The sequence below is a fragment of the Desulfovibrio sp. TomC genome, assembly GCF_000801335.2.
Lineage (GTDB): Bacteria > Desulfobacterota > Desulfovibrionia > Desulfovibrionales > Desulfovibrionaceae > Solidesulfovibrio.
In genome coordinates this window covers 1-57671 of sequence record NZ_JSEH01000018.1, presented here as the reverse complement: position 1 = coordinate 57671, position 57671 = coordinate 1, and the positions used below count along the sequence as shown (strand labels likewise).

50 protein-coding genes and 1 tRNA gene (1 of these 51 running past the window's edge) are annotated in these 57671 nt (G+C 63.2%); 31 read left to right on the top strand and 20 right to left on the bottom strand.

Annotation, left to right across the window (positions count from 1 at the left end; translation table 11 throughout):
* Positions 1-1748 carry the 5' portion of a pyruvate carboxylase gene (locus NY78_RS16295; protein WP_043638141.1) on the bottom strand. It extends 1948 nt beyond the left edge of the window, so only the first 1748 of its 3696 coding nucleotides appear in the window; it begins with the start codon at positions 1746-1748; its stop codon lies off the left edge, out of view.
* A 69-nt stretch (positions 1749-1817) separates the two neighbouring features.
* Complete coding sequence (locus NY78_RS16290) at positions 1818-2765, bottom strand: biotin--[acetyl-CoA-carboxylase] ligase (protein WP_043638139.1); 948 nt, start codon at positions 2763-2765, stop codon at positions 1818-1820.
* Between the two features lie 64 nt (positions 2766-2829).
* Between NY78_RS16290 and NY78_RS16285 the strand changes: the two genes are divergently transcribed.
* Complete coding sequence (locus NY78_RS16285) at positions 2830-4014, top strand: HD domain-containing protein (protein ID WP_047960238.1); 1185 nt, start codon at positions 2830-2832, stop codon at positions 4012-4014.
* Between the two features lie 261 nt (positions 4015-4275).
* Here NY78_RS16285 and lon read toward each other — a convergent pair whose 3' ends face one another.
* The 10 genes from lon to NY78_RS16235 form a co-directional block, all read right to left on the bottom strand.
* Positions 4276-6735: an endopeptidase La gene (lon, locus tag NY78_RS16280; RefSeq protein ID WP_043638136.1), complete on the bottom strand. Its 2460-nt coding sequence runs from the start codon at positions 6733-6735 to the stop codon at positions 4276-4278.
* Positions 6736-6868: 133 nt separating this feature from the next.
* The gene (gene clpX, locus NY78_RS16275) at positions 6869-8122 is read right to left on the bottom strand and encodes an ATP-dependent Clp protease ATP-binding subunit ClpX (RefSeq protein WP_043638135.1); all 1254 of its coding nucleotides are present in this window, start codon (positions 8120-8122) and stop codon (positions 6869-6871) included.
* Between the two features lie 54 nt (positions 8123-8176).
* Complete coding sequence (clpP, locus tag NY78_RS16270) at positions 8177-8791, bottom strand: ATP-dependent Clp endopeptidase proteolytic subunit ClpP (RefSeq protein ID WP_043638133.1); 615 nt, start codon at positions 8789-8791, stop codon at positions 8177-8179.
* A 161-nt stretch (positions 8792-8952) separates the two neighbouring features.
* Positions 8953-10275: a trigger factor gene (tig, locus tag NY78_RS16265; protein ID WP_043638289.1), complete on the bottom strand. Its 1323-nt coding sequence runs from the start codon at positions 10273-10275 to the stop codon at positions 8953-8955.
* Between the two features lie 187 nt (positions 10276-10462).
* Positions 10463-12028: a hydantoinase B/oxoprolinase family protein gene (locus NY78_RS16260; protein WP_043638131.1), complete on the bottom strand. Its 1566-nt coding sequence runs from the start codon at positions 12026-12028 to the stop codon at positions 10463-10465.
* 16 nt (positions 12029-12044) lie between these two features.
* The gene (locus tag NY78_RS16255; RefSeq protein ID WP_043638129.1) at positions 12045-12788 is read right to left on the bottom strand and encodes a hypothetical protein; all 744 of its coding nucleotides are present in this window, start codon (positions 12786-12788) and stop codon (positions 12045-12047) included.
* A 153-nt stretch (positions 12789-12941) separates the two neighbouring features.
* Positions 12942-14918: a hydantoinase/oxoprolinase family protein gene (locus NY78_RS16250; protein WP_043638127.1), complete on the bottom strand. Its 1977-nt coding sequence runs from the start codon at positions 14916-14918 to the stop codon at positions 12942-12944.
* Between the two features lie 256 nt (positions 14919-15174).
* Complete coding sequence (gene icd / locus NY78_RS16245) at positions 15175-16326, bottom strand: NADP-dependent isocitrate dehydrogenase (RefSeq protein ID WP_043638125.1); 1152 nt, start codon at positions 16324-16326, stop codon at positions 15175-15177.
* Between the two features lie 57 nt (positions 16327-16383).
* A complete protein-coding gene (locus NY78_RS16240; protein WP_043638123.1) occupies positions 16384-16794 on the bottom strand; it encodes a hypothetical protein in 411 nt (136 codons plus the stop codon).
* A 133-nt stretch (positions 16795-16927) separates the two neighbouring features.
* Entirely contained in the window at positions 16928-18304 is a 1377-nt protein-coding gene (locus tag NY78_RS16235; protein WP_043638122.1) for a M23 family metallopeptidase, read from the bottom strand.
* Positions 18305-18405: 101 nt separating this feature from the next.
* On the opposite strand from NY78_RS16235, the gene NY78_RS16230 reads away from it, so the two are divergent.
* Positions 18406-18957, top strand: a complete 552-nt coding sequence (locus tag NY78_RS16230; protein ID WP_043638121.1) for a 3D domain-containing protein — start codon at positions 18406-18408, stop codon at positions 18955-18957.
* 14 nt (positions 18958-18971) lie between these two features.
* On the opposite strand, the gene NY78_RS16225 is transcribed toward NY78_RS16230, so the two are convergent.
* Together NY78_RS16225 and NY78_RS16220 are read right to left on the bottom strand one after the other, a co-directional pair.
* A complete protein-coding gene (locus tag NY78_RS16225; protein ID WP_043638286.1) occupies positions 18972-20411 on the bottom strand; it encodes a sugar transferase in 1440 nt (479 codons plus the stop codon).
* A 162-nt stretch (positions 20412-20573) separates the two neighbouring features.
* A complete protein-coding gene (locus NY78_RS16220) occupies positions 20574-21932 on the bottom strand; it encodes a glycerate kinase type-2 family protein (protein ID WP_043638120.1) in 1359 nt (452 codons plus the stop codon).
* A gap of 119 nt (positions 21933-22051) precedes the next feature.
* Between NY78_RS16220 and nudC the strand changes: the two genes are divergently transcribed.
* The 26 genes from nudC to gspM all read left to right on the top strand — a co-directional run bounded on the left by nudC (position 22052) and on the right by gspM (position 50427).
* Complete coding sequence (gene nudC / locus NY78_RS16215; RefSeq protein WP_231584022.1) at positions 22052-23017, top strand: NAD(+) diphosphatase; 966 nt, start codon at positions 22052-22054, stop codon at positions 23015-23017.
* 95 nt (positions 23018-23112) lie between these two features.
* Entirely contained in the window at positions 23113-23568 is a 456-nt protein-coding gene (locus NY78_RS16210) for an RrF2 family transcriptional regulator (protein WP_043638117.1), read from the top strand.
* Between the two features lie 138 nt (positions 23569-23706).
* A complete protein-coding gene (locus NY78_RS16205; RefSeq protein ID WP_043638116.1) occupies positions 23707-25008 on the top strand; it encodes a cytochrome ubiquinol oxidase subunit I in 1302 nt (433 codons plus the stop codon).
* Between the two features lie 78 nt (positions 25009-25086).
* Positions 25087-26115 (top strand): cytochrome d ubiquinol oxidase subunit II, encoded by a 1029-nt coding sequence (gene cydB, locus NY78_RS16200; protein ID WP_043638113.1) that lies wholly within the window; start codon positions 25087-25089, stop codon positions 26113-26115.
* A gap of 226 nt (positions 26116-26341) precedes the next feature.
* Positions 26342-26602: a hypothetical protein gene (locus tag NY78_RS16195; protein ID WP_043638111.1), complete on the top strand. Its 261-nt coding sequence runs from the start codon at positions 26342-26344 to the stop codon at positions 26600-26602.
* 27 nt (positions 26603-26629) lie between these two features.
* Entirely contained in the window at positions 26630-28861 is a 2232-nt protein-coding gene (locus NY78_RS16190; RefSeq protein WP_043638110.1) for a heavy metal translocating P-type ATPase, read from the top strand.
* The gene (locus tag NY78_RS16185) at positions 28842-29273 is read left to right on the top strand and encodes an HMA2 domain-containing protein (protein WP_043638107.1); all 432 of its coding nucleotides are present in this window, start codon (positions 28842-28844) and stop codon (positions 29271-29273) included. Before NY78_RS16190 ends, NY78_RS16185 begins: the two co-directional genes overlap by 20 nt.
* Before the next feature lie 28 nt (positions 29274-29301).
* The gene (locus NY78_RS16180; protein WP_047960244.1) at positions 29302-29991 is read left to right on the top strand and encodes an HD-GYP domain-containing protein; all 690 of its coding nucleotides are present in this window, start codon (positions 29302-29304) and stop codon (positions 29989-29991) included.
* Between the two features lie 135 nt (positions 29992-30126).
* Positions 30127-31557: an outer membrane homotrimeric porin gene (locus NY78_RS16175; protein WP_043638105.1), complete on the top strand. Its 1431-nt coding sequence runs from the start codon at positions 30127-30129 to the stop codon at positions 31555-31557.
* Between the two features lie 172 nt (positions 31558-31729).
* On the top strand, positions 31730-33766 hold the full coding sequence (gene gspD, locus NY78_RS16170) for a type II secretion system secretin GspD (RefSeq protein WP_231584021.1): 2037 nt from the start codon (positions 31730-31732) through the stop codon (positions 33764-33766).
* Between the two features lie 4 nt (positions 33767-33770).
* Positions 33771-35588: a type II secretion system ATPase GspE gene (gene gspE / locus NY78_RS16165; RefSeq protein ID WP_231584020.1), complete on the top strand. Its 1818-nt coding sequence runs from the start codon at positions 33771-33773 to the stop codon at positions 35586-35588.
* Between the two features lie 100 nt (positions 35589-35688).
* Positions 35689-36282 carry a TetR/AcrR family transcriptional regulator gene (locus tag NY78_RS16160; RefSeq protein WP_043638103.1) on the top strand — a complete coding sequence of 198 codons (594 nt, stop codon included), beginning with the start codon at positions 35689-35691 and terminating at the stop codon, positions 36280-36282.
* Positions 36283-36307: 25 nt separating this feature from the next.
* Positions 36308-37276, top strand: a complete 969-nt coding sequence (locus NY78_RS16155; RefSeq protein WP_231584019.1) for a sialate O-acetylesterase — start codon at positions 36308-36310, stop codon at positions 37274-37276.
* 68 nt (positions 37277-37344) lie between these two features.
* The gene (locus NY78_RS16150) at positions 37345-38610 is read left to right on the top strand and encodes an efflux RND transporter periplasmic adaptor subunit (RefSeq protein WP_043638099.1); all 1266 of its coding nucleotides are present in this window, start codon (positions 37345-37347) and stop codon (positions 38608-38610) included.
* The gene (locus tag NY78_RS16145) at positions 38607-41756 is read left to right on the top strand and encodes an efflux RND transporter permease subunit (protein ID WP_043638096.1); all 3150 of its coding nucleotides are present in this window, start codon (positions 38607-38609) and stop codon (positions 41754-41756) included. The genes NY78_RS16150 and NY78_RS16145 overlap by 4 nt, the downstream gene beginning before the upstream one ends.
* Positions 41757-41825: 69 nt before the next feature.
* Positions 41826-42275, top strand: a complete 450-nt coding sequence (locus NY78_RS16140) for a MarR family winged helix-turn-helix transcriptional regulator (protein WP_043638094.1) — start codon at positions 41826-41828, stop codon at positions 42273-42275.
* Positions 42276-42461: 186 nt separating this feature from the next.
* A complete protein-coding gene (locus NY78_RS16135; protein WP_231584018.1) occupies positions 42462-43391 on the top strand; it encodes a tetratricopeptide repeat protein in 930 nt (309 codons plus the stop codon).
* 25 nt (positions 43392-43416) lie between these two features.
* Positions 43417-43890: a type II secretion system protein N gene (locus NY78_RS16130; RefSeq protein ID WP_043638092.1), complete on the top strand. Its 474-nt coding sequence runs from the start codon at positions 43417-43419 to the stop codon at positions 43888-43890.
* 6 nt (positions 43891-43896) lie between these two features.
* The gene (locus tag NY78_RS16125) at positions 43897-45126 is read left to right on the top strand and encodes a type II secretion system F family protein (protein ID WP_043638090.1); all 1230 of its coding nucleotides are present in this window, start codon (positions 43897-43899) and stop codon (positions 45124-45126) included.
* A 20-nt stretch (positions 45127-45146) separates the two neighbouring features.
* The gene (gene gspG / locus NY78_RS16120; RefSeq protein WP_043638088.1) at positions 45147-45632 is read left to right on the top strand and encodes a type II secretion system major pseudopilin GspG; all 486 of its coding nucleotides are present in this window, start codon (positions 45147-45149) and stop codon (positions 45630-45632) included.
* Positions 45633-45646: 14 nt separating this feature from the next.
* Positions 45647-46330, top strand: a complete 684-nt coding sequence (locus NY78_RS16115) for a pilus assembly FimT family protein (RefSeq protein ID WP_043638087.1) — start codon at positions 45647-45649, stop codon at positions 46328-46330.
* A 3-nt stretch (positions 46331-46333) separates the two neighbouring features.
* On the top strand, positions 46334-46705 hold the full coding sequence (locus tag NY78_RS16110) for a type IV pilus modification PilV family protein (protein WP_043638085.1): 372 nt from the start codon (positions 46334-46336) through the stop codon (positions 46703-46705).
* Positions 46702-47427: a PulJ/GspJ family protein gene (locus tag NY78_RS16105; protein ID WP_043638082.1), complete on the top strand. Its 726-nt coding sequence runs from the start codon at positions 46702-46704 to the stop codon at positions 47425-47427. The genes NY78_RS16110 and NY78_RS16105 overlap by 4 nt, the downstream gene beginning before the upstream one ends.
* A complete protein-coding gene (gene gspK, locus NY78_RS16100) occupies positions 47424-48431 on the top strand; it encodes a type II secretion system minor pseudopilin GspK (RefSeq protein WP_043638080.1) in 1008 nt (335 codons plus the stop codon). Before NY78_RS16105 ends, gspK begins: the two co-directional genes overlap by 4 nt.
* A gap of 26 nt (positions 48432-48457) precedes the next feature.
* Complete coding sequence (locus NY78_RS16095) at positions 48458-49921, top strand: hypothetical protein (RefSeq protein WP_043638078.1); 1464 nt, start codon at positions 48458-48460, stop codon at positions 49919-49921.
* Entirely contained in the window at positions 49918-50427 is a 510-nt protein-coding gene (gspM, locus tag NY78_RS16090; protein WP_043638077.1) for a type II secretion system protein GspM, read from the top strand. The genes NY78_RS16095 and gspM overlap by 4 nt, the downstream gene beginning before the upstream one ends.
* Before the next feature lie 5 nt (positions 50428-50432).
* Here the strand turns inward: gspM and NY78_RS16085 are convergent, their stop codons facing one another.
* From NY78_RS16085 to NY78_RS16065, 5 genes are all read right to left on the bottom strand, one after another.
* Positions 50433-51890, bottom strand: coding sequence for a tetratricopeptide repeat protein (locus tag NY78_RS16085; protein WP_231584017.1), 1458 nt, complete (start codon positions 51888-51890; stop codon positions 50433-50435).
* A gap of 78 nt (positions 51891-51968) precedes the next feature.
* Positions 51969-53063 carry a metabolite traffic protein EboE gene (gene eboE / locus NY78_RS16080; protein WP_043638076.1) on the bottom strand — a complete coding sequence of 365 codons (1095 nt, stop codon included), beginning with the start codon at positions 53061-53063 and terminating at the stop codon, positions 51969-51971.
* 33 nt (positions 53064-53096) lie between these two features.
* On the bottom strand, positions 53097-54245 hold the full coding sequence (locus NY78_RS16075) for a 3-dehydroquinate synthase (RefSeq protein ID WP_043638075.1): 1149 nt from the start codon (positions 54243-54245) through the stop codon (positions 53097-53099).
* Positions 54246-54305: 60 nt separating this feature from the next.
* Positions 54306-54812, bottom strand: coding sequence for a tRNA (cytidine(34)-2'-O)-methyltransferase (locus tag NY78_RS16070; protein ID WP_047960235.1), 507 nt, complete (start codon positions 54810-54812; stop codon positions 54306-54308).
* Positions 54809-55213 carry a PaaI family thioesterase gene (locus NY78_RS16065; RefSeq protein ID WP_043638072.1) on the bottom strand — a complete coding sequence of 135 codons (405 nt, stop codon included), beginning with the start codon at positions 55211-55213 and terminating at the stop codon, positions 54809-54811. Before NY78_RS16065 ends, NY78_RS16070 begins: the two co-directional genes overlap by 4 nt.
* A 122-nt stretch (positions 55214-55335) precedes the next feature.
* Here NY78_RS16065 and NY78_RS16060 point away from each other — a divergent pair, with 122 nt between their 5' ends.
* Complete coding sequence (locus NY78_RS16060; RefSeq protein WP_043638069.1) at positions 55336-55680, top strand: hypothetical protein; 345 nt, start codon at positions 55336-55338, stop codon at positions 55678-55680.
* Positions 55681-55742: 62 nt separating this feature from the next.
* On the opposite strand, the gene NY78_RS16055 is transcribed toward NY78_RS16060, so the two are convergent.
* Positions 55743-55818: transfer RNA gene (locus NY78_RS16055), tRNA-Val, on the bottom strand.
* 122 nt (positions 55819-55940) lie between these two features.
* Between NY78_RS16055 and rfbB the strand changes: the two genes are divergently transcribed.
* Together rfbB and rfbD are read left to right on the top strand one after the other, a co-directional pair.
* A complete protein-coding gene (gene rfbB / locus NY78_RS16050; protein ID WP_043638067.1) occupies positions 55941-56963 on the top strand; it encodes a dTDP-glucose 4,6-dehydratase in 1023 nt (340 codons plus the stop codon).
* On the top strand, positions 56960-57671 hold a 712-nt coding region (gene rfbD / locus NY78_RS16045; RefSeq protein ID WP_043638065.1), incomplete at its 3' end, for a dTDP-4-dehydrorhamnose reductase. The genes rfbB and rfbD, both read left to right, overlap by 4 nt.

Here is a 57671-nt window from a genome sequence, read left to right as displayed (position 1 = left end):
CCGCCGCCGTTCTCCAGGGAGAAAAAGCAGCAATTGTCGAGATACGGCCCGACCAGTTCGTCCTCGGCCAGCCGGAAGCGGTTGCCGCTGTTGGACTGGGTGATGTCGCGGGTGGTGGTGTCGACAAAGTGGACTTTGCCGGAGTCGCGCACCATGTCGAGCACGGCCTGCCGGTCGCCGCGCGGGTAGGGATTTTCCGGGGAACGCAGGTCCACTTCGGGCAAATGCGGGGAGAACCGGCCCAGCCGATAGTCTTCACGGCCCCGGTACCGGCCCAGCTGGACATGGGGATTGTAGCCCCGGGCCGCAATCTCGGCCACCAGCCAGGACAGGCGCAGGGCTTCGGGCTCCTCGTCGAGGTAATTGAGCAGATACGGATTCTGGTTGATAAACTTAGTGTCAAAATCGCCCTTGATAAATTCCTGATGGCGCAGAATCTGGCGATGGAAGGGGATGGTCGTTTTGAGACCGCCGATGATGTACTCGCGAAGGGCCCGTTCCATGACCGAGACAACCTTGGGCCAGTTGCGGCCGTAGGAAATGAGCAGCGCACCAGCGGAATCGTACTGGGTGGGGAACTCGTAGCCGGCCGTCAGACAGGAATCGAGCCGGATGCCCTGGCCGCCCGGGGACAGGTAGCGGGTAACGGTGCCGGCGTTGGGGGCAAAATTCTGTTTGGGGTCCTCGCAGTTGATGCGCAGCTGCATGGCCTGGAGCAGCGGCCGGGTATCGGCGCAGTTAAAGCGCAGCTTGCCGCCAAAGGCGATGTTGATCTGCTCTTCGACCAGGTCCACGCCGTAGCGGCATTCGGTGATGCCGTGCTCCACCTGCAGCCGGGTATTGACCTCGATCATGTACGGCTCGCCGTCGGCGTCGACCAGAAATTCCACGGTGGCCAGGGAATAATACCCGGTCTCGCGCACGAGCCGCTCGCCGTAGTCCTTGAGGCGCTGACGCAACTCTTCGGTCATGCCGCGCCAGGGGGACGGGGTGATTTCCACCAGCTTTTGGTGGTTGCGCTGCACCGAGCAGTCACGCTCGTCAAAGGCGAAGACATTGCCGAAGCGGTCGCCGGCCACCTGGATTTCGATGTGGCGCACGCTGGTCAAAAGCTTTTCGACGAACAAATGCGGGTTGCCAAACGAGGCCTGGGCCATGGCCGAAGCCTTGGAAAAGGCCGACTCGAGCTGGGCCTCGGAATAAATTTCGTAGATGCCCCGGCCGCCGCCGCCGCCTTCGGCCTTGAGCATGATGGGGAAGCCAATCTTCTTGGCGATTTCCCGGGCTTCGGGAATGGTCACCGAGCCTTCGGAGCCGGGCACCACCGGGATGCCCAGGTTCATGGCCAGCTGGCGCGCTTCGACCTTGTTGCCAAGGCTCTTCATGGCCTCGGCCGAGGAGCCGATAAAAAGGATGCCGGCTTCGGCGCACTTGCGGGGAAATTCGCAGTCTTCCGAGGCAAAGCCCCAGCCCGGATGGATGGCCACGACGCCGCGGGCTTTGGCTTTTTTAATGATGCCGTCAATATCCAGATAGGCTCTGGGATCAGGCCCCAGGGTGATGAGCTCGTGGGCTCCGGCCGTCGCCGGGGACGTCATGTCCACATCGGTGACGGTGAGTACGGGGATGGCGCGAAGCCGTTCACGGATGGAACGCAGAACCCGCCGGGCGGAAATGCCCCGGTTGGCGACCAGAATCTTCTTTCCTTCAACTTCGGAAAGCACTTCCTGAAACGTCTTGGCGATCATGCTGTCCTCTGACCCCTGGGGGCGACCTGTCCATTCGCTTAAAGAGTGACGATCCGGCGGGGGCCGGTATCAAAGGAGGGATATACTCCCGCTATGAAGCGTCAAATCCTGCCCTGGGCCGGTATCGATATGTCGCAGCCGAAGTCCCCCGTCCTCGGCCAAACCAATGATCCGCGCCCGAAAACCATCTGTCTCGCTCTCACGCACAAACACTTCCCGGCCAAGCCATGCGAGGTGCTGCTCAACGAAACGGGATACGGCATTTGTGTCCGATAGCGCAACGCACTGGAGGTAGCAGGTTTGCCCAGACTTCACAAGTTCGCTCCACAGCGTAACCGCGCCCGGGACCTCGCCAAACACCTGCAAACTGGCGGCCGGCGCGGCATGATCCCGTCGAAGCAACGCCGCATCGGGCGCACTAGCGAAATTTATACCGATTCCGGCCATGATTCGTCCAGCCCGCTCTTCCAGCAGAATGCCGCCGATTTTCCGATCCCCGGCCAGCAGGTCGTTTGGCCACTTGACCCGGCTGGGAAACCCCCGGTCGTACAGGGCGGCAGACAGGCAGGCCCCCACCAGCACCGGGGCCATGGCCGCCAGATTGCCGGTCGCCCCGGGCCAGGCCAGGGCGGCATAGAGATTCCCCGGCGGTGAAATCCAGTTCCGGCGCATCTGCCCCCGGCCCTGTTTCTGGGAAACGGCCACCACCGAGGCAAAAGGCGGCAGACACCCGGCCCCGGCCAATTCCCAGGCCACGTCCAGGCTCGAAGTGCACGGGCCGACAAGCAAAACGGCATTCGCCGCCGCCGCGCCCGGCCCCAGGGCCGCAAGCCAGCGCCCGGCCGCCGGCCCGTACTGCGGGCCAAGCTCCACCTCGCGCCAGGGAGCAAGGCGGGCGACGTCAGCCGCCCAGAGAGGATGACAACTTGCTAAATTTTCAGGCGAAATCGGTCCAGCCAAAGCCTCGTCGCCCGAGGTTCGCAGCCAGATGCCGCCGCCGGCAAAAGGGTTTTGCATTCCCTTGGTCCGTGCCCCTGGATTTTTCAAGGTTTTTGGGCCAATGTCCGCCCCGGAGTTAAGCATGAAACGGTATCTCGTAGGCGGCGCGGTCCGCGATATTTTGCTCGGCCGGCCGGTTGTGGACCAGGATTACCTCATTGTCGACGCAACGCCCGAAGCGTTCGTGAGACGGTATCGAAGGGCACGGCAAGTCGGCAAGACCTTTCCGGTTTTCATGCTGGGCGCGGCCCAGTATGCTTGGCCGCGCGGGGATGACATCAACGAGGACCTGCTGGCCCGGGACCTCACCATAAACGCCATGGCCATGGGCGATTCCCGGCACATTGCCGGACGGTTGCATTTCCATCCCCTGGCCCTGGCCGATCTGCGCGACCGGCTGTTGCGCCCGTGCGGCGAGATGTCGATGTTCGACGATCCGCTGCGGGTCTACCGGGCGGCCCGGTTTGCCGCCTCGCTGCCGGATTTTTCGCCCCACCCGGAGCTTATCGCCCAAATGCGGGCGATTGCGGCTTGCGGCGCACTGTCCGATGTTTTTGCCGAGCGGGTGGCCCAGGAGGTGCGAAAGGCCCTGGATGCGCCCATGCCCTCGCGCTTCTTCTCGCTTCTGGCCGAAACCGGCTGCCTGCTCCCCTGGCTGCCCGAACTCGAAGCGGCCCGCCACATCCCGGCCGGGCCGCCCGAATTCCATGACGGCAGCATCTTTGAGCACATGCTCAAGGTGGTGGACAAGCTGGCTGGAGAACCGCTGGCCGGCTGGATGGCCGTGTGCCACGACCTGGGCAAGATCGCCACCCCCCAGTGCGAATGGCCGCGCCATCACGGTCATGACGACCGGGGCGTGGCCATTGCCGAGGAAGTCGGCCGCAGGCTCAAGCTCCCCAACCGGGTTCGCGAGGCCGGGGTGGCGGCGGCCAAACTGCACATGAAGGCAGCGCGCTACGAGGAATTGCGGGCCGGCACCCGGGTCGACATGCTCGCCTGGCTGCACAAGCACGAGATGGTGGAACCGCTTTTTGCATTGGTCCGGGCCGACAGCGGCCATGACGTCTTTCCCCTGGCCAAGCGGGACCTCAAGGTCATGCTCTCGGTCCATCTGCCCGGCCGCCAGCGCCAGCGCGGGCCGATCTCAGGCGAACGGCTGCGCAACCTGCGCTGCCAGAAACTGGCCGAGCACGACAAGTCCCAGGGCCGCGCTCCCGAAGGCCACGGGGACAGCGATGCGCCGCTGGAATTGCCGGGCGACTAAGGCCGCGGGCTGAAGGCGTTTAGGCCGGGACAGGATATGGCCACTCTTGGCCGCCTCCGACCTTCCCTATCCCGTCGATGTCGTCGATTATGCCACCGTCTCACCGGCATTTCGCCAGAGTATCGACGCCAGGAGCGTCCCAATACTGTCCCCGGCCTGATCCCGCCCCTTGCCTTGGCTCCAAAAAAAGCCGGGACGGCGAACCGCCCCGGCTTGTGATCTTTTCGTCCGGGAGTGACACTCCCAAGGCCCGCTTATGGCCTAGTGCCGATGTTCCAGGCGGTATTCTTCCTTGAGCAGCGATTCGGACAAGGGCGCGGCGTTTTCGTCCCGGCCGCAGAAGAGCCGGGCCTGCCCCTCGCACACCAGGGCCTTGGACAACACCTCGTCCATGCTCTCGACCTTGATGATCTCCATATCCTTGAGAATGGCCTCAGGCACTTCCTTGAGGTCCTTTTCATTCTCGGCCGGGATGAGCACCGTGCGGATGAGTCCGCGGTGGGCGGCCAAGAGCTTCTCCCGAAGGCCGCCGATAGGCAGCACCCGGCCCCGCAGGGTGATCTCGCCGGTCATGGCGATGTCGTTACGCACCGGAATGTTGAGCAGGGCTGAAATGACCGTGGTAGCCAGGGTAATGCCGGCCGACGGGCCGTCTTTGGGAATGGCGCCCTCGGGCACGTGGATGTGCATGTCGATTTCCTTGTGGAAATCGGACTTAAGGCCATAGAGCCCGGAGCGGGAGCGCAGGTAGGACAGCGCCGCCCGGGCCGACTCCTGCATGACGTCGCCGAGCTTGCCGGTGATTTCCACCTTGCCCGTGCCGGGCATAATGGCCGCTTCGACCATGAGCAGTTCGCCGCCGACCTCGGTGTAGGCCATGCCGGTGCACAACCCGACCTTGGGCAACGGCTCCATCTCGCCGTGGCGATGCTTGGGCACGCCGAGGTAGGATTCGAGATTGGCCGAACTGATCTCAAAGCCCCCTTCCGACTCCTTGCCTTCAACGAGCTTTCTGGCCACCTTGCGGCACACGCTGGCAATCTCGCGTTCGAGATTGCGCACGCCGGCCTCGCGGGTATAGCGCCGGATCATGGTCAGCAGGGCGTCGTCGGTCAGGGTCATGTTGTCCGGGGTCAAGCCGTGCTGTTCGATATTTTTCGGCAACAGGAAACGGCTGCCAATCTCCGCCTTCTCGGTTTCGAGATAGCCCGGGATGCGGATGATCTCCATGCGGTCCTGCAGCGGCAGCGGGATCGAGTGCAGGGAATTGGCCGTGGTGATGAAAAAGATCTTGGACAGGTCATAGTCCAGATCAAGATAGTGGTCGTTGTAGGCGTAGTTCTGCTCAGGATCGAGCACTTCGAGCAGGGCCGAAGACGGATCGCCCCTAAAGTCCGTGCTCATCTTGTCCACTTCGTCCAGGCAAAAGACCGGGTTGTTGAACTTCACGCGCTTGAGCGACTGGATGATCTTACCCGGCAACGCCCCAACATAGGTGCGGCGATGGCCGCGAATCTCGGCTTCATCCCGCACGCCGCCAAGCGACAGACGCACGAATTCCCGGCCCATGGCCCGGGCAATGGACTTGGCCAACGACGTCTTGCCGACGCCCGGAGGACCGACCAGACACAGGATGGGACCCTTGATGCGGTCCACGAGCTTTTGCACGGCCAGGAACTCAAGGATGCGCTCCTTGGGTTTGTCCAGGCCATAGTGGTCGGTGTTGAGGATCTTCTCGGCCGCCAGAATGTCCAGATCGGTGTCCTGGTAGACCTGCCAGGGCAGATCGAGAATCCATTCCACGTAGTTGCGCACAACCGTGTATTCGGCCGAAGACGGCGGGATCTGGCGCAGTTTTTTGATCTCGCGCAGGGTCTTTTCCCGGGCCTCTTCGGGCATGTTCTTTTCTTCGAGGCGTTTTTCGAATTCAACGGCCTCGGCGGCAGGATCGTCCTCGCGGCCCATCTCTTTGTTGATGGCCTTGATCTGCTCGTTTAAATAGTACTCTTTCTGGTTCTTCTCCATCTGCTGCTTGACGCGGTTTTTGATCCGCTTTTCGATGGAGGAGATTTCGATTTCGCCCTGGAGGAAGGCATAGGTCTCTTCCAGACGGCGCATGGGTTCGAGCTCTTCGAGCACGCCCTGCTTTTTGATGTAGTCCACCTTGAGATGCGGCATCACCGCATCGGCCAAACGGCCCGGGGACGTGATGGAATTGATGGCCAGGATGGTTTCCGGGGCCAGCTTCTTGTTGATGCGGCCGTAGTGCTCGAGCGACTCCTGGGTGGCCCGGATCAGGGCATCGGATTCGGGACCATGGGTCTCCTCTTCCGGCACCCGGCGCACGGTGACCATGGGATAATTGGCGTCCTCGCCCATAGTCATGGTCTCGGATTCCCACTCGGCCCGGTACAGGCCTTCGAAAAGCACCTTGATGGTGCCGTCGGGCAGGCGCAGCATCTGCAGGATCTTACTGACCGTGCCCATCTCGAAGAGGTCTTCGGAGGTGGGTTTTTCGGTCTCCGGCGAACGCTGGGCCACCAGGAAAATTTTCTTGTCATGGGCGGCGACGGCCTGTTCGATGGCTTTGATCGAGGCCTCGCGACCGACAAAAAGGGGGGCGATCGAGCGCGGGAACATCACGACTTCCCGCAGGCTCATCATGGGCAGGCGTATGGTCTCGGCGGCGAACCGGTTGTTATCGAAGGTAAATCCAGTCATGCAACCTCCCGCTCACGGGGTTTATTTCGGCTCGCGCCACCGTCGGACCGGGTATGACCCGATCCGGCGGCAAGGCGGCAGAAAGTGAGGTAAGGCCGGATCACCCGTTGTCAAACGAGAGGAGACAGGGGTGTCAGGCTGTTTTCACTTCCTGATGATAAAACAGAAGTGGTTCGATGCCCTTGTCCACCACAGCCTTGTTGACCACGCACTCCTTGACGCCGGACAGCGACGGCAGCTTGTACATAATCTCCAGCATGATGGTTTCCATGACGTTTCGCAGGCCGCGCGCGCCTGTTTTGCGTTCGATGGCCTTTTGGGCAATGGCGTCCAAGGCGTTTTTGGAAAACCGCAGCCGCACCTTGTCCAGTTCGAAAAGCTTCTGGTACTGTTTGACCAGGGCGTTTCTCGGTTCGGTCAGGATGCGCACCAGATCTTCCTGGGTCAATTCCTCAAGGCTGGTCAGGATGGGGATACGGCCGACAAATTCAGGAATCAGCCCGAACTTGATCAGGTCGGCCGGATGGGCCTGGGTGAGAAGCTTTGACATGTCGTCGTCGTTTTTGGCTTCGACCTTGGCCCCAAAGCCCATGGCCGACCCACGCATCCGCTGGCCCACGATTTTCTCCAGACCAATGAACGCGCCGCCGACGATGAACAGGATATTGGAGGTGTTAAGCCGGATGAATTCCTGCTGCGGGTGCTTGCGGCCGCCCTTGGGCGGAATATTGGCTTCGGTTCCCTCGATGATCTTTAACAGGGCCTGTTGCACGCCCTCGCCCGACACGTCGCGGGTGATGGACGGGCTGTCGCCCTTGCGCGCGATCTTGTCGATCTCGTCGATGTAGATGATGCCCTTGCTGGCCGATTCAATGTCGTAATCGGCGTTTTGCAGCAACTGGACCAGGATGTTTTCCACGTCCTCGCCCACATAGCCGGCCTCGGTCAGCGTGGTGGCGTCGGCGATGGCAAAGGGGACGTTTAAAATCCGGGCCAGGGTCTGGGCGAGCAGCGTCTTGCCGGAACCGGTGGGGCCGATCAGCAGGATGTTGCTCTTGTCGATTTCGATGTCGTCCGCGCCGGCGGCATTGGCGTAGTAGACGCGCTTGTAATGGTTGTGCACGGCCACGGCCAAAATCTTCTTGGCCTGTTCCTGGCCGATGACGTAATCGTCGAGCAGGCGTTTGATCTCGGCCGGGGCCAGAAGCTTGCCGCCCTCGGTCTCTTCGCTGACGGATTCCTGGGCGATGATTTCGTTGCAAAGGGCCACGCATTCATCGCAGATATAGACATCCGGGCCGGCGATGAGCCGCTGCACCTCGTCCTGGTTCTTGCCGCAAAACGAGCAACACAACTCGCCCGACACGGTACTTTTCTTCCTCGTCATACGGGAAAACCCACCCTGCCCGGCATTCCGGGCCTTTTTGACCGCCAACCAGTCCTAGGCCTGTTCGGGTTCTTTTTTTCCAAGCGGTTCCCTGGTCGTCAGCACCTTGTCGATAAGGCCGTACGCCACGGCTTCCTCGGCGCTCATGAAATTGTCGCGCTCAGTGTCCACCTTGATCTTCTCGATATCCTGGCCGGTATGGTGGGCCATGATCTCGTTTAAGGTGTCGCGGGTGCGCCTGGTTTCCTTGGCGTGAATCTCGATATCCGTGGCCTGTCCCTGGTAGCCGCCAGACGGCTGGTGGATCATGATGCGGCTGTGCGGCAGGGCGTAGCGCATGCCCGTGGCCCCGGCGCACAGGAGCAATGCCCCCATGCTGGCGGCCTGTCCCAGGCACAGGGTGGAAACCGGCGGCAGCACGTAGCGCATGGTGTCGTAGATGGCCAGCCCCGACGAGACAACACCGCCCGGGGAATTGATATACATGAAAATTTCCTTCTCGGGATCCTCGGATTCGAGAAAGAGCAACTGGGCGCAGATCAGGTTGGCGATATGGTCGTCGACGGCGTCGCCAAGCAGGATGATGCGGTCCCGGAGCAGCCGCGAATAGATGTCGTAGGCACGTTCGGTGCGACCGGTCGTTTCAATGACGATTGGGATGGTGGCCATCACGTTCCCTTTGGTGCGCCGGGGGCGACGGCTTGCGTCGGTTTTGTCCGCAAACCGCGACCGCCACGACCTCCCGGCTTCGGTTGTGGGACGAAGCAGCCGGCGTGACGGGGCTGCTTCGTCCAGGTTTCAATTTATCTGCAAGAAACAGTCCTCAATGTCTAGGCAGTCGCCTCGGCATCGGCGGCCGATTCGGTCGGAGCAACCTTGGTCACCAGGGCGCTGGCGTAGATCAGGTCGGCGGCCTTGTCGCACAAGAGCTTGTCGCGCACCATGATCATCATGCCGTTGTCCTCGTAGTAGCGCTTGAGCAACACGACGTCCTGTCCGACCTGGGTCGAGAGGCGGTAGAAAAACGCATCCATCTCCTGGGGGGTGACGGCAAGTTCTTCCTTGGCAGCCACAGCCGAGAGGAAAATCTGGGTCTTGACCAGCTCCTCGGCCTGGGGCTTCATCTCGACTTCGACATCGGCCAGGGACTTGCCCGTGGACTCCAGGCTCTTGCCCCGGCGCTCCAACTGGGTGACGAACTCCTGAACCATCTGGCCAAGCTGCTGTTCGACGGTGGTCGGCGGCAGCGGGAAATCAACGGCAGCCAGCAATGTGTCGATCAGCTTCTTCTGGGCCGACGAGCGGTGCAGGTCCTCGCGCGATTTCTTGTAGGACATGGTAATGGCTTCGCGCATCTTGTCCAGGTCTTCGAAGTTGCCGGCCTTCTTGGCCAGCTCGTCGTCGACCGGCGGCAGGGTGCGGACCTTGATGACATGGACGGCGACCTTCATGGTCACGGTGCGGCCGGCCAGATCGGTATTGATGAAATCGGCCGGGAACGTGATCTCACCCTCGCCTTCGGAACCGGCTGGGATGGTTTTGACCAGGGCTTCGAACTCGGCCAGGGACTGGCCCTCGCCGAGCGTCATCTCGAAATTCTCAGCCCGCACGCCGGGAATGGCCTGGCCGTTTTCAAAGGCCTCGAAGGTGACGGAGACCACATCTCCGTCGGCCGGGGTGCGATTGTCGCTTATGGGCGCGACTTCGGCCAGATTCTTGCGCACGCGTTCGATGACGGAATTGATGTCGGCGTCGGAGACGACGACTTCCTCTTCCTCAATGGCCTGGCCCTTGTATTCGGGCAGTTCGAATTCCGGGGCGTGCTCGAAGCTGAAGGTGTATTCCAGCGGTTCGCCCTTGGCCAGGGCGGCCTCGCTCACGTCCAGCCCCGACAACGGGGAGAGCTTCAGTTCGCCCATGATCTCGTTGATATGGACGTTAATGAGGTCGGTAGTGGCTTCGCCGACGACTTCCTTCTTGAAACGCTGTTCGATGACGCTCGACGGCACTTTGCCTTTGCGAAAGCCCTTTATGTCGGCCTTGGAGCGAAAAAGCGCTACGGCGGTGGACAGGGCGGCGGTGGCTTCTTCGGCCGGAACGCTCACGGTAACCTGCGTTTTAACAGGGGAAATCTGAGTGACGGTATATTCCAAAGCTTCCTCCAAGATGTTCGCCAAAGCCCACTTGGGCATAGCGGATTGTGGGTCGTGTCGGGTAAATCAATACTATGATACGAAATGGGATATGCTACAGGATGGCATGGGAAAAGGAAAGCGCCAAATCCGGGAACCCCGGAGCGCCGGGAAGCCCCGCATTATGCGACTCTGCGAAAAAAGGCAATCAGGATGCGCGGCCAAATCCCCCGCCGCCCGGCGTTTCGATGCGCAGCCGGTCGCCCGGGCGCAGCCGCACGTGAAATTTGCCCGGCATGACCATCTCGCCGGTCCGGCGCGTCACAACATTGACGCCCGCCGCCCCTTCGCCGCCGCCGTCCAGGCCCCATGGCCCGTGCAGCCGCCGATCTGAAAGCACCGTCGCCTCCATGGCCCCCAGAGCCTCAATCTCGCGCACCAGCCCCTCGCCGCCGGTATGCCGTCCGGCCCCGCCGGAACCGTGCCGCAGGGCGTAGCGCACAACCCGCAGCGGATAGGCATATTCCAGGGCCTCAATGGGGGTGTTGAGGGTATTGGTCATGTGGGAATGGACGGCCGATTGCCCATTGCCGCTCGCATCCGCTCCGGCCCCGCCGGCCAGGGTTTCATAATAGGTGAAGGCAGTCCTGCTTCGCGGATCGACCCCGCCCATGGTCAGGTTGTTCATGGTGCCCTGGGAGGCCGCCGGTATGCGCTGCGGCAGGGCCGGGGCCAGGGCGCGCAGGATCACGTCCACGATGCGCTGGGAGGTTTCGACGTTGCCGCCGGCCACGGCCGCCGGGGGCAGCGCATCCACCACGGTTCCCGGCTTGGTGCGTATGGTCAGCGGGCGCAGGCAGCCGGCATTGGCCGGCACGGCCTCGCCGGCCAGGGCGCGAAACACGTAGAGCGCGGCAGAGACGGCTATGGCCCGCACGGCATTGACGCAGCCGCCGGACTGGGGGTCGCTGGCCCGAAAATCCAGCTCGGCCTCGCCGCCTTCGATGGCGAGCGTCAGGCGCACAGCCACTTCCCCGCCGCCGGCCCCGTCGTCATCCAGGCTGTCCTCGGCCGTATACGTTCCGTCGGGTATGGCGGTTATGGCGGCGGCCATGAGCCGCTCGGCATAATCGAGCAGCGCCCCGGCCATGTTGGCCATGGCGTCCGGGCCGTGGGCGGCGACCAGGGCTTCCAGGCGGACGACCCCGGTGCGGTTGGCCATGATCTGGGCGGTGAAATCACCTTGCCGCTCTTGCGGCGTGCGCACGTTGGCCAGAAAAAGGGCCATGACGTCGGCCACGATTTCGCCCCCGGCCACCACTTTGAGCGGCGGTATGATCAGGCCTTCCTGATAGATCGAGGTGGAAAGCGGCATGGAGCCGGCGGCCATGCCGCCGACGTCGGCGTGGTGGGCGCGGCTGGCCACGTAAAAAAGCGGCGCGTCGCCCCCGGCATAGACCGGGGCCACCAGCGTTATGTCGGGCAGATGGGTGCCGCCCTTAAAGGGATCGTTTAACATGACCATATCGCCCGGGGCCATGTCCACGGCGTCTATGGCGGCGCGCACCGACAGCGGCATGGAGCCGAGATGCACCGGGATGTGGGCGGCCTGGGCCACCATGTCGCCAGCGGCATTGAACACGGCGCAGGAAAAATCGCGGCGTTCTTTGATATTGGGGGAATACGCGGTCCGGGTCAGGGCGACGCCCATTTCCTCGGCCACCGAAGCGAATTTGTTTTTGAAAACTTCAAGCGTGATGGGGGTGATGTTCATGTACCTGCGCCGTCCGTCAACTGTTTTGCTTCGCGCCGTGCTGGGTTAAATACGCCGCAAAATCCCCGGCGTACCCCTTTACACCAATGTGCGTAAACCGCCCCAACACACTGACATACACCTGTCCGCCAATATCGCGCCAGCGCCTGCAAAAGGCGTAATCCTCGGGCAGATAGTCGCGGGTCTCGGGATCAATCATCGTATCAAAAAAAGCGTAGTTCTCGGCCGCGGCCTCGTTGGTGCAGGCAAAACGGTAACGCAATGCCGGGTAGGCGTCCACAAGGCGGGCAAACACGTCCCGTCGGATCAGCATGAAGCCGGTGGCTGCGTACTCCACTTCCAAAAAGCCCTGTTCGTCCATTTTGCAGCCTGGCTTGACCTTGACCGCATAATCGAGGCTGGCCGCCTCGGCCACGGCTGCCGGCGTGCCGGCCGGCTGGGCCATGACCCGCTCCACAGACAAGCCTTTGACCGGATAGACGCCGCAGACAACATCCTTGTCCGCGCCCAACAGCCGCGGGACCATGCGGGGGTCGAACTCGATGTCGGCGTCGATAAACAGCAGGTGCGTGGCCCGCTCGTCGCGCAAAAATTCGCTGACAATGGAGTTGCGCGCCCGGGTGATGAGGCTTTCGTGGCAGGGGGTGAGCAGGCGAAACGGGACCTTCGCCCGGTTGAGCACATCTTTGAGCGCCAGCATGGACAGCATGTACGGCACAGTGACCACGCCGCCAAAACACGGCGTGCCAATGACCAGCATTACAACGCCCTCCTGCCCCGGCCCAAAGGCCGGGACGCCCGGCCACAAGCCGTAGCGGGCGCACAGCAATCACGCCAGAGGCGGCGAAGGCCGGTCGGCGCAGTCATCGTACCGCCGCCAACGAGGAGAAAAATCCGACCGGACGCACGCCGCCTAGGCCTGTCCGCCCGTGGCGATAACGATATTGCCAAAGGCGTCCACGTGGGCCGACGCGCGCGGCGGCACAAAGGTCGTGGCCGAGGTCTCGGCCACAAGGGCCGGGCCGTCAAAGCGGTTGCCGGGCAGAAGCTTCTCCCGGTCATACCACATGGCGGCCAGCTCCCGGCCGCGCCAGATGAGCGGACGCTCGCCGATCTGTGCGGCAGCCGGCACGGCAGCAACCAGATGCTCGGCCTCGGTCAGTCCCGGCTTGTCGGTGATGACCCTGGCCCGGATGCGCAACGTCACAATCTCGATGACGGCCTTGGGATGTTTGAAACCGAAGATGGCCTCGTGGCGGTTGTGGAAAGCCAGGAATGGATCGGCCACGAAACGGATGGACAGCTCGTGGGACTGCCCCTTGTAGCGCATGTCGAGCTGGCGTTCGAGGACAATGCGCGCCCCGGGCGCTTCCTCGGCCATGGTCTGCCTGGCCCGGGTTTCGAGCGTGCCGAAAAGCCCGGCCACCTCGATAAGATCGGTCTTGTCGGAGGCGGCCATAACCGTCTCGGAAAAATCCCGGACAACATCGGCCATAAGCATGCCCAGGGCGGAAAAAAGCCCGGGATGCTGCGGCACGACCACGGTTCCCACGCCAAGGAGCCGGGCCAGGGACACGGCATGCAGCCCGCCGGCCCCGCCGTAGGACAGCAAGGCAAAATCGGCCGGATCATGGCCACGCTCGACCGAGATGACCCGAATGGCCCGCTCCATGGCCGACTCGGCCACGGCCACGACCCCCTCGGCGGCCTCAATGGCCGAAAGCCCGACCGAAGCGCCAAGCGCCGCAAACAACTCCGGCAACCGCTCCGGGAAAAGCGGCATGGCTCCGCCCAGGAAGTGATCCGCAGCCAGGCGCCCCAAAAACAGGTTGGCGTCAGTGACGGTCAAGCCCTCGCCCCGGCCGTAGCAGGCCGGACCGGGCACAGCCCCGGCGCTTTGCGGCCCGACCCGAAGCGCCCCGCCGGCATCAATGGCCGCCAGCGACCCGCCGCCAGCCCCGACCGTGTGAATGTCGAGCATGGGGGTTTTGATGGGCATGCCGGCCAGCACCGTCTCGGCGGCCATGGACAGGCTGCCGTCGAGCAGCGACACGTCCGTGGAGGTGCCGCCCATGTCAAAGGTGATGAGCCGGTCAAAACCGGCCGCCTTGCCCACGGCCAAAGCGGCCACAACCCCGCCGGCCGGACCGGAAAGCACGGTGCGCACCGGCTCGCGCCGGGCGGTCTCAGCGGAAATGAGCCCGCCGCTGGACTGCATGACGCAAAGGTCCGTTCCATCCGGCAGCTCGGTGGCCAGATCACCCAGATAGGTGCGCATGGCCGGCGCAACATAGGCGTTGACCACCGTGGTGGCGGCGCGCTCATACTCGCGAAATTCGGCCAGGATGTCGGAAGAAAGCGAGACGGCAAGCCCGACTTCAGACAGGGCTTCGCCTAGCAGCAACTCGTGTTCCGGCTTCAGGAAGGAAAAAAGCAGGCAGACAGCCACGGAGTCCGCTCCGGCCGCCGCCACACGCAGGGCCAGATCCCGGGCAGCCTCAGGCGTCAGCTCTTCAATGACGCGGCCCTCGGCGCTCACCCGACCCGGAGCGCCGAAACGCAGCGCCTCAGGCACCAGACACGGTTCCTTGCGGCTGGCCAGATCATACAACTCGACACGGTCCTGGCGACCAAGGGCGATGATGTCCTCGAACCCGGCATTGGCCACAAAAGCCGTTACCGCACCCCGGCGTTCGAGCAGAGCATTGGTGGCCACGGTGGAGCCGTGCATGACCTGCCTGGGAGCCAGGGTCAGACGGCCAAGGCCGTCCAGGATGGCTCTTGAGGGGTTGTCCGGACTGGAGGGCAGTTTGACCACGACAAAGCCCTGCTCCGTCCGACAGATAATATCGGTAAACGTGCCGCCGGTATCAACGCCGACAACGGCCATCGTGCCCCCTTTCTCCCCTGCTGCGAAGGGATACGGTCATGCTCGGTTATAAACGGCTGCACAAAAAAACGGGCCGTAAAAAGAGAACGGAACGTGCCGCCAAAGGGCGACGCGGGCCACATCGTCAGACGCGAGAAACCGGGCCTTGGTCCGGATACGCTCACTATCGCGGGTTTCCGTTTTTTTTCAAGGGGCAACGCCGCTCCACCATAAGGATGGAACGGCGTTGACGCCAGAACGACAACGAACGGTTCTTTTAGAGGTTGTTGCCCAACAGTTCGCCAAAGGCGGCGCAACCGACGGTAACGGCTCCCGGAATCTGATCGGCCAGATCCACGGTGACTTTTTTGTTGCTGATGGTCTTGTCCATGGCGTCGTGGATGAGCTTGGCAGCCTCGTGCCAGCCAAGGTGCTCAAGCAGCATTGCGCCGCTCAACACCAGGCTGCCGGGGTTGGCCTTGTCTTTGCCGGCAATGTTCGGGGCGGTGCCGTGGGTCGGCTCGAAAAAGGCCAGCTTTTCGCTCATGTTGACGCCGGGAGCCAGTCCCAGCCCGCCAACCTGGGCGGCCAGGGCGTCGGAGATGTAGTCGCCGTTGAGATTGGTGGTGGCGATAACCGAATAGTCCTGGGGCCGCATGAGCGCCACCTGGAACATATTGTCGGCAATACGGTCCTTGACCACGATGGGCTTGGTCCCGCCGGCAGCGGCGTCCTGTTCGGTCATGCAGGCATCGGCAAATTCCGTGGCCGCCACTTCATACCCGCAGGCCCGAAAAGCGCCTTCGGTGTACTTCATGATGTTGCCCTTGTGGACCAGGGTGACGCTTGGCAGCTTGTGGGCCACCGCGTGCTGGATGGCCTTGCGCACGAGCCGCTTGGAGCCGGCCGGAGTGATGGGCTTGATGCCGATGCCGGCCGTGATGTCCACCTTGGCCCCAAGCTCATCGCACAAAAAGGCGATCAGGCGCTTGGCCTCGGGCGTGCCGGAGGCATATTCGATGCCGGCGTAGACGTCTTCGGTGTTTTCCCGGAAAATGATCATGTCCACAAGGTCCGGACGCTTGACCGGGGACTCGATGCCCTTGAAATAGCGAATGGGCCGGATGCAGGCATAGAGGTCCAGGACCTGACGCAGGGTGACGTTTAAGCTGCGAAAGCCGCCCCCGACGGGGGTGCCCAGCGGACCCTTGAAGGCGAGTTCGGCCGTGCTCAGGGCGTCGACGGTGGCCTGGGGCAGATAATCCCCGGTTTCCTTGAAGGCTTTCTCGCCGGCGAGCAGTTCCTTCCACACAAGCTTGCGATCCGCGCCGTAGGCCTTGGCCACGGCCGCATCAAGAACCGGTCGTCCGGCCGCCCAGACATCCGGGCCGATGCCGTCGCCTTCAATCCAAAATACCGTCTTTTCCATGCGCCTCAACTCCTCTGGGAAATTTAGAACAATACGTCAGGTTAAAAAGGGAGCCGGTCATTTGTCAACCAGAGGCCTGGCCGGAGGGGCGAGAAAGGCTTCGGCGAACTCCCGGGCCACCCGCTTCTGGTGCGCCTCGGACATGGTCCAGTACTCGGCGTCGGCCCCGCACAGGATCAGCACCTGCGTGAGCGCCGCCTCCCGATCCTCCCGGCCAAGGCCGGCCCAATCCGGTCGGGCCATGCGCCGGGCCGCCTCGCTGCGGCAGGCTTCAATGTAGCGCCGGGGGGCGGGAAGCGCTGCCTTGGCCCGGACATCCGGTCCGCCCTCGGTCTTCGAAGCAGATCTGCCGCCAAGATGCAGTTGCTCAAACAGGGGGAACACGGGCTGCGGCACGATGCGCTGCAGGCCAAAAAGAAGCCCGGCAAATACAATAAAAATAAAAGGAACAAGTGGCTTGCGATCCATGGACGCCCCCGTCCGGAGCGCCCGGGAGGGTCCATATGCAGCAAAACAGCCTGCGACTCCCGGCACATCCCGGCAGCCGCGCCAGCCAGGGACAGCCCTGGCCGGGGCGCGGGTTTGGGAGACATCCCGCCCGTTACTGCTGCGGGGTCTCGGCGGCATAGCGCCGCATTTTCGTTGTCACATTGTCCTCGATCCAGTGGCCGTCCCACCATTCGATGGGAATGACCGGCTGGCCGGAGAGATACACGGCAAAGAGCACCTGATCGCCCGGGGTCAGTCCCGTTGTGCCGGTCGCCCCCACCGGATCACCCTTTTTGACGGCGTCGCCCACAGCCACGGCCACCGAGGACAGGCTGGCATACACCGTGGTCAGGCCCAGGCCATGGTCGATGACCACCGTGTTGCCGTAAACGCCGAGCGGTCCGGCAAAAACGACCTTGCCGGAATTGGCCGCCGGAACCTGGGCTCCGGGAACAGAGGCAAGACCAATGCCGTCGCTTACGTCCCGACCGATCTCCTGACCATTGGCGACATAGACCCGTTGCGCCCCAAACGAGCCGCGCACGATCGATCGGGGCAGATAGATAAACCCGCCCTCCCAGAGCGGCTCCGGCCCGGACTTGGCGGAAAGAGAGGCAATCACTGCGGCATTTTGCTGGCGCAGTTCGCTGTTTAATTTTTTAAAACGTTCAACGGGGTCGCGCACCTGGGGGAACAGACCGGCAAAGGCCGGCAGGCGGGCCGCCAGGAACTCGTCGGTGATGTCCACCCGCTCCTCACGAAATCGCCGCTTAATGGCCATATTGACGAAAAATCCGGTTTTTTCGTTGCCGGCAGCATCCTCGACAAAAAGCCTGGGCTTGTAGGCATCGGGGTCTATTTCGCTCGGGAAGGGAAAGAGGCAAACGTATTGGCCGCTTTTTTGCTTGTAGCCCGGATAGAACTTGTCGCCCACCACCACCCCGCTGCGGGCAACGTCCTTGTTCACCTCGTAAACGACCAGACCGGCCCCCCCTTGGCGCAGGTAATTGGCCGGCGTGAGGGCTTTGATGGTCGGGGGAACGGGATCAAGAAGCATCCGCTTGGAAATGCGGGCGGCGTTGCCGGCGCCGAGGTTGGCATGGGAGCCGTCGAAGGCGGCGGCCTGCATCTCGAAGGTCCCGCCGCGCAACTCCGAGGATTCCAGCGAGAAACGTTCGGAAACATGGTCGCGGGGTGGATCATAGACCTTGCGCAGGACATCCACCCGACGCTGGCCCTGGGCAACGGACACGGTGACCGAGCGGATGCCGGACTGGTCGTCGGAAGCGGCGAGCACAAAGGGACGCTTCACGGACGTGGCCTCGGCCTCGGGTGTTATCGTCACCCGCGGCTTTTCGGCGTCCTTGAGAAACAGATAGTAGCCGGCAAAACCGGCGACGGCCAACGGGGATGCGAGCAATCCCAGAGCGACAAACCAGAATATCGGACCGGTTGTGCCTCGTTTTTTAAACGGCTTTCTGATGCGCATAGCGAACGTATCCCCTGTCTGCCGGATACCGACAGTATAGGTGAGGCAAGCGCCCCGGGCAAGCCGCATCGTGCCGGCCCAAGACAACCACGGAGATTTCCATGACCAGCGAAACGCAGACCACATCCCAAGGAGCGCCTGCCGCTCCCCCGACCCCGGGCAGACGTCCTTCCCTGGCTTGGTCGGCGTCAACGGTGTCGCTGGTCGTGTGCGCCCTGTTCCTGGGCAGCGTCAACGACTGGCTGGCCAAGCGCACGGCCGCCCTGCGCCACGAAACCATCTGGTTGACCCAGAATGCGGCCATGCGCGAGTCCGAAGCCAGGCTCGCAGCCTCGCTTTTCAGCATCGACCCGGAAGAACGGCGACGGTTGCGGCTGACGGCCACAGCCTACTGTCCGGATTGTCTGCCCGACGAGGACGGTCCCCAACTCTCGGCCCTGGGCGGACCGGTGCGGGCCGGACACACCGTGGCCGTCTCCCGTGATCTGCGCCGGCTGCTTGGGCGCACGGTCTATATCGAAGGATTCGGGGTGCGGGTGGTCGAAGACCTCATGCATCCACGCTTTGCCGGCCGCATGGACCTGTGCCTGCCAGACAAACGGCAGGCCCTGGACTTTGGCGTCCAGAGCCTGGATATTGTGGTCCTCAACTGACGCCATACCGTCTTCTAATAAGCCCCGTGCATGCTTAGCACCACCGGGACGGTACGCAGCAATATCTTGATGTCCAGGGCCACCGACCACGTATCCACGTATTCAATATCCAGTTCCATCATGCGCTCAAAGGGCGTATTGTTGCGGCCGCTGATCTGCCACAGACAGGTAATGCCGGGTTTGACCCCGAAACGACGCCTGGGCCAGTCCTTTTCAATACGCTCAACATCCCGTAGCGGCAGCGGACGCGGCCCCACAAGGCTCATGTCGCCGCGCAGCACGTTGACGAGTTGGGGCAGCTCATCAATGCTTGTGCGCCGCAGCCACCGGCCAAGCGGGGTGATGCGGGGGTCGTTTTTAATCTTAAATGTCGCCCCATCCATCTCATTTTGGGCCTCAAGAGCCTCCTGCATGTCGGCTGCGTTCTGCACCATGGTCCGGAATTTGTAAAACTTGAAAATCCGCTTGCCAAGGCCCACCCGATCCTGGGCAAAAAGAGCCGGCCCGGGTGACGTGAGCCGGATAAGCCCCCACGTCGCGGCCAAAAGCGGCGACAAAACGACGAGCGCGGTCACAGAAACGGCCACGTCGAGAAAGCGTTTGATGATGCGCTCACGCTCATCAGCCAAGGTATTGGAGATGGTCACCGCCACCTCGCCGCCATGGCCACCGGGACGGCTGTGCGGATTTTTCAGTTCAAAAAGCCGCGTCACCACCGTCACCGACACCCCCTGCTCCTCGCAGACCGACACCAGGGCCGAGGCCCGGTGGCACAACTGCTCCAGGGGCAGGCAGATGACCACCTCGTCCACCACATGTCCGCGCAGATAGTCGGTAAGGCCGTCAAGACGGGCCGCCAGCTGCATGGCTTCGGGCATCGGGCCGGGAGCCGGGGACGCCTCCCAGTCATCAGCCACAAACCCCAGAAACCGGCGGCCGTGTTCGGGATGGGCCAGCATCTCCCGGGCGATCTCCTGGGCGCGCGTTCCGGTGCCCACCACCAGGGTGCGGCGACGCAGCAGGCCCTGGGCCTCACCGAGGAAGAGCAGACGGCGAGTCACGAGGCGCACGACCACGCCGCCGGCAGCGGCCAAAAACCAATAGGCAGCCAGAAAAGCAGGCGCGGCCAGGGGCGGACGCAACACAGCAGCGGCCACCAGCAACACAAGCAACACGCCAGTGACTGCCTTGATGGTCGCCTTGAGCGCTTCACGTCGATTATAGAGCGCCATTTCCGTATACAGACCAAACAACGGAAACACACAGGCCGTGCCAACGAGAACGACCAGCAACAGGGCCAGGCTGGCCGCATCAAAATGCAGATGGGCAGCGGATGCCGTTTCCGGAGTCAGCGTTGTGGAGAATGCCGCCGCAACAACCAGTGCGATAGCGGCCAACGCCAGGTCAAGGGCGCGAAGCCAAGTAATGGCTCCCTGTCTGGATGCAAATGGCAAGTCGTCCCCCAATGCGATTGCGGCCCCAGTCCGGTACAGGCGGACCATTCCTGCGCGCTCTCACCCGGCCGGCAGACCGACCGGAGAAACCGCATTCAAGCACTCTATCCCAACCGCATCGGGGAATGCAACCTCCGGGCCAGTTCATGCGTCACAGGCCGGCTACGGCACCAGCAGTACTTTGATGTCGCAGACATTGGTATTGGTGGGACCGGTTTTCAGGAGTTGTCCGACCGCTTCAAAATAATGGTAGGCGTCGTTGGCCGCCAGATAGGCCCGGGCGTCGAGCCCCAACGCACGCCCCCGGCGCAGGATCTCCAGGCTGGCAAAAGCGCCGGTGGCATCGGTCGGGCCATCGGACCCATCGGTTGACGCAGCCAGAAACACGGCTTCCTCGGCATTTTTGGCCTCGCCGATCAGCCCGGCCAGAAAGGCCAGGGCCATTTCCTGGTTGCGCCCGCCCTTGCCCGGACCGCGTAGGGTCACGGTAGTCTCCCCGCCGGCAATGACACAGGCCGGACGCGGCAGGGGCACGGCATATTCGGCGATATCCTTGGCCATGCCGAGAAAGAGATTGGCCATTTCCCGGGCTTCGCCGGTCAAGTGCGAGGTCAGCACCAGCGTGGCGTAGCCCAGGGCGGCGGCCTTGTCCCGGGCGGCCAAAAGGGCCTGGAAATTCGTGCCGATAAGTACCGTGCGGGTGGCGTCAAAGACCGGGTCGCCGGCCTTGGGGGTTTCCGGTGCCCGGCCGGCCGCCACGTCCATAAGAACGGCCAGGGCCTCGGGGGCCACGGCGTCGCGCACGCCGTAGCGGTCAAGCACGGCCAGGGCATCGGCGGCGTCCGTGGAATCGGGCACGGTCGGGCCGCTGGCAATCACGTCCAGATCATCGCCCACCACGTCGGAGAGCAGCAACCCCAGGCAGTCGGCCGGGGCGATGGCCGCCGCCAGCCGGCCGCCTTTGACCGCCGAGAGTTTTTTGCGCACGCAGTTGATTTCATTGATCGTGGCCCCGCAGGCGAGCAGCGCCCGGGTGGTGGCCTGCTTGTCAGCCAGGGTCAGCCGGCGACCGGCGACGGCCAGGGGCGCGGCCAGGATGGCCGACCCGCCGCCGGAGACCAGCACAATGACCAGATCGCCCTCCCGGGCGGCCTCGGCCATGGCCAGGACTTCCCGGGCGGCGAGCGCGCCGCGCTCGTCCGGCACGGGATGGGCCGACTCCAGGAGCCGGATGCGCGATAATGTCTCCAGATAGCCTTCCTTGACCGCCACCACGCCGGCCGTGATACGCTCGCCAAGAAGACGTTCCAGCCCCAAGGCCATACGGGCCGAGGCCTTGCCCATGCCCAGGACGAAAATACGGTTGTAGCGCGACAGGTCATAGGCGTGGCACTCGGTTTCCGTGGTCACGCGCAGGATGTCGCCGGTGAGCGAGAGCACCCGCTGCATCATGGCCAGGGGGTCGACCCGGGAAAGCCCGGCCCGGAAAATGGTTTCGGCATCGGCAAGGCTTTGAGCCATGATCGTCCTCCATAACCGGGCCTGCACCCCCGGTGGTCTGTTGCCAGGGAGTGCCAGCCGGGACAGGTCGCGTCAAGGCGACCCGTTTTTTGCTGGCAACGTGGCGTCGGGATAGCCAAATGCCGCCTGCCGGCGTAGCATGGGCGCAGCAATGCCTCCCCTTCGCCAACGCCGGCCAGCCGGCAAACGAGAGCGACGATACCGCCATGCGCCAGCCCGACCCCACCCATCTGCCGTTTTCACTCGCCGCCCTGGGCAACGACTTTGCCTCGGCCACTCCGGACCGCGACACCCCGGAGACGCCGGGCTGCTGGATCATCCTGCGGGAAAACGGACTCGTCCTTTGCCGCGACGGCTACGGTCTTCCTGACGGCGTGTTGCCTGTGGCCGGTCCGTTTGCCGTGCCCCCGGTGCTGGTCGGCTTCTGGCAGGGCCGACCCCTTCGAGCCGCCCGCCTGGAACCCGAAGCCACCCTGCCGGCCGGCCTCATCGCCGTGCGCGCCTCCTACCGCAACCAGACCCTCGACGACCGCCTCCTCACCCTGGCCGGACTGGCCCGGCAAGTGCTCCACTGGCGCGACCGCAGCCGCATCTGCCCGGCCTGCGGCGGGTCCCCTGGAGAAATCGCCGGCAGTTTCGGGGCGCGCTGTCCGTCATGTACCCGGGAATACTATCCGCGCATCCATCCGGCGGTGATTGTTCTCGTAAACCGGGGCGACGAATTTCTCCTGGTGCGCAAGGCCGACTGGCCGGCCGGCCAGTACGGGCTGGTCGCCGGCTATGTGGAATTCTGCGAAACCCTGGAAGAGTGCGTGGAGCGCGAAGTGCTGGAAGAAACCGGCCTTCGCGTGGCGGAGGTGCGCTATCTGGCCAGTCAGAGCTGGCCCTTCCCCAGCCAGCTCATGGCCGGGTTTGCCGCGACCTATGCCGGCGGCGAACTGACGCTGGACACCACCGAGCTGGAAGACGCCGGCTGGTTCTCAGCCAGACGCCCGCCGCCGGTCTTGCCGCCCCGGGCCAGCATCGCCCGCGACCTCATCAACCGCTTCGCTCCGGCCCTTGGCGGCGCACCCAAAGATTCCTGAAAAAGAGGCGGGCGCATACGGTTATCCGTTGACAGGCCCGGCCGGTCCCTATATAGGATCAATCGTGTCCGATTAATCTAAATTTGAGGGGCGACATGCGTTTAACCAGAGCCGGCGAATATGCCATCCGTTGTGTTCTGTATCTGGCCATGCACAGCGAGCGGACACTCATTGGGCGCAAGGAAATTGCCGAAGCCATGGATGTGCCGGCCCAGTTCCTCGGCAAGGTCGCCCAGCAACTGGCCCGGGCCGGGATCATCAGCATCCGCCAAGGCTCCCAGGGCGGCTACGAATTGGTCAGGCGTTCAGAAGACATCACGCTCTTGAGCGTCATCGAGGCTATTGACGGCGAAATCTTTCTGAATGACTGCATTAATCGTCCTGAAAGTTGCGACCGGCAGACTATCTGCTCGGTGCATCATGTCTGGGAAAACGCGCGGCGGCAGCTGCGAAGCACCCTGGGCGCAACGACTCTGGCCGAATTGGCGGCCATGGAGAAACGGACCTGCCAGGGGCGCTCGCCGGAGCCGTTGCCCGCGCGAAATGGTTAATGTTTTTTGTAATGGGGTTGGTGCATTTTCCTGAACCCGGTGCTAGAGTGGGGCGGACCGCAAGGATGCCGCAAGGCCCGGTGAAGGGGAAAATGCGATACAGGTGTACGGTCAACACGGAGGAAAAGGAGACAGATCATGGACACGCTCATGCTTTCACGACTGCAGTTCGCCTTTGCGACATTCATTCACTTTATCTTTGTCCCACTCACCCTGGGACTTTCCGTGCTCATTGCGATCATGGAAACAAAGTACGTCCGCACCGGGGACGAGACGTACAAACGAATGGCCAAATTCTGGGGCAAGCTGTTTCTCATCAACTTCGCCCTGGGCATCGTCACCGGCATCACCCTGGAATTTCAGTTCGGCACCAACTGGTCGCGCTATTCGGCCTTTGTCGGCGATATTTTCGGCTCATTGCTCGCCATTGAAGCAACCGCCGCCTTTTTCCTGGAATCCACGTTCCTGGGCGTCTGGATTTTCGGCTGGAACAAACTCTCGCCCAAAGTCCACCTCCTGGCCATCTGGCTGGTCGCCATCGCCGCCAATTTTTCGGCCCTGTGGATCATTCTGGCCAACGGCTTCATGCAGCACCCGGTCGGCTACGTGATCCAAAACGGCCGGGCTGAACTGGGCAGCTTCATCGATGTCATTACCAACGGCTACGGCTGGAACGCCTTCCTCCACACCGTGACCGGGGCCTGGGCTTTGGCCGGATTTTTCGTGGTAGGCGTCTCGGCTTGGCATTTGCTTCGCAAGCAGAACATCGACTTTTTCACCAAGTCGTTTCGCATCGGCGCCGGCTTTGCCCTGATCTTCTCCCTGCTCGTGGCTGTCGTCGGCCACCGCCAGGGCAATATCGTGGCCGAGGTGCAGCCGGCCAAGCTGGCGGCCATGGAATCCCACTGGGACACCCAGAAAAACGCGCCCATGTATCTCTTTGCCCTGCCCGATCCGGACAATGAAAAGAACAGCATCGAGATCGGCCGTATCCCGAGCATCCTGAGCCTCATGGCCTTCAATGACCCGTCGGCTTCGGTCAAGGGACTCAAAGATTTCCCCAAGGAAGACCGTCCGCCCGTCGCCCTGACCTTTTCCGCCTTCCGCGTCATGGTCGGCCTGGGCACGGCCATGATCGTTCTGGCCATCCTGGCCTTCATAGCCCGCCATCAGCCGGTCGAAAGCTCCCCCCGGCTGTTGAAGCTCCTGATCTGGGGCATCCCCCTGCCCTACCTCTGCCTGCAGGCCGGCTGGGCCGTGGCCGAAGTGGGTCGCCAGCCCTGGATCGTTTACGGCATCATGCGCACCAAGGACGCCGTCTCGCCCATTGCCACCTCCCAGGTGGCCATTAGTCTGGCGGCCTTCTTCGTGGTCTATATCCTGCTCGCCGCCCTGGACATCTTCCTTTTGGCCAAATACGCCCGCTCCCAGCCGCACTAGCCCCGGGCAGCCTTGATGTTCTGGCAACGCGCATGACTCAACCCGGCCCGGCCGGTTGCTAATCGAAGGAGAATGGCCATGGATCTCGGAACCATCTGGTTTATCCTGTGGGGCGTACTTTGGGCCGTCTATTTCATCCTGGACGGATTTGATCTCGGCATCGGCAGCATCATGCCCTTTTTCGCCAAAACCGATGAAGAAAAACGCATCATGTACAACGCCATGGGGCCGTTTTGGGACGGCAACGAGGTGTGGCTCATTACCGCCGGCGGCGTGACCTTTGCCGCCTTCCCCAAAACCTATGCCGTCATGTTCTCATCGCTGTACACGCCGCTTATGCTGCTGCTTTTCGCCCTGATCCTGCGCGGCGTGTCCTTTGAGTTCCGCTCCAAGGTGGACAGCCCTGGCTGGCGCAAACTGTGGGACACCTGCAACTTCCTGGGCAGCTTCCTGCCGGCCCTGCTCCTGGGCGTGGCCTTTGCCAACATCTTCAAGGGCATCCCCATCGATCAGGAAGGCATCCTGCACGGCAACCTGCTCACGCTGCTTAACCCCTACGGTCTGGCCGGCGGCGTCCTGTTCGTGCTGCTTTTCGCCCACCACGGCGCGCTGTGGCTGGCCTACAAGTCCGTTGGCGACGTCCACGCCCGGGCCGTGGCCCTGGCCGGCAAGCTCTGGCCCATCCTGGCCGGCGTCATCGTGCTGTTCCTGGTCATGAGCTTTGCCATGACCAAGCTCTTCACCAATTACCTGGTCAACCCCATCCTGTTCGTCATCCTGCTGGCGGCCGTGGCCGGCCTGCTGCTGACCTGCCATTACCGCCGGGCCGGACGCATCCTGGCTTCCTGGGGCGCTTCGGCCCTGCTGATCGGGACCACGGCCCTGTTTGGCGTGGTCGGCATCTTCCCGGCTCTGCTGCCCTCAAGCCTCAACCCGGCCTTCTCGCTGACCATCGAGAACTCCTCGTCCTCGCCCATGACCCTGGCCATCATGCTGGGCGTGGCCCTGGTGTTCGTGCCTGTGGTCATCGCCTACCAGATCTGGACACTTCGCACCTTCCGTCACCCGGTGACCAAGGAAGACCTCGAGTACGAAGAAGCCTACTAGGCCAAACGACTCCACGCAACGGCGCCGGCGGATTGTATCCGCCGGCGTCTTTTTTTTGTCTTTCTCCCGGACCCTGAGGAGGAGAGACTGCTTTATTGATGTTGACAACGATTTTCAAATTCAATAATGATCCCCCCTGTATTTGGGCCGTCACCCAAATGCCTCACTGAGCACGCGGTCTGAGAAACTGCCCGCACCGTCACTCGTTAGAAAAGGAGCTGAGCCAATGAATGATTCTCTCAAAAACGGACTGTTTCTGGTTGCCGGGGTGGCCCTTGGAGCCTTGGGCGCGGTGGCCCTGGGCAAGGGCAAATTTTCGGTCCGACCGGCCATGACCGATCTGTTGTCCCATGGCATGGACCTCAAGGAAAAAACGGCATCGGTTTTGGAACGGGCCAAGGAAAATATCGAAGACCTGATGGCTGAAGCCAAACATGCCAAGGATGCCCGCGAGAGCAAACCCGTCACTGAAGGCGAGTCGGCTTAACCCTGGCTTCGGCTGGAGTTATTACACATGACGCACTGCGCCATTGTTCACGATATTCCGGGGCGGATGCGCCTGCGCTTCGCCTCGCCCGAAACCTTTTCGGCCAAGGCTCCGGCCATGGCCGCTGCCGCCTCGGCCCTTTCCGGCGTGGCCGAGGTGATCGCCTCGGCCCCTACCTGCGGCCTTTTGGTCCTGTACGACGGAGCGCGGGTGCGCCTCGCCCTCCAGGCCATGGCCCAAAACGGCTGTTCGGCCAAGGCCCCCTTGGCCGGTCCCCGATCCCGCACCCCCACCCTGGCGGCCCAGGCCGCCAGAACCATCAAGAAAACAACCAGAACCGCGCCGGGTACGGTCAACCGCCATGCCCAGGCGGCCGGAAACAAGCTTGCGGCCCCGGCCGAAGCCCCGGTCACCACCCCGATGCAGTCCATGGCCCGTGAAGCCGGCATGTTCCTGGCGCGCGCGATCCTGCCGCCGGCTTTTCGCCCACTCTTCCTGCTCAAGCGGGTGCTGCCGTTTATCAAGCGAGGGGCGGCCGCTCTGCTGCGCGGCAAACTCAATGTCGAGGTTCTCGACGCCCTGGCCATCGGCGTGTCTGTCGCCCGTCGGGACTACCGGGCCGCTACCGGCATCGCGCTGCTGCTCGGGCTTGGCGAAGTGCTGGAAAGCTCCACCCGCAAACGCTCCCGCGACAGTCTGGCCGAGACGCTGGCCGCCACCTTTGACGCCGTCTGGGTGCGGCGTGAGGCCGGTCCGGTGCACATCCCGGCCTCCGAGGTCGTGCCCGGCGATCTGGCCATCGTCACCAGAGGCAACGCCATACCGGTCGACGGCGTGGTGGCCGAGGGCGAGGGGCTGGTCAACCAGGCCTCCATGACCGGCGAACCGTTGCCCGCCCACAAACGGGCGGGGCACACGGTCTTTGCCGGCACGGTGGTCGAGGAAGGCGGGATCGTTGTCCGGGTGGAGAAATCCGGCGGCGAGACGCGCATCCAGAAGATGGTGGGGGTCATTGAGGAGTCGGAAAACTTCAAGGCCAAGGCCCAGGATCTGGCCGAACGCTTTGCCGATGCCGTCGTGCCCTGGACCCTGCTTGGCGCGCTGGCGGTCTTTGCCCTCACCCGAAACCCGCGCCTGGCCTCGGCCGTGCTGCTTGTCGACTTCTCCTGCGCCATCAAGCTCTCGGCTCCGTTGGCTGTTCTGGCCGCCATGCGGGAGGCTGCCTCCGGCGGCATCCTGGTCAAAGGCGGCAAGTTCCTGGAAGGCGTGTCCTCGGCCGACGCCTTCGTTTTCGACAAGACCGGCACGCTCACCCAGGCCCGGCCCAAGGTGGCGGCCGTTGAACCCTTAAACGGCTCCACCCGGTACGACGTCCTCAAATTGGCCGCCTGCCTGGAAGAGCACTTCCCCCATCCCGTAGCCCGGGCCGTGGTCCGTCAGGCCGAACAGGAAGGAGTCGAGCACCAGGAGTTCCATGCCGACGTGGACTACATCCTGGCCCACGGCCTGTCGTCCATGGTCGGGACCGACCGGGTGCGCCTGGGCAGCCGACACTTCATCGGCGAGGACGAAGGCATCGACATCACCGAGGCCGACACCACCATCGAAGCCCGTGGCCTGGCCGGCCTGTCCACCCTGTATCTGGCCATTGGCGACACGGTGGCCGGCGTACTGGCCATCGAGGATCCGCTCGTTCCCCAGGCACCGCAGGTCCTTCGCGAACTGACCGCCCGGGGCGTGACGCGGCTGGTCATGCTTACCGGCGACGCCGCCGCTCCGGCCGCCCTCGCCGCCCGGGAACTCGGCATCACCGACTACCATGCCCAGGTTCTGCCCCAAGACAAGACCCGTATTGTGCGCGAACTGCGCGAGGCCGGGCATGTCGTGGCCATGGTCGGCGACGGCATCAACGACTCGCCGGCCCTGTCCGCAGCCAACGTCGGCATTGCCCCGCGCCATGGCGCGGACATTGCCCAGGCCGCCGCCGATATCCTGCTGGCCGAAGGGAGCCTTACAAGCGTGGTCGCCCTGCGCGACATCGCAAGCGGCCTTATGGGCCGGCTGCGCTCCAATTTTCGCGCCATCTGCCTGATCAATTCCGTCATCCTGGGCTTGGGCCTTCTGGGCCGCATCACCCCGGGCGTCTCGGCCCTGGCCCATAACCTGGCCACCATGGGCATTGCCCTGGCCAGCCTGCGTCCCTATCTCCCCAAACAACTGCCCTGCGGAGGCGTCGCCCATGATAGCCAGCTGCCTTGAAGGCCGTATCCGGTTCCGGCACCCGGCCCTGTCCGACCCTGACCTGCTTGCGATTGTGACCAGCCAGTTGGCCCAGATGTCCGGCATCACCGCCATCGAAGCCAATCCCCGGACCGGCAGTGTCCTGGTGACCCACGACGAGTCCGTGGCCACCGACGATCTGGCGGCCATGGCCGAAGCCCTGGCCGCCACCCATGCCCAGACCCTGGCTGCCGGCCAACCGGCCCAAAAGACGATGACCAACGCGCAGCTCAAACGCCGTACCCAGAAAATCGGCCTGGCCGGCTGCATGGCCGCCACCGTGGCCACCGGACTGGCCGACGCCAAGACCGCCCATCTGGCCTTCGGTCTCGCTCTGGCCGGGTTTGCCGCCTGGCATCTGTACCTGCACCGTCGCCGTTTTTTGGCTTGATGCCCAACCAGTTGTTGCCCATATGACCATGCCGCCAAGCCTGCTTCTTGCCGTACCCGGGGTCTTTGAGGTCCTGACCGCACCTGCCGGTCCGGACCAGGACGCGCTGATGGCCCTGGTCCACGAATTGGCCGCCTCTCTCGGAAAAGCCATTGACGCCAAGGACCCGCATACCCTGGCCCATTCCGAGGAGGTGGCCGAGGTGGCCAACTACCTGGCCACGGTCATGGGCCTGCCCCGGGAGGCGACCGCCTGCATCCATGTGGCCGGCCACCTGCATGACATCGGCAAAATCGGCGTACCCGACGCCGTGCTTGGCAAACCCGGCCGCCTGAACCCGAATGAATGGGAGAAAATGAAGGCCCATCCGGTCATCGGCGCGGAGATCCTCCTGCCGCTGACCTGCTTTGCCCAGACCGGCATCGTTGCAATGGTAAAGGCCCACCACGAGCGCTTCGACGGCGGCGGCTATCCCCAAGGGCTTTGCGGCCAAGCCATTCCGCTTGGGGCGCGCATTATCTGTGTGGCCGACAGCCTGTCCGCCATGCTGCAAACCAGGCCTTACCGTCCAGCCATGGGTTTTGACGAGGCCCTCCGGGAAATCGTACGCTGCTCGGGCAGCCAGTTCGATCCGGAAGTGGTAGCGGCGTTCACTGCCGTGGCCGGGGATGTGCGGCGGTTGTTCGGCTCCTGCCGGGACGGCATCAGGATGCCGTGAGAATGCTGCCTGGATCGAACGCCCCGTCCACAGCCATTGAATTTCGTCCCAAAATCAAGAGGAGACAAAAACGGGCAAGCACTCTTGAACTGAGTCCCTATGAACTACGCGGAAGATGAGGAAGGAGTGTCGCAGATGCGAAGAACGATTGTGTTGCTGCTGGTCCTGGCCGTCTATGTCCTGGCAGCAACCCCGGGGCACGCGGCCACAGAAGTGAAAATGGCCGGAGACGCCCGGGTGTACGGCGTCTTTTTCGCCAACCGCAATTTTACCGGCTGGGATGAAACCGGAACCCAGACTGAAGACCGGACCACGATCTGGCAACGACTGCGGCTGCGCACCGATTTCGTGGCCAATGAAAACCTCAAGTTTCGCTTCGGGATGCGTATTGATGACGAGACCTGGGGTTCCGGCTATCTCACTGCGGCCAACCCGCAAGCGGCCATCGAACCCTACCTGGCCTATCTTCAATTCAAATGGCCCGGCGCCAACATTGAAGTGACTGCCGGCTACCAACCCTTTTCCGTGCCGCATACCGGGGTCTTTTACGACAGCATCGTCCTGGCCGCCGATGACGGCGACCAATCCAGCGCCGCCTTGTTCGTGAAGCTCCCGATCATCGAGGATACCCTGGCCATCGAGGCCGCTTATGGTCGGCTCCTTGACGCCAACCGCACCTGCCAACCGACCACCACCCAGGTCGGTGATGCCTTCGACGTCTACCGTCTGGCCCTGCCCATCACGGTCGAAGGGTTTGACGTCGCCCCCTGGGCCTTGGTCGGCGTATACGGCAAGGACGCCGATCCTGAAGGGTATTTCGCCGGCGGTCTGCGCGCGGCCGGCAGCTATCTTGATCCCACCGGGTATAACGACAACCAGAATCCCATGTGGTGGACCGGCCTGGCCCTGTCCGTCACGGCCCTGGACCCGGTGAACCTGTATTTCGACGGCATCTACGGCAACGCCGCCGGTTCCGACCGCTCCCGCAACCGGCGCGAAGGCTACTTCTTTGACGCCGGCCTGACCTATACCGGTCTTGACTGGGCCACCCCGGGCCTTTTCGGCTGGTTTGCCAGCGGCGAGGATGCAAGCCTGTCCAACGGCAGCGAGCGCCTGCCGGTCATCACCCCCAAATGGGGACCCGGCACCTCGTTCCTGTTTGATTGCGACCAGGAATTCGGAAATAATTCCATAGGGATCGACCCGACAGGCACCTGGGGCGCTACGATCGCCATCCGGGATATCTCTTTTTTTGAAGCTCTCAAAAGCCGGCTGACCCTGGCCGCCATTGCCGGCCGCAACAGCCCGGCCGGCCTGCGAAAAGCCGTGGCCGCAACCGGCGGCCCAGGCGAGTACGTCGCCATGGGCCGCAACCTGGCCCAGGGCGAATGGGTCCTTGGCGTCAACTTCGATCACCGCTATGCCGTCACCGAAGCTCTGTCCCTGACGCTCCAGACCGGTTTTGCCTCGCCCCAAGGGCTTAAAACCAGTATCTGGGGCCACCGCATGACCAATCAGGCCAACGACGCCTGGATGACCTCGGTCGGCTTCCTGTACACTTTCTAACGAAGTCTTCCTCAACGCACCAGTCTGGCTATCTGGACGCTTCGCCGCCGTCGTGCTACGAAGCGTCCAGTGATGAAAAGCGTGCCGGCCATTTGACCGGTGGATGCAACGGACCGATTGTCCGGCCCCGCAAAGCTTGTCCATTAATACTTGCCATTTTCAAGGTGCCGCCATGATGCGTCCCCGTTGTTTCCGGTTCCCGGCATCTGCCGGATGTACACTGTCCCTGCTTCTGGCCGGTTGTTTCGTCTGGCTTGGCCTCCTGGGACAGGCTCTGCCGGCGTCAGCCCAGTCTCCGGCCCCGGAAACGCCTGCAACAGCCCAGGAAGACACTTCGGCCAAGACCATCAGCATTAATTTCGACGGCGTGGATCTCCGCGCCTTTATCAAATACATAAGCCAGGTCACCGGCAAGAATTTCGTCATCGACGACGCGGTCAAAGGCAATATTACAGTCATTTCCCCCAAGCCCTTGTCCGTACCCGAGGTCTACAAAGTTTTCGAGTCGGTGCTTGAGGTCAACGGGTACACGGCGCTTCCCACCGAAAACTTTGTCAAAATCGTGCCGGCCAAGACCAGTCGCGCGCGCAGTATGCCCCTTATCGAGGGCCGTGAAACCGTGGCCTCGCCCAACGACAGCATGGTGACGCAGATCGTGCCGCTCAAAAATATCCGTTCCCCGGAGCTGCGCAAAGTCCTTGCCCCGCTGGTCTCCCCGGATGGCATGTTGGCCGATTTTGCCGACACCAATGCCCTGATCATCACCGATTACCGTCCCAACATTCAGCGTATCATCGGCATTGTGGACCAGCTCGACTTGGCTTCGGCCAAGTCCTCGCTCTATCTCTTTCCCCTCAAGCACGCCTCGGCAGCCAAGCTGTCCCAAAAGATCGAAAAGCTGATGACCCAGGCCGCCTCCAAGGAAGCTGCCGGCACCAAGATCAGCGTGGTCCCCGAAGAACGCACCAACGCCATCATCGTCCTGGCCGAGCCGCAGTACGTGACCCAGATCAAATCCCTCCTGGCCCGCCTGGACGTGGTCAATCCCATCGAACAGGGCAATCTGCACGTCTACAAGCTCCAGCACGCCGACGCCGAAAACCTGAGCAAGGTCTTAAACGAGCTTTTTACCAAGGGCAGTTCCACCTCGGGCGACGCCACCAAAGGGCAGGCTCCCGCCATCTCCGGCGGGTTTAATTTCGTGGCCGACAAGTCCACCAACAGCCTCCTCGTGACCGCTGCCCCGGAAGATTTCGCCTTCGTCGATCAGGTGGTCAAAAAGCTCGACGCCCCACGCAAGCAGGTCTATGTCGAAGCGCTGATCATGGAAGTCTCCACCGACAAGTCCGTGTCGTTTGGCGTCAACCTCAATGTGGCCAACAAACAGTCCGGTCTTGGCGACAGCAAGTACGGCGGCCTCATTTACGGTTCCTCCAATCCGGCCGGCTATGAATCCCTGTATAATTCCTCCGGGGCCTTTGTCCCTCCGGCGGGCGGATCGCTTGGGGCGCTGGCCTTCCCGGTCAAGATCGGCGAGGTCGTCTATTCCAATCTTCAGGCCATGGTGAGCGCCTCCAAATCCGACAACAGCTTCAACATCATCGCCACCCCCCAGCTTATGACCCTCGACAACGAGGAAGCCACCATCACCGTGGCTGAAAACCGCCCCTATCTGACCAGCCAGGACGTGGGCCAATCCACCACCGACCGTCCTTACCAGCGTTTCGACTACAAGGATGTCGGCACGACGCTCAAGGTCACGCCGCAAATCAACGAAGGGGACTCCATCAAGCTTAAAATCAAGCAGGAGACCAGCCGCATCGACGAAACCGTGACCCAGCAGACGGGGACCCTGCAGCCCACCACCCGCAAGCGCGTCACCGAAACGACCGTGATGTGCAAAAACGCCGAGACCATTGTGCTCTCGGGTCTGATCGGTAAGAGCCGGAGTGAAGGCAACAGCAAGGTCCCAGGCCTGGGCGACGTCCCGGTGCTGGGATGGCTTTTTAAAAACAAGACCGTCAAGGACGATCGGACCAATCTCTATGTCTTCATCACCCCGCGCATCACCACGCCGGGCGTTGAGAGCGACCAGCTCCTGCACACCAAAAAAATGGAGCTGGAACGGCAAATCGAATTCAACGAGGAAGAGCTGTCCAAACCGATCCGTAAGGCCCCGGTCTTTTTCGCCGCCGGAGCCGGCAGCTAGCTCCGTGGCCCTGCCCCTGCCCGAAGGCCTTGTCCCCAAAACCATAGGGGACCGTTTGGCCTCCCTGTGCCGTCTGCCTGTCCGACCCGGCCGTGACCGCAACCCAGGCGTCGACCCTGCCTCCTCTCTGCCGCGTCCGGCCCTTCTTGAACCCGTGGCCGAGACTCTGGGCCTGACAGTTGCCGCCCTGGAAGACGTCTTTGCCGAAGCGGCCCGCAGCGGGCACAATCCCTTTCGTCGGCTGGCCGAAGTCCACAAGGCCGACCCGGCCATGGCCGCCTCCGCCCTGGCCAAGGTCCTGGGCCTGCCCTATCTCGAAACCATTCCCGCCACCGACGCCGATGCCGAGCGGATGCGCGCCCTGCCCTTTGCCTACCTCAAGCGCAATCTGGCCGTGCCGTTTACGGACAACGGCCGGTTGGTCCTGGCCCTGGCCGATCCCTTTTCCCCGGAATTGGCCGACGATGTGCGCCGGATGCTGGGCGTGTCCGACCTCGAACCGGCCCTGGCCCTGCCGGAGACCATCCTGGCCGCCATTAACCATGCCTTCGGCCAGGCCGAGGCCGACGGGGAAACGCGCCTGGGCGATGTCAGCCTGGATGATTTCATGGGGCCGCCGCCGGAAAACATGTCCACCGAGGATCTCCTGGACGAGACCTCAAACGCCCCGGTCATCCGGCTCGTCAACCAGCTCCTTACCCAGGCCGTGCGCGATCTGTGCAGCGACATCCATATCGAACCGTACCAGAATTCCCTCAAAATCCGCTTCCGCCTCGACGGCGTGCTTTACGACATCAAGACCCTGGACAAACGCTGGCATCCGCCAGTGGTTTCCCATGTGAAAATCCGCGCCAAACTCGACATCGCCGAACGTCGCCTGCCCCAGGACGGCAGCTTCGACATTCGGCTCGGCAACCGCAACGTGGATATCCGCGTCTCGGTCTTTCCCACCAAGTTCGGCGAACGGCTCGTGCTGCGCCTGCTTGAAAAAAACAGCCGGATCCTGAGCCTTGAGGAACTCGGCTTGTCGCCACCCCACTTTACGCGCCTCAAAACCCTGGTCACCCTGCCCCACGGCATCATCCTGGTGACCGGCCCGACCGGCTCGGGCAAATCCACCACCCTCTATGGCATCATCAACCATATCAATTCATCCGACAAAAACATCCTCACCATCGAAGACCCGGTGGAATACCAGATCGAAGGCGTGGGGCAGATGCAGGTCAACGCCAAGATCGACCTGACCTTTGCCAGCGGGTTGCGCTCGATTCTGCGCCAGGACCCGGACGTCATCCTGGTCGGCGAAATCCGCGACGCCGAAACCGCCCAGATCGCCTGCCAAGCCGCCCTCACCGGCCACCTCGTCTTTTCCACCCTGCACACCAATGACGCGGCCTCGGCCGTCACCCGCATGGTCGATATGGGCATCGAACCCTATATGGTCTGCTCGGTGGTCCGGGCGCTTATTGCCCAGCGTTTAGTGCGGGTCCTGTGCACCCGGTGCCGGGAGGCCTTTGTGCCCAGCGAAGAAGACCTGCTCCCCTTCGGCCCCGCGGCCGTCAGACTGGCCGGTTGCACCATCTGGCGGGCCAAAGGCTGCCCCCAGTGCATGCACACCGGCTTTCGCGGTCGGACCTCCATCCACGAATTGCTGGTCATCGACGAATCCATGGCCGATCTTATTCTGCACAGTTCCGAAGCCGGCCGCATCCGGGCCAAGGCCATCGCGTCCGGCATGACCACCCTGCGCGAGGATGGACTGGAAAAAATTCTCAGCGGAATCACGACGATCGAAGAAGTTATTCGGGCCACAGTGGTCTGACGACTGGGCCTCTTGACAGTCTGGGCCAGCCGTTTTATTTCCGGCCGCCAGCCAGGGCATCCTTCTTGACAGTTTGTAAACCGGTGTTAACTTCCTCCCCATGACTGAACGCCTTGATTCCCCCCTGCGTCGCGAACAAATCGCTGAAGCCGCCCTGGACATTGTCGTGAACCAGGGGATCGGCGCCGTCACGGTGCGCCGGGTGGCCGATGCCGTTGGCATCTCGGCCGCCGCCCTGTACCGGCACTATAAAAATAAAGCCGAGATCCTCAAGGCCATCATGGAAGAACATCAGGAGTTCTTCATGGCCAATGTCCGTAAGGCCAAGGCTGACGCTATAAGTCCGTTAGATGCCATACGGCGTCTGTATTTTTCATCGATGGGCATGGTCAATCGATATTGTGCCCTACCAGTCGTCTTTTTGTCCGATGTCCTCTGGTTCGAAGAAACGCAGCTTCGCGAGCTAAAATTGAAGCACCATAAGCTTCTACGTGAACTCATTATCGAACTGATTGGTGCAGCCCAGCAAAATGGTGAGATTCGCCTCGACATACGCCCTGAAGAGATCTTTGTGAACTTCATCGGCCTTATTGCCATGCCGGCACTGATCCAGGCCAGAACGCCGGAAGATTTGGATATGCCCCGCCAGACCGCCGCCAATTGGGAGTTGTTTGCCCATGCCGTTGCCGCATAATTTTCTTGGCCCTACAAGTGAACAAGTGTTAACACTGTACGCCCATCGGGGTTCTCGTCTGACACTGGGTGTTGCCGGTCTGGCTGCCCTGGCGCTGCTGCTGCTGCAGCCGTCTGCACCAGGAGTCGCCGCCTCGCAAGTCCTTTCGCCCGACGCCATCCAGGCCCGCTATGCCGGGCGCGCACCGGTGTTGCCCGAAACCGGCGAATTGGCCGTATTTCCCGGCCCGGCCGGGGAGCCGGCCGGGGACTGCGCCGCGTTGGCCGGCGGACGGACCATGGTGGCCTTGGTCTTTGGCCAGTCCAACGCCTCCAACACCGTGGACCCGGGCTATGATTCCAGACAGCCGGTCTATGCCTTTTTCGGCGGGTCCTGTCAGAAGGCCCACGACGCCCTGCCCGGCGCGACCGGCGCCAAGGGCAGTTCCTGGCCGCGCCTGGGCGACCGGGTGGTTAGCAGCGGTCTCTATGACACCGTCATTTTTGCCGACATCGCCCGGGGCGGCTCTTCCATTCTCAACTGGGGACCGGGCGGAACGCTCAATCCCCTGCTCCTAAACACCCTGGACGACCTTATCGCCCAGGGTCTGCCTCCGACCCACATTTTGTTCCACCAAGGCGAGGCCGACTGCGCCCTGGGCCTTGACGCGCCCGACTATCGCGCCATGCTTGAGGCCGTGGTCAGCCAGATACGCCAGCGTGTCGGCGAAGAGAACGACATCATCGTCGCCAGGGCATCGCTCTATCTCGATCCAGTCTGTTCCGAACACAGTGACCCGGCCTGCTATCGGTCCTGCCCGACCCTGACGGCGGCCCAGACCGAGGTCGCCAACCCGGCCCGAAGAATTTTCTCCGGCCCCAACACCGACCTGCTCGTCCCCTGGTTCGACCGCAATGACGGCTATCATTTCACTGCCAAGGCCGCCGACCGCTTCGCCGCCGCCTGGATGCCGCTTCTGGCCCGAGGCGACAGCCCCGTTTCGGCGGCGCAATGAACACGCGCCGCGACACCGCCGTATTCCCGCTTCGCCAGACGAAGCGGCCACCTGTTTTGGAGGTTGCCATGTCCGTATCCGTTTTCGCTCAAGCTCTTCGCCGCTCTGCGGCCCTCTGCCTCCCCTTTTGCCTGCTCGCCGCCCTTTCCGGCTGCGCTACGGACAGTTCCGGCCAGGAAGCCGGGGCCGCTGCGCCGCCGCCGCCCGAAATCGTGGCCCACACCGTGACCCGGACCGATATCCCCCTGGAGATGGCCTACATGGGCCAGACCGCCGGTTCGCGCGAGGTCGAGGTGCGCGCCCGGGTTGGCGGCATTCTGCTCCATCGCAACTATGAAGAAGGTTCCCGGGTACGCCAAGGCGATCTCATGTTCGAGATCGACCCCGCGCCCTATCAGGCCGCCCTGGAGCAGGCCAAGGGCGCCCTTGGTCAGGCCGAGGCCACACTGTCCCAGGCCAAGCGCGACGCCGAGCGGATGCAGACCCTGTACAAGGGCGACGTGGTGGCCAAAAAGGACTTTGACGACGCCAAAACCACCCTGGAATCCACGACTGCCGCCGTGGAAACGGCCCGGGGCAAGGTCCGGGAAGCGTCGCTTAACCTCGAATGGACCAAGGTTACGGCCCCCATCTCCGGCATGACCAGCAAGGAAACCCGTTCCGAGGGCAGCCTTGTCACCACCAACACCGACGCCAGCCTTTTAACCACCATTTCCCGGGTCGATCCGATCTACGTCAACTTCTCCATGTCCGGTCCGGAGATGATGAAGATCCGCAAGCTTCGGGCCGAGGGCAAGGTGGTCATCACCGGCGGCAAAGACTTTGGCGTGCGTCTGACCATGCCTGACGGCGTGGATTATCCGGATACCGGCCGCATCAACTTCACCGACACCCAGGTGGATTCCACCACGGGCGTGGTCAAGGTGCGGGCCGAGTTCACCAACCCTGACAGTCTGGTGCTGCCCGGGCAGTTCGTACGGGTGCGCCTGGAAGGGGCGCGTTACAAGGACGTGCTGTCCATTCCCCAGGGGGCGGTCCTCAACACCCAGCAGGGCGCCATGGTCTGGACCGTGGACGACAAGAACCAGATTGCCCCGCGTCCGGTGGTCCTCGGCGAAACGGTCGGCAATACCTATCTCGTGGAGAAGGGTCTGGAGCCGGGCGAGCGCATCGTGGCCGAAGGGGTCATCAAGGTCCGTCCCGGCATGACCGTCACCGTTCGCGCCGACGCCCCGGCCCCGGCCGCCATGGCCGAGCCGGCCGCCGGCGCTTCCGACGCCGCAACCAAGACCGGCGAGGCGGCCAAGGTCGAGGGCAAGGAGGCCCGTTCATGATTTCACGCTTCTTCCTGGGCCGCCCGGTTTTCTCCATCGTCATCTCGCTGGTCATCGTACTGGCGGGTCTGGCGGCGATCAGAAGCCTGCCCATTGCCCAATTTCCCGACATCATTCCGCCGGAAGTCAACGTCACGGCCGTCTACCCCGGGGCCAGCCCCGAGGTCATCGCCGAAACCGTGGCCGCGCCGCTTGAGCAGCAGATAAACGGCGTCGACAACATGCTCTACATGCGCTCGACGAGTTCCGGCGACGGCTCGTTGTCGATTACCGTCACCTTTGCCGTGGGCACCAACCCCGACCAGAACACGATCAACGTCAACAACCGCGTCCAGGCCGCCCAGACCACCCTGCCAACCGAGGTCCGCCGCCAGGGCGTGACCGTTACCAAGAAATCGTCCAACATCCTGCAGATCATCGGTTTCGATTCGCCCACCGGGCGCTACGATTCGGTGTTTATCAGCAACTATGTCCTGGTCAACGTCTTAGACGAGCTCAAACGCCTGCCCGGCGTCGGCGACGCCTCCATCTTCGGGGCCAAGGACTATTCCATGCGCGTCTGGCTGCGCCCGGACAAACTGGCCCAGCTCAAGCTCACCCCGGCCGACGTGGCCGCAGCCATCTCAGAACAAAACGCCCAGTTCGCCGCCGGTCGCATCGGGGCCGAGCCGACGAATCCCGAACACCCGGTGGCGCTGAACTACATGGTGACCACCCAGGGCCGGCTCATGACCCCTGAGGAGTTCGGCAACATCATCTTGCGCGCCCTGCCCGACGGGTCGCTTCTGCACTTAAAAGACGTGGCCCGGGTGGAACTTGGGGCCAAAGACTATAACTCGATTTCCAAACGCAACGGCAGCCCCACCGTCAACATTGCCATCTTCCTTGCTCCTGGCGCCAACGCCTTGGACACGGCCGATCTGGTGACGGCCAAGCTGGCCGAACTGTCCAAACGCTTCCCCGACGGCGTCACCTATTCGGTGCCGCTGGACACCACCACCTTCGTGCGCGTCTCCATCAAAGAGGTCATCCATACCCTTGTCGAAGCCATGATCCTGGTCTTTCTGGTGGTCTTTCTCTTCCTGCAAAACTTCCGGGCCACGCTTATCCCCTGCCTGGCCGTGCCGGTGTCGATCATCGGCACCTTTGCCGGCATGCAGGCGCTCGGCTTTACCATCAACACCCTGACCCTGTTCGGCATGGTCCTGGCCATCGGCATCGTCGTGGACGACGCCATCGTGGTGCTCGAAAACGTCGAGCGCATCATGACCAGCCAGAAGCTGCCGCCCAAGGAAGCCACGGCCAAGGCCATGGAGGAAGTGACCGGACCGGTGGTGGCCATCGTGCTGGTCCTTTGCGCCGTGTTCGTCCCTGTCGCTTTCCTGGGGGGACTGACCGGCCAGATGTACAAGCAGTTCGCCATCACCATCGCGGTTTCCGTGGTTATCTCGGGCCTCGTGGCCCTGACCCTGACGCCGGCCTTGTGCGCGAGCCTGCTCAAAGCCGGCCACCAGGAGCCCAACCGCCTGTTTCGGGCCTTTAACCGGGCCTTTGACGGCCTGACCCGGCTCTACGGCGCGGGCGTGGCCTTTTTGCTGCGCCGAAGCTTCGTTGCCATCCTGCTCTTCGCCGGGCTGTGCCTGGCCACGGGCTGGCTGTTCAAGCAGGTTCCGGGCGGACTCGTTCCGGACGAGGACCAGGGCTACGTCATTGCCGTCAACATCCTGCCCGACGGCACGTCCCTTCGCGCCACCGAGGCCATTGACGACGCCATGGACGCGATGAACATGAAGGATCCTTCGAGCAAGGACGTCATTGCCATCACCGGTCTTGACCTCTTGAGCTTCACCTACCGCTCCAACTACGGCACGGTCTTCATGCCGCTTAAACCCTGGGGCGAACGCCAAGCCCCGGGGCTGTCCTCCTTTGACGTGGTCAAACGCATCTTCGGCCGGGGTATGGCCCTGCCCAAGAGCCTGACCCTGGCCTTTAATCCGCCGGCCATCTCCGGCATGTCCAACACCGGCGGCTTTGACGCCTACCTGCAAAGCCGCGGGGAAGCCGACGTCAAGGCCCTGGCTGCCATGACCGACAAGCTGGTGGCCGAGGCCAGCAAGAATCCCGTGCTTGGCCGCGTGGCCACCACCTTCGGGGCCAACGTACCCCAGCTGCGCATCGACCTCGATCGCGCCAAGGCCAAGGCCCTGGGCGTGGCCATAAGCGACGTCTATGACGCCATGCAGGCCACCTTCGGCGCGTACTATGTCAACGACTTCAATAAATTCGGCCGGACCTTCAAGGTCCAGATCCAGTCCGAAGCGGATTACCGCGACCGCCCCGAGGACCTGCGCGATGTGTACGTGCGCTCCAGCAAAGGCGAGATGATTCCGCTGACGGCCCTGGCCACCATCGAGAAATCCACCGGTCCCGAGGTCATGGAGCGCTTTAACGTGTTCCCAGCCGCCAAAATCATGGGCCAGCCCGCCCCGGGGCATACCTCGGGCGAAGCCCTGATCGCCATGGAACAGGCCGCGGCCAAGGTGCTGCCGCCGGAATACACCCTGGCCTGGACCGGCTCGGCCTACCAGGAAAAGGCGGCCCAAGGCTCCTCGACCCTGGTCTTTGCCATGGGCATCGTCATGGTCATCCTGATCCTGGCTGCCCAGTACGAACGCTGGAGCCTGCCCTTTGCCGTGGTCCTGGCCGTGCCTTTTGCCCTGTTCGGGGCCATTGCCGCCGTCTACGGCCGCGATCTCAGCAACGACATCTATTTCCAGATCGCCCTGGTGACGCTTATCGGTCTGGCCGCCAAAAACGCCATTCTGATCGTGGAATTCGCCGTGCTTGAGGTCAAGGCCGGCAAATCCCTGGCCGAGGCAGCCCTGTCGGCGGCAACACTGCGCTTTCGCCCCATCATCATGACCTCCCTGGCCTTTATCCTCGGCTGTCTGCCGCTGGCCATCTCCACCGGCGCCGGCGCCAACAGCCGCCACGCCATCGGTACCGGCGTCATCGGCGGTATGCTCGGGGCCACCATCATCGCACCCTTTTTCATCCCGGTCTTTTTCAAGCTTATTATGGGCGCGGGCCAAGGGTTGGGGCGTATTATGGGAAAACGTGTTGCCAAGGAGACAAAAGCGGGCTAATCATTGCATATCTGATAAAAGCCAAGCGCGCGGTATGTCGCGACGCGCGTCGCGCAAGGAGTATCCGTCATGGCACATTCTCCTTCAGTCGCCGCTGCCGACAGCACTCCGGAATCAATTCCCCTGGCCCTCAACGATGTGGCCAGGGCTTGGCGCGCACGCCTGGATGAACGCCTGCGCCCCTTGGGTCTCTCCTGCGCCATGTGGGCCGTCATCCGTCGTCTGGACGCGGGCCCGGCGGCTCTGACCCAGCGCGAACTGGCCGAAGCCGTCGGCATTGAGGGACCAACCCTGGTCCGTCTGCTTGATCGACTGGAACAATGCGGCATCGCCCGGCGGGTTTCCGATCCGGGCGATCGCCGCATCAAACGGGTGGAGCTGACCGAAGCGGCCCGGCCGAACTGGAATGCTTCCCTGCGGGCCGGCCTTGAACTCAGCAGCGAACTGACTCGGGGCATTTCCCCCCGGGACCTGGAAACAACCCGGCAGGTCCTGCAAACCATGCTGGAACGGCTGTAGCCGGGCGCCAAAAAAATCTGCCTTGTCCATCTCCGGGCATTGGGGCATACTGGCACTGTTTTGTTATCGGTGCATCCGTTGACCCAAACCCATTACGATACCGGACGCGGTCCTTTCTCCCGCCGGCACGCTTCTACTATGTCCAATCGCTTTTTGCCGTTTTTTCAGAGTCGCCCGAGGCAACCCGTGCTGGGCCGAGCGCTTGCCGGCTGGGTCACCGTTGCCTTGCTGGCAGCCGTCCTGACCGGGTGCGCCAGCAAACCGCCGGTTACTCCCGTCCGGTTGGCCCCGGAATCTGCCGGCGAAAACCCGGCAGACGTTATCCATAAGACCTCCCCAACCATCGCGGCCGGCAATGCTGCGCCCACCGCCTATCAGGAACGCGGCGAGGCATACTACCGCATGGGTCAATACGAACTGGCCCAGAAGGATTTCGAGCACGCCCGTTCCGGCAACGGCAACGCGCAAACGGCCTACGATCTCGGCGCCGCCGCCTATATGCGCCAGGACTATGACAAGGCCGTGGTTCTTTTCACCGAAGCCCTGACCATCGACGCCGGCATGGCCCAAGCCTACAACAACCGGGGCGTGGCCTCCTATGCCCTGGGCCAGTATGACAAGGCCGGCGCGGATTTTTCCGCTGCCGCCAAACTGGCCGGCCCCAATGGGGCCGCGTCGCTTTTTAACCGCGCCCTGGCCTATCAGGCCCAAAACGAATTTGACCGGGCCATGGCCGATTATGACAAGGTCGTGGCCATGGACCCGACGAACGCGGCGGCGCTCAATAACAAGGCCGACATCCTTATCACGCTGCGCCGTTACGACGAAGCAGCCATGGTGCTTGATACGGCGGTGCGTCTGTCCCCCAATGACGCCGATCTCTACTACAACCGGGCGCTTGCCCGGGAAAAACTCGGGCACTATCCCCAGGCCATGGAAGACTATGACAGGGCGGCCAGACTGCGGTCCAACTTTGCCCAGACCTACCGCAACCGGGGCGTACTGCGGCTTCGCCTGCAGATGACCCGCGACGGGTGCGGCGATCTGGCTCTGGCCTGTCAGCTCGGCCTGTGCGGCCACCTGGAAAAAGCCCGCAATTTCGGCCTGTGCCAGTAACCCTGAGAGGCCGTCCCCGGACGCTATGACCGAATCCGGACTCAAACGCCTCGTAGCGCTGACAAGTGCTGCCGCCCTGGCCGGAGCCCTGTGGATAGTGGCCCGCACCTTTCTCTTTCCGACAGCGCCCGCCCGCCCGCCATCTTCGCCTGTTGCGGTCAAACAGGAAGCGCCCCTGCCGACCAAGTCGACCACGCCAACGGAACTGACCCGCACCATTCTCGCCAACGACATCTTTGGCTTAAAACCCTTGCCCGGCAGCCAGGAGAAATCCAAGGAACCGCCGAAACCGGCCGAAATCGACATGGAACTGGCCGGCACCATAGTATCCACCGACGGTCGGCACAGCTCGGCATTTTTGCGCGACAAGTCCACCAAGATCCAAAAGTCCTATGCTGTCGGGGCCACGGTCAAAGACGCCCGTATCCAACAGATCGGCAAAAATTTCGTCATCCTCGAACGGCAGGGCCGCGAGGAAATCCTGTCCATGAAACCCTAGGCCGCCATGCCCGTCTACGAATACACCGCCGTCGACGCCAAGGGGCGCAACAAACAGGGCATCATCTCTGCCGAAAGCACCCAGGCGGCCAGACAGCTCCTGCGGGCCAAGCGCCTGTTTGTCAGCACCCTGGCCGAGGCGGCCGGGGCCGGAGCCTCGGCCCAAACGGCCTCCGCTTCCTCCATGCCGGTCTTTTCCCGCCGGGTGGGCCGGGCAGAGCTGTTGACCGCCACCCAAGTGCTGGCCACCCTTCTTGAAGCCGGCCTGCCCCTGGACAAGGCGCTGGGGTCGCTTATTGAACAAATGCGCTCGGGCCGGGCCAAATGGGTCTTTTCCCATATCCTGGAGCGCATCCGCGAGGGCCAGGACTTCTCCACCGCCCTGGCCGCCTATCCGGCCGTGTTCCCGCCCACCTATATCAGCATGGTGCGCTCGGCCGAGGCAACCGGCATGTTGCCCATCGTTCTGGCCAATCTGGCCGAATACCTCGACCGCCAGATGGCGCTGACCCGCACCTTGCAGGCCGCTTTGGCCTATCCGGCCTTCATGTTCCTGTTTGGCATCGTGGTCATGGGGCTACTGCTGGTCTACGTCATCCCCGAAGTAACCCGTATCTTCGTGGACCTGCACCGCGCCTTGCCGCTGCCGACGGTCATACTCATTGCGGTCAGCAACTTTTTCCGAGCTTGGTGGCCAGCCATTTTCGGCGGGTTGGCCGGCGTGATCTTTGGCCTCAGCCGCCTGCTGCGCACCCGCCGGGGCCGCATCCTGAAAGACCGGCTCACCCTGATTCTGCCCGTGGTCGGCGCCATCGCCCAAAACGCCGCCACCGCCCGCATGGCCCGCACGCTCGGCACCTGCCTCAACCAGGGCGTGACCATGCTGGCTGCCCTTCGTATCGCGGGTTCCGTGTCAGGCAACGTGGTCTTCGAGCAAGCCATGGAACGAATCCGCGACGAAGCCAGCCAGGGCGGCGGCCTGACCGATCCCATGCGCGAGGCCGACATCTTTCCGCCCATCACCATTCAGCTCGTCTCAGCCGGGGAGCAGAGCGGCCGGCTTGGGGAGCTGCTCATCGGCTTGGCCCGAATGCTCGAAAACGACGTCAGCACCCGCATCAAAAGCGCCAGTTCGCTGTTTGAGCCCATCATGATCCTGTTGCTTGGCGGCATGGTGGGTCTTATGGTCTTGGCCGTACTCCTGCCCATCTTTGAAATGAGCAGCCTGATAGGCTAAATCCCCCCCAAGGAGGCCCCATGTACGCACCCGCCCTTCCCGCTTCCAACCACGCCGCCGTCCGAGCCCGGCGCCGGAGTTCTGCCGCCGCCGGTTTTACCCTGATCGAACTGATGGTGGTCATCGTCATATTAGGCGTCTTGGCCGGCCTTGTCCTGCCGCGCATCGTGGACCAGCCGGACAAGGCCCGGGTCGTCAAGGCCAAAATGCAGATCGAAAGCCTGTCCATGGCCCTTAAACAGTACAAGCTCGACAACGGCGTCTACCCGACCACCGAGCAGGGCCTGCGCGCCTTGCGGGAAAAGCCCAGCATCGGCCGCGTGCCGCAGAACTATCCGCCCAAGGGTTACCTCGACAACCTGCCCAAGGACCCCTGGGGCAAGGATTATGTCTACATCTGTCCGGGCGAACACGGCGATTTTGATCTCATTTCACTTGGGTCCGACAGCCAGGAAGGCGGCGAAGGCGTCAATGCCGACGTAAAAAGCTGGGACCTTGGCGGGTAAAAGGACTCGCTCCGTTGTACGCCCGTCATCAAGCCGGATTCACCTTGGTGGAACTGACCATCGTCCTGGTGGTGCTGGGCCTATCGGCCGGTCTGGTCCTCCCGGCCCTGTCCGGGTTGCTGGCCCGGGAGGGGGAGAAATCCACCGCCCGCATCCTGACAGGGGTGCTGCGCCGGGCCAGGAGCGAGGCCATCCTGACCGGAGAGCCCTGGCGGGTGGACATCGACTGGGACAAAGGGGAATGCCGTCTGGGACCCAATACTCCAAAGGACTCCCCGGATCGGGCGACCTCTCCCAGGGAAAGGGCCGCAGCAAACAACCGCAAGAAAACAGCATCAACCGCCACGCCATCTGCCGCCGCAGGCATTGACGCCGCCATGACGCCCAAAAAAACGGCAACACTACCTGCCGTGAAATTGCAGGAACAACTCCGCCCACGACTGGCTATGATCAGCGGCAAAACCGTTGACCAGCCGGCCGTCGTCTCCATCGTAGTGCGCCCCGAAGGTCTGTGCCAGCCAGCCTTTCTCCGCCTGCCGGGGTCTGGCGGCACAGACGCAGCCGTGACCATCTCCGCTGTCGGCTGCCGGGTGGAGATGATTACGGCCGGACTGGATACGGCCCAGATGCGTTTTCAAAAGGCCCAGGGACTGGCCGATCCGCCCTGGGCCTATGATGCCGCCAAGACAGGACGCTGATCCATGTCCCGTCCATCCTCTGCCGCAAGCGGCCAGGCCCTGCTCGAAACCCTGGTGGCCGTGGCCATCCTGGCCATCGCCCTGGTCTCGATTCTGGCCGGGCTCGTGCGCCTGCAGGACCAGCGCTTGGAGGCGGCCCGGGCCAGACACGCCGCCTGGCTGGCCGAGGCCAAGATGGCCGATCTGCTCCTGGCCGGCGAAGGCAGCCTCAATAATGCTAGCGGCAATTTCCCCGCCCCGGACGAAAACTTCGCCTTTGCCGTGGAAGTGACCAGTCCGACGGATGATGTGTTGCGCGAGGTGTCGGTGACCGTGCGCTCGGCCGGATCCGAACGCGTGAGCGTTCGCCTGTCGCGTCTGGAGGCCAAGCCGTGACGGCCCGATCCGGTCGGCAAGCCGGGTTTACCCTGGTCGAGGTGCTCCTGGCCTTGCTTATTGCCGCCATGGTTATGGTCGGGTCTTATTCCGTCACCACCCAGGTCATGGGTCTGGCTGAAGATGTCCAGTCCGGTCTGGCCGCAGAAGACTCCCTGGAGATCGTGCGCCTGACCCTCGGAAACGACCTGGGATCGACCATCTGGACCGATGTCCAGAAAAAGGATGTGGCCGAAACCATGCTTTTCTACGGCGGCCAGGACTCCACCTCGCTGTCCTCGCAATCCGACCGTCTCCTGCTTTCCCTGGCCACGGCCGCCACCCTGGACCCGGGCGCGTCTTTTCCCTCCTATGCTTTCAACCGGGTGGAGTACGTGCTGCGCCTCCCGCCGGACACCGATCAATCCAGCAAGGCCATCCGTCAGCTCGTACGCCGGGAAATCCCCATGGGGACGCTCACCTGGCGCGATCAGAATCGTATGCCCGTTTCCGAAACCATCCTGATCGAAGCTCTCGAGCAGTGCGATATCCGTTTTTTCGGCAATGCCTCCACAGACTCGCAAACGACCTGGAACAGCCGTACCCGGCAATCCGCCCACCTCTCCCCACTGCCGGCCCAGGTGCGTCTCACCGGAACGGCGGCCTTTTCCGGCAAACGCCGGGCCTTGGACCTGCGCATCCCGCTGCCCCCGCAAACGCTCACTCCCGGAGTGGGGCCATGAAGACGTCCGAGACCGGGGGGGCGGTCCTCCTTTTTGTACTGGCCCTGGTGGCTCTCCTGGCCTCGTTGGCGGTTTCAACCACACGTACGGCCCAGATCGAGGTCTTTAGCGCCTACGGCGGCATCTACTCCAGACAAGCCCAGGCCATCGCCGAATCCGGACTGCTGGCTGCGGCCGCCATGCTCATCAAGGATGGCCAGAAACGAGATACCGACAATCTGGCCGAAGACTGGGCCGCATTCCCCGATCTGGCCACGTACCCGGGCGTTTGGTTCCTGGACGGCCACCTCGACGGCCATATCGATGATGAGACCGGCAAATTTCCCGTTAACTCCCTCCACCCCGGCCTGTCGGGCCATGCCATCTACGAGGGGATCTTCCTGCGCCTGCTGACTGGCCCGACATTTTCCCTGCCAAACAGCAAGGCCAAAGCCCTGCTCGCCGCCCTCATCGATTGGCTCGATCCTGACGACAATCCCGGCGAGGGCGGCGGTGAGGACGCTTTCTATGCCGCAGCACTCCTGCCGTACCGCGTGCGCAACAACTCTCTGGACACCCTGGCCGAACTGCTGCTCATCCGGGGTTTTTCCCGCGATCTGCTGAGCGGCCAGGGCACTCGGCCCGGCCTGCTTTCCATGCTCACCGTGTGGGGCAGCGGACTCATCAACGTCAACACTGCCCCCCTGCCCGTTCTGGCCGCCCTTCCCGCCAATCTCGACTCAGCCCGGGCCGCCTCCCTGGCCCTGTCTGTCGACGCCTACCGCCGCGATCCGGTGCGGCACGATGAACTGGTCAGCCTGGACTGGCTCAGGAAAGCTGGCGGGGGTCAGAATGCCGAGTGGCCCCAGGGTGTCCTGAGCACGCGCAGCCTGTATTTTTCCGTGTTGCTCATCGGCCGTTCCGGCTCGGCCCAAAGACGCCTGTACGCCGTCCTCAAGCGTGAACAGGGCAAACAGTCGAACCAAATACCCAATTGCAAGGTCCTGTACCGGGAGTTGCGTTAAGGCCTCTGGCGTGCCACAAGGACTGTATGCGAGAATCCATCCTGGCTGTCTGTGAACGGCCGGAATCACTCAAAGTTTTGCACCTGGAGCACAGCCGGGGGCGGTTTGTCGTCACGCTGGCGGCAAGTGTCGCCCTCCTGCCTGGCGCATTGCCCGAGGCCATGGCAGCCCAGGCTGCCGCCCTCATCCCGGAGGGGATGCAGCCCGCCGACCAGATTATCCTGGGCCTCGACGGCGCTGCCGCCGTCCTTCGCCGCCTGCCCTTTCCCTTCACTGCGTCCAGCAAGATTGATCTTGTCCTTGGGCCGGAATTCGAACCGTACTTGGTCACGCCCCTGACGGATGTCGCCCTGAGCTGGACGCCCACGGCCCTGGCCACGCCCCCGGCCGCCATGACCCTGGCCGCCGCTGTGCCCCTGGACGCCCTGATTGGCCAAACAGCCGCCCTGACGGCCCAGGGATTGCCGCCAAGCGCTGCCTGCCTTGATCTGGCCGGTCTGGACACGCTGCTTGCCACCCTGTTCCCCGCAGACGGCGCCGCCTTGTGCGTGTGTTTGCTTGATGGCCGGGCTGATTTCGTCTGCCGCCTGCACGGCGCCGCCCTGACCTGGCGCAGTCTGCCCGCCCCCACCGGCAGCGCCGACGACGACACACCCGACATCAGCGCCTTTCTGGTTCGGGAAGCGGTTCTGACCCTCTCGGCCATGGCCTCGCAGGCCCCGGCCGGACTGTCCCTGGCGGTTGTCGGCGACGCCTGCGCTGCGGCCCACGCCAATGCCCTGGAAAAGGCCCTGGCCGTGCCGTCCTCCTGCCTGGCCGAGCGTGCGGGCTGGCCGCTCCTGCCCGGAGGCGAACCCTTGCCCGATGCCTATGCCGCAGCCTACGGGTTGGCCTTGCTCGCTGCCAAGGGTCCGGGAACGGCCAACTTTTTGCGCGGCACTCTCACCCCGGCGCTGTCGCGCGCCTCGCTCCGTCGGGCCTTCGTCATGGCCGGCGGGTCTCTGGCGCTGCTGGTCCTTTGCGCTGTGCTGGCCCTGGTTGCCGCCTACTGGCGACTCGACGATGCCCTGACAAAAATCCAGAACGAAACCAGCGCCATTGTGGCCGCGGCTGCGCCAGAGTTGGCTCCCGGGCTCACGCTCTCGCAGAAAGTCTCCGTTGTGCGCGGCCGACTGGCCGAAATGACCGCTGGTCGGGACCGCAGCGGAGCCGGGACAGGCACCATCCTCGAAGTATTGGCCGCCATCCACAAGGAACTCGGGGCCAGCGGCAAGGTTCAGGCCCGGCGCATTGCTGCTGACGATGCGCGGGTGACGATCGACGCCGTGGCCGACGACTACACCACCGTTGACGCCGTCAAACGGCGTCTGTCGGCCATACCTGTATTTGCCTCCGTGGAGATCAAGGGAGCCAAAAACATGCCGGATAAAAAGCAGGTGGAATTCCAGCTCGATCTGCGGTTGGCCGGTGGGCGGGAGCAGGCCCCATGAAACGCCCGCTGCCGCATCCCCTGCTGCTGGCCGGTGGTGGGACAGCCTTGGTTCTGGGGCTGTATCTGTGGGTGGCCCTGCCCCTGGCCGACGGGCTGGCCGTGCGGGAAAAACGGCTGGGCGAAGCCATGCGCGCTCTGGACGAAGCCAGACAGTTGGCCGGACAACTGTCAACCGTCGGGCAGTCTCCGACCGGAGAGACGCTGCCGGAAGGGTTTTCGCTGTTTTCCCTGGTTGAAAGCGTGGCCACCAAGGAAAAGGTCAAAGACAATGTGGAGTTCATGCGCCCGGCCAATCGCGAACTTGGCGGCGGACGTCGCGAGATGGCCGTCGATCTGCGCCTGACCGGCCTTGGCATGAACCAGCTTTTGGCCTTTGTGCAGCAGGTGGAGTCGCCCAAACGCGGCATCCGCATCCGCCAGTTCATATTGCAACCGTCCCCTAAAGGCGGCGTTGACGCCGATCTGTCCGTGGCCGTGTCTGTTTCGTCGGACAAGGCCAGATAGCCGGACTAGCGGATACCGGAATCCAGGGACGAAGGCAGCGTGGTGGTCGTGCCCGCCGTCGTTAGGGAGGAAGAGTACAAGGAGCTTGTGCTCGTAGAGGTTGCAGAACTGGACGTTGTCACGAGCTGTTGCAGGGAACTGGCTTTGTCCAAATCGTTCTGGGCGTTCTGGTTGTAGGTGGCGGCCTGGGCCGGATCGGCTGCGGCCAGGGCCTGCCAGGCTTTGGCCCGGTGCTTGAGGGCGGCCACATAAGAGGGCTGGAGAGCCAGAGCCTTGTCATACTCGGTTATGGCCGCCTGATAGCTGCCGGCGTCGTAGCGCAGCCGGCCAATGGCGTCGTAGGCCCGGGCATAGCCGGCATCCAGAGACAACGCGGTGGTGTCGTCTTCCAGGGCGCGGCCGGGATCGCCGATGCTGACCCAGTAGGAGGCCCGGTCCACATAGACATTGGGCAGCGTCGGGTCGTAGGTCACAGCCAGATTGAGCGTCGAAAGCGCGGCCGTGCCGGCCCCCAGGCCGATATAGGTGAGCCCCAGGCCGCCAGTGGCCTTGGCATTGTTCTCATCCAGCTCCAGAGCGGCATTGTAGGCAAGCTGGGCGTTGGAATAGTTCCCCTGAGCCAGATAGGCGTCGCCGAGAAGCGTGTAGCCCAAAACCAGCTTATCCATATTTTTCAAGTAGGTGCCGCCGCAGTAGGCCGAGGCCATGGCCACTTTGGTCATGGTCGTGTTGTACTCGTTCATGGTCTCGTTTTTCTTCTTGTCCTTGTCGGTCAGGTCCTCGGCCACGGGCAAATGCTGGCTGCCTTCTGAAGAGCTAAACTGCGAGCTACTGGCCGTAGTGGACGTGCCGGAGGTCGTCGTGCCCGTTGTGGCGCCCGTAGTTGTCGTGCCCGATGTCGTGCCCGTAGTCGTCGTACCCGTTGTGGAGCCGCTCGTACTGGATGTGGCGCCGGTTCCCGTAGACGTTCCCGTGGTGCTGCCGGTCGTCGTCCCGCTCAAAACGTTGGTGGACGAATACAGCGAAGAGCCGTTTAAGATGCTGCCGGCGCCATACAGGGAAGAGGAATAGGGATAGGAGGAATAAATCGAGGTCCCGGCGACCGCCAGCAACGGACTGTCGGTGGGGAGATACTGGTCGCAGGTATCAGCCGCGCGCAGAAGCGATACCGCCTTGGAAGCATCGGAAACGGCCTGGGAGGGCACGTCAAGAACCAGATCGATCCCGGCCCGGGTCAGATAGGCCTCGCCATTATCGGGATTGGTCGTCAGGGACTGGGTGAGGTAGGCCAGGGCCGTGGGATAGTCGAGTGCATCGCTTGCGGCTACGGCACTTTGGTAGACCGTGTCGTTGGCGGCAGACAGACTCCCCAGGCTGGCCGCCCGTACCGGCCCGGCCCCGATGACGGCAGCAGCCAGAACCACGGCAAGCCCTTTGGCAAAGCGTCCCATGGCGTGGTGCATGTTGTCCTCCCGGCCGGGAGTGGCCTCCCGCGTTTGAAATGTCCTTATCGCTTTAAGTAATGAGGTGCGCGGTCGTCGTCAAGGCCGTCTGGCAGCTTCGACCCATGCGATCTCCCGGATAATTGACTGCGTAAGCCCCTGTGTTTTCAATTCCGCAGGCAGGACACTCCAGGTGTACGTCTCCACTTCCAGGGGAATGGATGGGGCGAAAAGGGGCAGTATCGTACGCAAAAAAGGTTGCGTCGTGGTACATTCCGGTAATTGCGAGACAAAAATCGGCAAATGAAAATGCACCCGCCATGAGGCAACACCGTCAAGACGGGCGGAAATTGCCTGTGGCAGATCGTCAAAACGACACAGCGTTCCGTCATGGAGTCTGGCCACGGCCTGATGCAGATAGACTGGCTCGACAAATCTGGCCAGACGCGACACATCCGCCCCATCGTAATGCAGAGCCGAGGACACCTGAACATGGCCAACCGCAATGGAGTTCTTGGCGAGAAGCGCCAATGAGGCAACTGGGTCTTCGTATTGCAGGGCCTGATGGCAGCAGTCATAGCAGACGCACAGATGGTCCATATGAGCTGGCGGCGCATCCACGGCTGCAAAAAACGCCGCCATTTGGGCGGTGGTTTCAATCAGGCAGCCCGGCTCGGCTTCCACCGCCAGCCGGATGCGCCGCCCGGTCGTCTCATACAGCCCGGCCAGGGCCGCCAGGGTCCGCCGGATGGCGGCATAGGCCGCAGGCAGGGCGGCGTCTGGAAAGCCCTGGCGAAAGCCGATGGGCACGGTGGAGATGGACCCGGATTCGCCCTCGGCCAGCCAGGCGGCCAGCAGCCGGGCCAGACGCAGGGTGTAGGCGGCCCGTTCGGGATCGCGCCAATCCGGCAGGTAGACGCTCTCCTTGACCGGCGTGTGGTGGAACCGGCCGTAGGGGAAGCCGTTTATGGTGCGAAAGGTCAGCCCCAGGGAGGCCGCTTCGTCGGCAAAAGTCCGGGCAGCGGCGTCGTCGATTTCCAGACTGGCCCGGCCTGACAGGCGAAGGCCGACCGGAAAGGGTCGATCGGGGCACACTGCAGCAGCCACGGCTGGGGCATGCCCCAGGACGCCGCTGCGAATTTCCTCCCAGCTCTCGCCAGGATGGATGTTGGTGCAATACGTCGTCGGCTCCATGGTCCCTCCCGGGGCAACAAACCTTCCCCGTCCTTAGACCGGCTGCGCCCGCCGGGCCAGGATGCCGCGCGCCTCGTCCATCCGGACCAGATCGACCTCGTGGACCTCAAGGCGCGCACCGATGCCGGCCAACAGACACAGATGCAGGCGTCCGCCCAGGTGTTCGCGAAAGGCCTCGATGGCCCCGGCCATGTCGAGCCCGGCCAGGGCCGGATGCCACACGGCCAGCCCCAGCCGCTCGAGCAAAGCCAGCGTCATTTCGGCCTCGGCCTCGCCAAGCAAACCCAGACGGCAGGAATACAAGGTATCCAGGGCCACGCCCACGGCTACGGCCTCGCCGTGGCGCAAGGCCCCGGCAGTCGCCTCTTCCAGGGCATGGGCGGCCCAGTGGCCGAAATCAAGCGGTCGGGCCGAGCCCAGCTCAAAGGGGTCCCCGCCGCTGGCGATATGCTGCAAATGGGCCTTGGCGCAGCAGATGTCGGCCTCTTCCAAAGCCTCGTCGTCAAGGACGGCCAGACGCGGGGCCAGTTCCTCCAGCCGATGGAAAAAAGCCGCATCGCGCACCAGCGCCACCTTGACCGCCTCGGCCAACCCGGCCCGGGCCTCGCGCGGCGGCAAGGTGGCCAGCAGGGCATGGTCGTTGACAACGGCAAAGGGCGGAGCAAAGGAACCGAGGTAGTTCTTGCGGCCAAAGAAATTGATGCCGTTTTTCACCCCGACCCCGGCGTCGTTTTGGGCCAACACCGTGGAAGGCATCCGGATCAGGCGCACCCCCCGGTGGGCCGTGGCCGCGCCGAAACCGGCGGCATCCAGCACCGCCCCGCCCCCGATGGCCAACACGAAGGACTGGCGACACAATCTGGCCCGGTGGGTCAGCTCCCACACGGTCTCGACCACGGAAAAATCCGACTTGGCCCGTTCGCCGCCAGCGACCAGCAGCGGCGCTTCCGCCAGGGTCAACCGGTCGGCCCGGGCGGCAGCGTAGGCAGTGATGCGCCCGAGCAGGCCTGGATCGGCTGCAGCCAGACCGTCGTCCACGACCACGCCGACCTTATGCGGTCCATCGCCGGCCCGGGCCAGGACATCGGCCAGGACCGGATTGGCCGCATCAAAGGCCTGGCGGGTAAAAACGACGGGGAAATCATAGGCCAGATCGATATGTTGGGGGATGGCAACGGTCATGGGGCCTCGGTCGGGGTGAGAAGATGGAGACATCTGTCCCTGATACCGGTTTTTTCCGGTTTATTCCAGCTGGTCGGTCCCTGGAGATATGGCCGGCGGCAAGGCGTCCAGGACGCCGGTGCGGCGCAGGGCCTCGTAGAGCACGACCGAGGCGGCATTGGCGATGTTGAGGCTTCGCACCTGGCCCCAGATGGGGATGGTCAGGCGGCAGGCCGCAGCGTCCAGAACCGGCTCGGGCAAGCCGCTGGACTCAGCGCCAAAGACCAGGACATCGCCTGGGGCAAAGGCGAAGCGGTGGCAGGCTGTGGCGGCATGTCCCCGATTGCCGGCCGTGGTCGCCACCAGCCGGCGGCCGGCCCGGGCGGCCCGAAAGGCCTCGAAATCCTCCCAGACCGTCAGGTTGACATGGGGCCAATAGTCCAGCCCGGCCCGTTTGAGATAGCGGTCGGCCAGGGAAAACCCAAGTGGCCGGACGAGATGGAGGGGGGTCTTGGTGGCGGCGCACAGTCGGGCGATGCTGCCGGTATTTTGCGGAATCTCCGGGGCGACGAGGACGATTTCGATCACGCCGTCTCCCGGGTGTAGGGCATGTCCTTGCGGTAGGCCGTGCCCTGGAAACTGGCAATGACGTCGCCGGCGTCATTGGCGATGGTCACGATATAGGTGGCCATTTTGGACCCCAGGGAGATCTCCCGGGCCTCGGCGAAGAGGGTCGAGCCCAGGCCGGCCTTGACGTAGGAGATGGAGGCGGCCACGCCCAGACTGAGCTTGCCATGGCTGTTGGCGGCCACGGCAAAAGCCAGGTCGGCCAGGGTGAAAATCGCTCCGCCGTGGGCGATGCCGGCCCCGTTGCGATGGTTGTCGGTAATGTCCATGGCGGTTTTGGCATAGCCGGGCCGGGCCTCGATCAGGCGGATGCCAAGCGATTTGGCGAAGACGTCGCGGTCGAGAAACCACTGCATATCCATGAGGCGCACTCCTTGGCCGCAGTTTGCGGCAGTCGAAACCCGGGGATGGAACGCCGGGCGGCCGGATTTGTCAAGCCGATCGAATGGAGCTATAGGGGGGCATCCCGACCAGGGGGACTGCCATGTACCGTCTCGCTTTCGCCATGCTGTGGCTCTTGGCCGTTTTGGCCTGCCCGGCAGCGCCGGCCGGCCATGCCGGCTTGGCCTTGGCTGCGCCGCCGGGACCGGCCGACCTGTCACGGTCCATCGAGACGGCCAGGCGCAGCATAGCCGACTATGAAAAGGCCATCCTGGGCTATGACGCGGAAATGCGGGCGACCACGGCCAACGATCCGGCATCGGTCAAACGCCGCGAAGAAATCCGCATTATCAAGCAGCATTATGTCCGGGAAATCGAAATGCTTCGGGCGAAAATCATCGATGACTACAAAAAAATCAAGGAATTTAGGGATCATGGTATTCAATAAGTGGAATATCCGGCCCCAAAAAAAAGACGCCTCGCGTTGCGAGGCGTCTTGGATCGATGCGGTGGTGGGCGATCGGGGATTTGAACCCCGGACTTCCACCGTGTGAAGATGGCACTCTAACCGCTGAGTTAATCGCCCGTCGAAGAAAGTATGCGAACACCCGCCCCCTGGCAAGCATTATTTTGCCGAAGGCCATTAAAAACGAATACTCACTCCGGGCTTTTAAAGCAACACACTAAAATAAAAGGGAAAATCGAAACATGCGATTGCTCGTGACCGGAGGCTGCGGCTTCATCGGCTCCAACTTCATCCGCGACATGCTGGCCCGCCACGACGGGCTGACCATCGTCAACCTCGACCTGCTCACCTATGCCGGCAACCGTCAAAGCCTGGCCGACGTCGAGGCCGCCTACGGCGGCTCCCGCTATTTCTTCGCCCGGGGCGACATCGCCAACGCCGAACTGGTGCTCCACCTCTTTGAGGAACACAAGATCGAAGCAGTCGCCAACTTCGCCGCCGAATCCCACGTGGACCGTTCCATTACCGATGCCTCGCCCTTTGTGCGCACCAATATCGCCGGCACCCAGAGCCTGCTCGACGCCTCCCGGCATTTTGGCGTCAAACGCTTCGTCCACGTCTCCACCGACGAGGTGTACGGCACGCTCGGACCGGACGGCAAATTCACCGAGGACACGCCGCTGGCTCCCAACAGCCCTTATTCCGCCAGCAAGGCCGGGGCCGATATGCTCGTGCGGGCCGCCAACGAGACCTACGGCATGGACACCGTCATCACCCGTTGTTCCAACAACTACGGACCCTACCAGTTCCCGGAAAAACTCATCCCGCTCATGTACTCCCGGGCCATGACCGACGAAGCCTTGCCCGTCTACGGCGACGGCCAAAACGTGCGCGACTGGATCTATGTCATCGACCACTGCCGGGGCGTGGAGCTGGCGCTTTTGAAGGGCAAATCCGGCGAGGTCTACAACTTTGGCGGGGACGCCGAAAAGCCCAATATCGAGGTGGTGCGCACCATCTTACACGCCCTTGGCAAGCCCGAAAGCCTTATCCGCTACGTCACCGACCGGCCCGGGCACGACCGCCGCTACGCCATGGATTTCACCAAGGCGGCCCGGGAACTGGGCTTTGCCCCAGCCTGGGACTTCACCCGGGGCATTGCCGAGACCATGGCCTGGTACCAGCAAAACGGCCCCTGGCTGGAGAGCGTGCAAAGCGGCGCCTATCGCCAGTTCATGGCCGCCTGGTACGGGGACCGGGCATGAGCGGCCAAACGACCGGACGGGCCATCATCCTCGGCGGCCAGACCGGGCTGGTGGGCCGTCCGCTGACCCGGGCCTTGGCCGAGGCCGGATTTGCCACCCTGCCGACCACGCGCACGACGCTGGACCCCTTTGACGCCGAGGCCGTGGCCCGGCAGATCGACGTCTTTGAGGCCACCCACGTCTTTAATACCGTGGCCTACACCGCAGTCGACGCCGCCGAGGGCGACCAGGACGAGGCCTACCGGCTCAACCGCGACCTGCCCGGCCGTCTGGCCCGGGTCTGCCGGGCCGCGCGCGCGACGCTTGTGCATATCAGCACGGACTTCGTCTTCGACGGGAGCAGCCACGAACCGTATCGCGAAGACGACCCGGTCAATCCCCAGTCGGTCTATGGAGCGAGCAAGCTGGCCGGTGAACGGGCCGTGCTGGACGCCGGCCTGTCCGCCTTTCAAATCCTGCGCACGGCCTGGCTTTATGGTCCTGGAAAAAAGAACTTTGTGGCCACCATCCTGGGGCTGGCCAAGGACCGAGAGGAACTCAAGATCGTGGCCGATCAGATCGGCTCACCCACCTACACCGTGGATCTGGCCGGCTGGATGACGGATTTGGCCCGGACCGACGCCTGCGGCATCTTTCATGCCGTGGGTTCGGGACAGGCGAGCTGGTGCGAACTGGCAGCCGAGGCCGTGGCCGCATCGGGCCAGCCCT

Excerpts from the sequence above, each read along its gene's own strand:
- NY78_RS16220 (WP_043638120.1), bottom strand. The coding sequence starts at position 21,932 with ATGGCTCAAAGCCTTGCCGATGCCGAAACCATTTTCCGGGCCGGGCTT.
- icd (WP_043638125.1), bottom strand. The coding sequence starts at position 16,326 with ATGGAAAAGACGGTATTTTGGATTGAAGGCGACGGCATCGGCCCGGAT.
- nudC (WP_231584022.1), top strand. The coding sequence starts at position 22,052 with ATGCCGCCTGCCGGCGTAGCATGGGCGCAGCAATGCCTCCCCTTCGCC.
- NY78_RS16285 (WP_047960238.1), top strand. The coding sequence starts at position 2,830 with ATGAAACGGTATCTCGTAGGCGGCGCGGTCCGCGATATTTTGCTCGGC.
- NY78_RS16125 (WP_043638090.1), top strand. The coding sequence starts at position 43,897 with ATGCCCGTCTACGAATACACCGCCGTCGACGCCAAGGGGCGCAACAAA.
- NY78_RS16290 (WP_043638139.1), bottom strand. The coding sequence starts at position 2,765 with ATGCAAAACCCTTTTGCCGGCGGCGGCATCTGGCTGCGAACCTCGGGC.
- gspK (WP_043638080.1), top strand. The coding sequence starts at position 47,424 with ATGAAGACGTCCGAGACCGGGGGGGCGGTCCTCCTTTTTGTACTGGCC.
- NY78_RS16075 (WP_043638075.1), bottom strand. The coding sequence starts at position 54,245 with ATGACCGTTGCCATCCCCCAACATATCGATCTGGCCTATGATTTCCCC.
- NY78_RS16085 (WP_231584017.1), bottom strand. The coding sequence starts at position 51,890 with ATGCACCACGCCATGGGACGCTTTGCCAAAGGGCTTGCCGTGGTTCTG.
- rfbB (WP_043638067.1), top strand. The coding sequence starts at position 55,941 with ATGCGATTGCTCGTGACCGGAGGCTGCGGCTTCATCGGCTCCAACTTC.
- clpX (WP_043638135.1), bottom strand. The coding sequence starts at position 8,122 with ATGACGAGGAAGAAAAGTACCGTGTCGGGCGAGTTGTGTTGCTCGTTT.
- gspG (WP_043638088.1), top strand. The coding sequence starts at position 45,147 with ATGTACGCACCCGCCCTTCCCGCTTCCAACCACGCCGCCGTCCGAGCC.
- NY78_RS16180 (WP_047960244.1), top strand. The coding sequence starts at position 29,302 with ATGCCGCCAAGCCTGCTTCTTGCCGTACCCGGGGTCTTTGAGGTCCTG.
- NY78_RS16150 (WP_043638099.1), top strand. The coding sequence starts at position 37,345 with ATGTCCGTATCCGTTTTCGCTCAAGCTCTTCGCCGCTCTGCGGCCCTC.
- clpP (WP_043638133.1), bottom strand. The coding sequence starts at position 8,791 with ATGGCCACCATCCCAATCGTCATTGAAACGACCGGTCGCACCGAACGT.
- NY78_RS16095 (WP_043638078.1), top strand. The coding sequence starts at position 48,458 with ATGCGAGAATCCATCCTGGCTGTCTGTGAACGGCCGGAATCACTCAAA.
- NY78_RS16130 (WP_043638092.1), top strand. The coding sequence starts at position 43,417 with ATGACCGAATCCGGACTCAAACGCCTCGTAGCGCTGACAAGTGCTGCC.
- NY78_RS16065 (WP_043638072.1), bottom strand. The coding sequence starts at position 55,213 with ATGGATATGCAGTGGTTTCTCGACCGCGACGTCTTCGCCAAATCGCTT.
- NY78_RS16190 (WP_043638110.1), top strand. The coding sequence starts at position 26,630 with ATGACGCACTGCGCCATTGTTCACGATATTCCGGGGCGGATGCGCCTG.
- NY78_RS16140 (WP_043638094.1), top strand. The coding sequence starts at position 41,826 with ATGGCACATTCTCCTTCAGTCGCCGCTGCCGACAGCACTCCGGAATCA.
- gspM (WP_043638077.1), top strand. The coding sequence starts at position 49,918 with ATGAAACGCCCGCTGCCGCATCCCCTGCTGCTGGCCGGTGGTGGGACA.
- NY78_RS16145 (WP_043638096.1), top strand. The coding sequence starts at position 38,607 with ATGATTTCACGCTTCTTCCTGGGCCGCCCGGTTTTCTCCATCGTCATC.
- eboE (WP_043638076.1), bottom strand. The coding sequence starts at position 53,063 with ATGGAGCCGACGACGTATTGCACCAACATCCATCCTGGCGAGAGCTGG.
- NY78_RS16250 (WP_043638127.1), bottom strand. The coding sequence starts at position 14,918 with ATGGCCGTTGTCGGCGTTGATACCGGCGGCACGTTTACCGATATTATC.
- lon (WP_043638136.1), bottom strand. The coding sequence starts at position 6,735 with ATGACTGGATTTACCTTCGATAACAACCGGTTCGCCGCCGAGACCATA.
- NY78_RS16195 (WP_043638111.1), top strand. The coding sequence starts at position 26,342 with ATGAATGATTCTCTCAAAAACGGACTGTTTCTGGTTGCCGGGGTGGCC.
- NY78_RS16210 (WP_043638117.1), top strand. The coding sequence starts at position 23,113 with ATGCGTTTAACCAGAGCCGGCGAATATGCCATCCGTTGTGTTCTGTAT.
- cydB (WP_043638113.1), top strand. The coding sequence starts at position 25,087 with ATGGATCTCGGAACCATCTGGTTTATCCTGTGGGGCGTACTTTGGGCC.
- gspD (WP_231584021.1), top strand. The coding sequence starts at position 31,730 with ATGATGCGTCCCCGTTGTTTCCGGTTCCCGGCATCTGCCGGATGTACA.
- NY78_RS16240 (WP_043638123.1), bottom strand. The coding sequence starts at position 16,794 with ATGGATCGCAAGCCACTTGTTCCTTTTATTTTTATTGTATTTGCCGGG.
- NY78_RS16255 (WP_043638129.1), bottom strand. The coding sequence starts at position 12,788 with ATGCTGGTCATTGGCACGCCGTGTTTTGGCGGCGTGGTCACTGTGCCG.
- NY78_RS16060 (WP_043638069.1), top strand. The coding sequence starts at position 55,336 with ATGTACCGTCTCGCTTTCGCCATGCTGTGGCTCTTGGCCGTTTTGGCC.
- NY78_RS16185 (WP_043638107.1), top strand. The coding sequence starts at position 28,842 with ATGATAGCCAGCTGCCTTGAAGGCCGTATCCGGTTCCGGCACCCGGCC.
- NY78_RS16110 (WP_043638085.1), top strand. The coding sequence starts at position 46,334 with ATGTCCCGTCCATCCTCTGCCGCAAGCGGCCAGGCCCTGCTCGAAACC.
- NY78_RS16175 (WP_043638105.1), top strand. The coding sequence starts at position 30,127 with ATGCGAAGAACGATTGTGTTGCTGCTGGTCCTGGCCGTCTATGTCCTG.
- NY78_RS16205 (WP_043638116.1), top strand. The coding sequence starts at position 23,707 with ATGGACACGCTCATGCTTTCACGACTGCAGTTCGCCTTTGCGACATTC.
- NY78_RS16260 (WP_043638131.1), bottom strand. The coding sequence starts at position 12,028 with ATGAACATCACCCCCATCACGCTTGAAGTTTTCAAAAACAAATTCGCT.
- NY78_RS16235 (WP_043638122.1), bottom strand. The coding sequence starts at position 18,304 with ATGCGCATCAGAAAGCCGTTTAAAAAACGAGGCACAACCGGTCCGATA.
- NY78_RS16230 (WP_043638121.1), top strand. The coding sequence starts at position 18,406 with ATGACCAGCGAAACGCAGACCACATCCCAAGGAGCGCCTGCCGCTCCC.
- NY78_RS16160 (WP_043638103.1), top strand. The coding sequence starts at position 35,689 with ATGACTGAACGCCTTGATTCCCCCCTGCGTCGCGAACAAATCGCTGAA.